The organism is Hydrococcus rivularis NIES-593 (assembly GCF_001904635.1).
GTDB classification, from domain to species: Bacteria; Cyanobacteriota; Cyanobacteriia; order Cyanobacteriales; family Microcystaceae; genus Hydrococcus; species Hydrococcus rivularis.
In genome coordinates, this window is the sequence record NZ_MRCB01000006.1 from 112215 (window position 1) to 169885 (window position 57671).

Sequence of the window (57671 nt, forward strand, 5' to 3'; positions counted from 1 at the left end):
CGTTGCCCTCCAATTTATTACTCAATCGGGTCAAAACGTCGATATTTTCTCGCTCAAACTGACCGTTCTTTACGGGATCAAAGGAGTTGCATCCTACACCTTCCACGCCCAAGAACTAGGTCAGGAAGACGATCGCGTTTATTCTTTTATCCATAAGGCTTTAGCTGCCCTAGATCGCCAAAACCTCACTTTAGAAGATTGGGTCAAGCTGGCGCTCAAAGTTGGGGAAATCAACCTGCGAGCGATGGAACTTCTGGATGCAGGTCATACCAGCACTTACGGTCATCCCGTCCCTACGGTCGTGCCGCTTAATGCCAGAACTGGGAAAGCGATTTTGGTGTCGGGACATGATATCAAACAACTCGAAGCCCTACTCAAACAGACTGCCAATCAAGGCATTACCGTTTATACCCACGGGGAACTTCTGCCAGCCCACGGCTATCCCCTCTTAAAGCAGAAATATCCCCATCTGTACGGTCACTACGGCACTGCATGGCAGAATCAGACTAAAGAGTTTGCGAAATTTCCCGGCGCGATCGTTATCACTACTAACTGCCTGATGCCGCCCCACGAAACCTATGACGAGAAACTCTTCACCATCGGTTCCGTGGGATATCCCGGCATCAACTATCTTCCCGAAACCGACGACGGTACCCCCGATTTTGCCCCCGCGATCGCAAAAGCCCTAGAAATGCCGGGATTTACACGAGATGAAGAACCGCGCCAAGTCATGACGGGGTTTGCTCGCAATGCCGTTTTAAGCGTTGCCGATAAAGTTATCGAAGCCGTCAAAGGCGGGAAAATTCGTCACTTCTTCCTTGTGGGAGGCTGCGACGGCGCTAAACCCGATCGCAATTACTACACCGAATTAGTAGAAAAAGTGCCCGAAGATTGTATAGTGCTAACTCTCGCCTGCGGCAAGTTCCGCTTCTTTGACAAACAACTGGGAACTATTGGCGAACTTCCCCGACTCATGGATGTAGGTCAGTGTAACGATGCTTATTCGGCAATTCAGATTGCTCTGGGGTTGGCAAAAGCTTTTGAGGTAGATGTCAATCAACTCCCCTTGTCGATGATTCTCTCCTGGTACGAACAGAAAGCCGTGGCGGTGTTGCTGACGCTGCTATATTTGGGCATTCAAAATATTCGTTTGGGTCCCACCCTACCAGCATTTATCTCTCCCAATGTATTGAAGCTGCTCTCAGAAACCTACCACCTCAAACCCATCACTACCCCCGATGAAGATTTAGCCGCTTGTCTGGGTTAGAAAGAAACATCGCGGTGTTGCCTGTTTCCTCTGGATCGGCAATAACCGCTTTTTGCTTTGCTAAATCAAGGTATAAATTGTCATTCTGAGCATAACGGAGTGAAGCGAAGAATCTCGGTAGATTTTTCATTGCGCGGAGTTTATACTAATTTTCCTGTTTTCGCGATCGACATTCTTCTCCCCTCTCCCAAATAGGGAGAGGGGTTGGGGGTGAGGGCGATCGACTATCTCTGTCATTAATGAATGAAAAATGGTATTATCCTCTCTCGAAGTGAAGGGCTGCATTCAGCAACGCCCCGCTTTTTTCATACAGCTTGAGTATGATATAATTATCATACTATGAAGAAAAAAATCGCAGTCACTCTTGATGAAAACCTAGTTGCCTTCCTCGATACGGTCGCTAAAGGCAATCGCAGCGATTATCTCAATAACCTCCTGGCAACTCACCGCAAGCAAGTACTCGAATCTCAGTTAATTGCTGCTTTGGCAACTGATGTAGAAGACCCCAACTATCAGCAAGAAATACTGGCTTGGGATAACGTTGCTGGAGACGGTATCGATGCCGAGGGGTAATTTAACTTATCGGCGCGGGGAAATTCGTTGGGTTCGTCTCGATCCGACTTTAGGGGCAGAGATACAAAAAACCCGCTCTTGCCTCATCGTTCAAAATGACACGATGAATCAGTATGGATTGCTGACCATCATCATTCCCTTTCGCCCAGGCAGCAAACAAGCGCCTTATACTGTCAATATCAAAGCTAGTTCGACCAATGGCTTAGACAGAGATCGTTTCTTAGATATCGCCCAGATTCGATCTGTTGATGGTCAACGGGTATTGGGACTTGTCGGCGTGTTAGAAAACCACTATTGGCAACCGATTCGAGCTGCCTTAGATATCGTGCTAGGGTTCGCTTTCTAACCTACACCAGCAGCCTTATAATTTTTCACGCGATCGCCTTCTGCTATCCCGATAATCTTTGCTAACCAAGGTGGGGGTGAAGTGGCGATTACTTTTTGTAGTTCGCTCAAAACAGCTCTTGCCGAACCGCCTTCTGTTACTTTCATCGGATAGATACCTGCTTTGATAACTTTTGCTGCTGCGGGCCCCCCTACCGAGACGATATACAAAACGTGGCAATCTTTAATCAAACTAACTCGGAAAGCATTTTTATCATCTGATAAATCGGCTTCCACTGCCGATCTGATATCTATCAGCTTCATTTGTGTTGGCGATAGCTGATAAATCAAATAACGCAGACAAGAACCAAAATGTCCGTCCAACTGTTCTTGATTGTTAGAAGCCACAGCAATGCGAATTGAACCCGGCATTTCGCCATCCTGGTATGGTTCTATTGGCGGCAGCTTATCTTCCTCGTTTGTTTCACCCCACAAAATTCTCACAGCTTCTTTGAGTGCTGCTATGTCGGCAGTTCCAGCATCTTCACCATCTTCATCTGCATCGAGTTGATAGGTTTGTCCGAATGCTGTTTTTAAGTTGGTGACTGTAATTTTACTCAAAGCTGTTTCATCGATCGCATCGCCTAGATATGTATGTAAGGCTCCTATGAGATCGCCCACTGAAGTTCCTGGCAATGCCCTTGCAGCCAATGCAATTCTTAGGGCTACTTCATTTGACAGAGTTTGTCCGCTCATAATCGATTCTCTCTAAATTGTTAATCGAGCGAATACTACTAGGTATTTATTTAGGTCAAAAAACTTGTCGTCAATCTAGCAGTATCTAGTCAATTATTTCCCGATTCTATTATTTAAAAATCGCTCGCTATATTTCAGTACAATTTAATACCATTCGTCGCATCGGGAGTTAATGTCATTTTCTTTGGTAACATTGCTCGGTCTTGTGAATTAGTTTGTAAGTTTGTATAAGTGCGATCGCAACACCCAGATCCCTCTATCAATGGCGTTCCAAGCGTTTAACTCTTTGAAATCATCTTTTCTAAAGCAACATGTAAGTCTTGTGTTAAGTCAGCCACAGCTTGTTTAGCCGCCTGACGGCTAGATTGATAAACGTGCCAGCGATCGCTAACTGAAATGGCTTCGCCGACGGTAATTCTCGCCCAACGCCATCCCAATCGAGGGCGACGAGGCATTTTTCTGGTTTTAATGCGAGCTAGCACGTCGAAAATAAGTAAAGCCGTTTCAGCCAATCGCTCGAAGGAGAGATTCTCTTGAAGATAGCTTTCTGTTACGGCAACAAAGCTTTCTACCAGACGCATATGCAACATCCGCAAGTTGGCTTCTTGAGCTACCCAGTCAGCTAAACCCCGATGTAGAGGCGATAGCGTCTTCAAGTCGGATATATCTTCTCGATAAATGTAAGTCCATCCCGCTTCTTCTAAGCGACGGCAGCGTTCGATAATCGTCCCCTTGCTCTGCAAACCAAAATATTCCTCTCCAACTCGCAGGGCGACATCTAGTAATTGGTGAAGTCGCGTCGTTAGATTTTTTGAGCCAGCGCTGCGCGGATCGCTTGGGAGATTTTGGTGGTAAAATCGACGATAGAATTGCTCCATCTCAGTTATCAGGTATTCTCCCAAACGAAACAGGCGTTGAGCGTAAATTTTCTTCAGTTCGCGCTCTTTTTCTGGTTGGCTGTTTCGAGATAGCAAACCACAATCTGCTTCCAATTGACGCAACAACCAATCCAGTCTCGACCATTGCGGCTTTACATAGCCATATTGAATGCCAATCGGAACGATATAAACTTGTTCGGGACGATTGGCTTTAAGCAAATCTTCCACGCACCAGAATCCTAACTGAGCCGCCCCAGGTTCTAGAGGGCTAACAATTTCGCTATAACCGTTTGTGGCGCCTTCGGGAGCAAGCGCCATAGGTAAATCGCCATCAATTAACAGCTTTCGTACCGTTTTAATTGCCGTCCAGTCGAACGGCTTGCCTCGATGAATCGGAATTCCACCTAAGCGGGACAATAGCCAACCCAGCCATGCACCAGCCCATAGAGGCATCCCGCGCTCGTAAATAAAATGACTATGAATCGGGGATTGCAGAGCAATTCCCTTTCGACGAGCTACTTGCGGGACGCGGGAAAGCAGGTATAGACCGCAAAGCGGATCGTCCACCTGACAATGACGAAATGCCAATAACAAGCGAATTTTTCCCGTCTGAAATTGATGGTAGAGTTCGGCTAAAGTTTCTACATTGACTGCATCAATCCGACTAATTCCGGCTGGCAGCCAGCGTTTCAGCCGAAATTTCAGCAAAATGGGCAGCGATCGCTGTGTAATTTTGAGAATCGAGCCATTAAAAGCTGGCGAAATAAACTCTAGCTTTGGGTGAGCCTGGTGCATAGAAGGTAAGTATCAAATTTAGTATCGATCCTAATTAATTCATTTCGTGTCCTTATTAAAAATTGTTAGTAAAACTTTACTCAAAAGATAATAATGCCCCAAGCATTTTAAGCCAACCGTTGCACCTAATTGTTCTCGTTGCTGGGAACTGTAAAATCTTATATTTACTTGAGACATAGAAAGCCTGCGATCGAATGCCCAATCCACTAAATAAAAATGTCCTTGAGGGCGTAAGACGCGACTTACTTGGGCAAAAACTCGTTCGGGGTTGGGATAGTGAAGAAAGCTAATCGTATTAAAAACGGCATCAAATTGATTGTTTACAAAGGGTAAAGATTCCGCATTTCCTCGCACAAAAATTAGCCGTGGACGATGTTGGTTGCGCTGTCGTGCTTGACGCAACATTTGTGTTGATAAATCAAGTCCTGTTCCTTGAAGTTCGGGAAATCGATCGGCGAGTCGATTTAAAAGACGACCCGTACCGCACCCTAAATCTAGGACGTTGGGTCGTTCGGGTAATTTGACATATTCTAACAATCGTTTATGGACGGCTTGATAAAATACTGTCGTTAGTAAAAAATCATAGTTGGGCGCCCAGCGATCGAAAAGTTTTTCTTTGCTTTCAAAAATATTATTGGTCATTTTTCAGATAGATTAATTTAAAATTCAGTCTAAGTTTAGTTTGCTGAATTTATCGAGTAGCGATCGCGTGAAGAAATTTTTACTAGCTGTCAAATCTTCCCTAAAATGGATTGTCTTCGGTGGAACGCTATTTTTTATTCTTAAAGCATTTAAAGACAACTGGCAAAATGTAACAGAAGCGAAAATAGAGCCGAGAGGATGGATTATCTTGGCGTTCGCTCTTATGATAACGCTTTTAGCTCATATTTGGTCGGGGTTAGTATGGACTGGATTACTCAAAGCTTTTAAGCAACCCATAACAAGGAAATGGGCACTACAAGTTTATTTAATGACTAACCTGGCTAAATATTTACCGGGCAATGTCGGTCATTTTTATGGTCGCATCTCAGCCGTTTACCAAGCAGGCGGTTCTTTACAAGTAGCCAGTCTGAGCGTTTTATTAGAGCCATTATTAATGGCTTCGGCAGCTTTTTTAGTGACTTTATTAGCTAGTGCTATCGGCTTAATTAAGACTAATTTTTCTCCTTGGTTGTGGCAAGTTAATTTGACTTTACTAATCACTACTTTTCTGGGGGTTCATCCTAAAATCTTAAATCCATCGCTAAAATTTTTGAGTCGATTAAAGAGTCAAGAAAAAGAATCGACGATTACTATCGAACAAAATCTATCAATTTATTTCTTAGGAGAAATATTTTTTTTGCTGCTGCGAGGAAGCGGATTTGGGCTAACGTGGATGGCATTATTGCCGCTCGATCTCAGTCAAATTCCCACATTATTTAGCGTTTTTAGTTTTGCTTGGCTGATGGGATTAATCATCCCCGGCGCACCCGGAGGAATTGGCGTGTTTGAAGCCGTTGCGATCGCTCTTTTGTCGGGGCAACAGTTGCCTAAGGGCGTTATTCTCAGCGCGATCGCTTCGTACAGAATGATTAGTATTTTGGCAGAAGCGATCGCTGCAGGACTGGCATGGTCGATTGGTCAATTTTTTCCCGTAAATTCGCGTTGGTAGCGTTCGATGCGATCGCGATTCTTTACTTTCTTCTCAATCTAAATTGATTTGTAATGACAAGATTGAATTTATAGTAACGCTTTAGAAGAATTAGGTACAATTGAAAGTAGGAAGGTTAAAATGACACCCATCTCTTCCTAAAAATCTATCGAGTTCAGAGCGCAAAAACATCTCTATGGAAACAAGTAGCCCGTCAGGGAATGCTTCCGAACCTCCTAGTTCCGGGTGGGCAAGCCTTATAGGAACGATAATTGCTATATTGACTCTAACCTTGCCTATAGTGGTAATAGCGTATTACTCTTCACAAAACCCAATTGAGACATTACCACAACCGAGTTATTCCCTATCGGAGCCAAAGATGACTCAAAATTAACAGTCAATAGAGACTCGCTTGGATTTCCTAGGCAATGGACGCTAGACATTATTAGCATCCTAAAACTTCTTGTCGGGTCTCTAAATATGATTTAATAAACCTGAGTCTTGAGATTGATTTTAATAGGCTCATCTTGTTGATTTTCGGAGAGATTTCGTGGATCTATCTCGCATTCCCCCTCAACCCAAGCCCGGTTTAATCAACGTTTTAATCGAAATTCCGGCAGGCAGTAAAAATAAATACGAGTTTGACAAAGATTTGAACGCTTTTGCTCTCGATCGCGTTCTCTATTCATCGGTTCAATACCCCTACGACTACGGTTTCGTTCCCAACACCCTCGCCGATGACGGCGATCCCCTCGATGGAATGGTATTGATGGATCGCCCCACATTTCCAGGCTGCATCATTCCCGCCCGTCCGATTGGGATGCTAGAAATGATCGATAGTGGCGATCGCGACGAGAAAATTCTCTGCGTTCCCGACAAAGATCCCCGCTACAGCAATGTAAAATCTCTTAAAGATATTGCCCAACATCGCTTAGATGAAATTGCCGAGTTTTTTAAAACTTACAAAAATCTTGAAAAGAAAGTTACAGAAATCCTGGGTTGGAAAGATGTCGATGCAGTGTCTGCCTTGATAGAGAAATGTATTAAAGCCATAAAATAGCGAACCTTGTAAAGTTTAGAGATAGAGGTTAGTCGTTATTTTGCCCCAATGGCAAATTCCCAACTCCGATCGCTAATGAAACACTGGGATTTCAGTCCCCCTCCCGAATCGCAATTAGGCGATCGCGAGGTGCCGATTGAGGGAGAACACTTGCAAGGCAAGCGAATTGCGCTTTTAATTACTGGCGGCATTGCGGCAATCAAAGCCCCTTTAATCGCCCGCGCACTGCGCAAAGAAGGGGCTGATGTCGTCGCTTTTACGTCCCAAGAAGCCTTGCGCTATACTACTATCGATGCGTTAGAGTGGAGTACGACTCGCCCAGTCGTAACGAAACTAACCGCCGCCGCAGAACACCTCAGCGACAGCGCCCCCTTTGATGCCTATCTCGTCGCCCCCGCTACCTATAACACGATTAATAAAATGCGCTATGGCATCGCTGATGGGGTCATTACTTCTGCCTTAGCATCGGCAATCGGTCGCATGGAACGAGGAAGAACGAAAATTGCGATCGCGCCCACCATGCACGGAAGCCTTCACAACTCGATCCTGACCGAATCTCTAAAAACGTTAGAGGCGATGGGCGTTTATATCGTGCCCCCGCGAGAAGCTTACGGCAAGCACAATATCCCCGACGAACGGGAAATCGTTGTCGAAGTTTGCCGTTTGGTAAGCACTTCCCCTCTCAAAGGAGTTCCAATCTTAGTCACGGGAGGTCCTACCCCAGTTCCCATCGATAATGTGCGCCGACTTACCAATCGTTTTAGCGGCAGATTGGGGGCTGAAATAACAGAAGAACTTTACCTAAGAGATGCAGATGTTCGACTGATTCACGGAGAGGGAACTTACCAACCCCCTGCCTATCTGCCGTACCAAATTGTCAGAACCTATGACGAATATTTGGCATCGATCCTGGAAACGTTAAGCCAAAAACCCTATAGGTTTGGGATTTTTTCAGCCGCAGTCGCCGATTACAAACCAGAATTGGTTCTTCCTGGAAAAACTCCTAGTGGCGGCGCCTTGAAAACGATTAACCTAGTGCCGACTCTGAAGGTAATCGAGGAAGTCAGAGCAAAATTTCCCGACCTGCATATGGTAACTTTTAAGTACCAAGAAGGGGTGAGTCACGAAGCGTTAATGGAAATTGCCCAACAGAGAATCAAACGCGGCTATCGTGCCATAATTGCCAATCGTGGCGAAGAAATGGGGCTAGGTGGCGAACAAATTGCTTACTTGGTGACAGCAGATCGACCGCCACAAAAGATGGTTGGGAAAAAAGAGATTGCCAAAGCGATCGCCAATTATCTCGAACAAGTTTGGCATAATAATTCTTAATCAAAGATAGCAAAACCGTAATCTTATGCTGCTCAAGTCTACTACTCGCCATATTCGGATCTACACGGCGGAAGTTAAAGATAACGAACTGATCCCTAGCGATAGCGTCCTGACCTTAGATGTCGATCCGGACAACGAATTTAACTGGAATGAAGATAGCCTTCAGAAGGTTTACGCCAAGTTTGATGAATTAGTGGAATCCTACAGCAGAGAAGATCTAACCGAATACAATCTGCGGCGCATCGGTTCGGATTTAGAACATTTTATGCGATCGCTGCTGCAAAAAGGTGAAATTAGCTATAATCTTGGCAGCCGCGTGCTTAACTACAGTATGGGACTTCCCCGCGTAGAAAGTCCCGAAAGCGAAGGAAAATATCTTTAATCGGCGATCGCCATGCGAGAAGAAGGAGTCAGGATAAAATTTAGGGGGTCTTCAACCCATTCAATCAATTTTTCCTTTTGCCTTTTTCCTTAATAACTGGTGTTTTAGAGCTTGTAGTAGCGCTTGAGCGCTACTACAGGTTTTTTAGATGAGGTTTAACTATAAACACCAATATACTTCATTCGAGGCTCAGCGCTCTCCTCGTTGATTTCCTGCCAGAGGTTATCCACCGCCGAATCTACCATCGAGCCTAACATCGATCCTACAAGCGATCCCAAAACCGAACCAGCCAGCGAACCCAAAAGCGAACCGAGCAGTGAAGCGCCTATTGAACCGCTAACCGCCCCCGCGATTGACCCAGCTATTGCCCCAACAATCGAGCCGCCGATCGAGCCAATCAATGAACCAAAGAAAGAACCAAGCTCAGACATAGTATTCTAGCACATTAAGAACCTACTATCTAACCATACAAGGAATTTCGTTCTCAGATCCAGTTTGTGAAGTAATTTAAACGAGCAGGAGTTAAATCCCCATTGCTGAAACTCCCTCCGACTACAGAGAATAGTAGCGACGCGATCGCCTTATCGACAAACTCTTATAATTTCTTAATATTATGAGATAAAGGGTTAGTACTAAGGAGAGCAGATGGGCAACATTACGTTCGTTAAAGAAGGGACAGAAGTCATTGCAGCGGATGGAGCAAACCTGCGAGAGAAAGCACTACAAAATCGGATTGACATTTACACTTTCAAAGGCAAGCTGACTAATTGTGGGGGATATGGTCAATGCGGAACCTGTATCGTTGAGATTGTCGAAGGCATGGAAAATCTCTCTCCTAAAACGGATTTTGAGTTACGAAAGCTCAAAAAAAAGCCGGAAAGCTATCGTCTAGCTTGTCAAACCCTCGTCAACGGTCCGGTTAAGGTAAAAACCAAGCCGTAATCTCAATCGCGGTAATGGTATTCTAATGATTGTTAGTCAAGATGACGCAGAGGTAATCGAGCAATGCAAGTTAACGATCTTGGGTTTATCGCTACCATTTTATTCGTGCTGGTACCCACCGTTTTTCTGTTAATTCTGTACATTCAAACTAATAAAGAAGGCGCACGATAATAAGTCAAAATCAGCGAAAATCTATCACTATAGCAGTCTTAAATCATTTGTAAACGTAGTGCGGGTATCATGAGAAGCGCGAGCGAGACGCTCGCACTACAATTTTAATGAATCAACTAGGATTGCTATATAAGAAAAAAGAGGGAAACAGAATCGTTCTGTTTCCCTTTTTCTTTCTAAATTGCGAATTGGATTGACCTATTGCCTAATAACTGGCGATCGATCGCCGAATCTCAGCCGTCTTCTTTTCGTGCCAAGAGAACCGGACAGGACGCATTGACGCGAATATAATCGGATAGAGAAGTTCCCAAAAGGCGATCGAGATCGGGTAAGCTTTTAGCTACGGAAGGACGGCGATCGGGAGAACCCATCACAAGTAAGTCAATATTATTTTCTTCAACTAAATTACAGATTTGCTCCCCTGGCTTACCTCCCGTGACGATGCAACGATAGGGAACTCCCATTCTTTTTGCTTTCTCTGCCGCAGGAGCAAGAATGGGGTTATTTTCCATCTCTGCTTTCGACAGAGGCAATAATTCCGGCTTCAAATCGGGGTTGACGCGAGCTAAAAATAGCTCGGCATCTGGGTAATCTCGCAGTAGGAATAGGGTCAGATCGAGTGCGTATTGAGCTGCCGCCGACTTATCTAGCGCCACCATTACTCGCTTGATTTTTTTGACGTAGATGTCGTCTTTGACCAACAACATGGGACGGTTAGTAAGTTGAAAGACATACTGGCTGACAGAATTTTCGAGAATAGCTTCTAAGCGCTTGAGTCCGCGAGAACCCATAATAATCAAGTCGGCATTAATTTCTTCAGCAACCTGGCAAACCGTGTCTTTAGGGTCGCCTTGGCGCAGCATGGTAGAAACTTTAGTAGGATCTAGTTGGACATTCTCAAGAATGCTAGCAATAATTTTGCCTCCTTCTTCCCACTTAGCTGTAACAGCATCGGCTGTAATTTGGGGAGGAATGACGTGCAAGATGGTAATTGCAGCTTTTTTGATGGCTGGGATGTCCATCAAGACCTTGAGCATGTCTTGGGTGGGACCCGTTCCCGAATCGGTGTATAGAATCTTTTCGAGCATGGATTGAAACTGGGTTGTTAACGGCAATTAGCTATTTCTGGGTACAAGGATACTGCCAATCCCGCCCAAGAAATTTAACAACTTGTTAAGTCAGTAGACAAAACTAAACATTAAATCGCGTTAATAAACTTTAATATCTACTCTCGATTGGCAATCGCTCTTTCTCTCATTTCAATAGCCGATCGCTTCTTTCTTCGATTGGTTTTTATTTGTAGCTATTTCTTCTCTGTATTTTTACTATTTATTAAAAATGCAATAATCCTTAAACTCAATCGCAATTTTCAAAGTTGCTGCGTTCGAGTTGGCAATAGAGCGCGATCGCTACATCAGTTTTTCATTGAATTCGCGCCGTTTGAGGAAAACTCTTATCCCATGCCTTTACTTGAGAGAAGGGTTAGAAAAAATACGTACATTAATTTACTTAATCAGTCTCAGTAATTATAGTTAATTAATTACCTCAATAATCAAAAAATATTCAATATTTTTTTCCGTATCTTAACGGAAGTTGCCCCAAAAAATAATTTGGCACAATAACTGTATTCGATCGAAGGTATTTTTTGAGGATTGTCGGCACTTAAGCATTAATAGAAAGATAAATTACTATGCTATCTAACAATCAACAAGTTTCTTCTACAATAAATCAATCATTAGTTGGCACTTTCCCGAACGACGATCTAACCATGCCTCTCAAGCTAGAAAGACCTTTTGGGAGCTTAGAGGCTGTCTCATCGCGCCACAAAAGAGATAATAGTGAAAAACTAGACAAAGAGGCAAAATATGATAAAATTAACGGTCAATTTCCCATTACTGTTGAGTTTAATGGAAATGGCAATTCCACAAAAATTGAAAATGCAAGCGATACAAACCCCAAAAATTATGCTAGTAATGAAAACTTGATACAAGCCGAATTAGATAATAAAAATTTCTCTAAATATGCCAGAGAAATGAGTATTTATTGCTTAACAAAGAGTTCTAAAAAATTAAAAACATCTGCTCAAAATCTAAATGCCAAGGAGGAAAAGATGCCAAGCGATCGAGTGTCGAGCGATCGATTGGTAATGCACTTAAAATTTGAAGAAACTTCAGGAATTCAAGCAACAGATTCATCTCCCTATGGAAAAAACCGAGGAGAGTTACGCAACGGAGCTACTTTTAAAAAAATTGACGGAACCTTTGGCGGTGTGGTTAGTTTTGATGGAGCAAACGACTACATTAGGGTTGGCGATTCTAGCAATATCAATACAGGTACTCATGCAAAGCGAACGCTTTCTTTGTGGTTTAAAGTTGACGATAAAAATATTTCCGATTGCAAACAAGTGATATATGAAGAAGGCGGTAGGGCACGCGGGCTAAACATCTACGTTCATAACGGTCGTCTCTATGTAGGCGCATGGAATAATCCCGCTTCCGAAAGCAACTGGAAGGGAACTTATCTATTCACCAATACGATTAGCTCTAACAAATGGCATCACGTGACTGTCGTCCTTAACGCCAAAGAGGGTAGTCCAACCCTACAGGCAGGAGCATTAACCGCCTATCTCGATGGCAGCAAATTCGGTACCGGGCAAGGGTCGCAGCTATGGAGTCACTCCGATGGTATCGGCATCGGTGCCATCAATCAAGCTACCCAGTTTCACGATGGCGACGCGCAAGGAACCGGAACGAATGCTTTCAAGGGCAGCATCGATGACGTGCGAGTCTACAACCGCGTCCTGACAGACAAGGAAATTGCCATTCTAGCCAATCATCAGTCTTCAGGAAATACATCCATGACTCCACAATCGGCAAGCACCGATAATACCACCAATACGCCGCCAGTAGCAAAAGCTGACAAGGCAACTACCACAGAAGATAAACAGATTACACTCTCAGCCACGAAATTACTAGAAAACGATCGCGATGCCAATGGCGATCGCCTCAAAATTACCGGCGTTAGTAATGCCACTAACGGAACCGCCGCGCTAGATAAAAACGGCAATATTACTTTCACTCCAAAAAACAACTTCATCGGCGATGCTAGCTTTCAATACACCGTCAGCGACGGTCGCGGGGGAACTGCAAAAGCCATAGTAACGGTTTCCGTATTAGCCCAACCCGAACCAGCTTCAAGCTCGGTAGTTAGCATAGGAACGAACCTCAGTGGCATTGCCGATTGGTCAACGCAAATGCCCTTCCTCGACGCCTTCAAATCTTCTCGCTCCTGGTTTACCCAAAATAAGTCCACTTGGGATACGAAAGAAGCTAACAAGTTAGACCTGGATAAAAATGGCTGGGTCAAATCTCTACCCAATGCCGACAGCGGTTCTAAATATACTAGCGTCGGCACGCTCCTGTTTCGAGACAAAGGCGGTCGCTATCCCGGCGGACAATACGTCGTCCTCTATGAAGGACAAGGTACGATTGAATACGGCTTTGATGCTAAAAAAAATTCGACTGCCTCTCGTCCCGGCAGAGATGTTATCGATGTCACTCCCTCCAATGAAGGCATCTGGTTGAAAATCATTGCCACCGATCCCAATAAAACCGGCAATTACCTTCGCAACATCCGCGTCGTTCCCATCGATTACGAAAAAACTTACCAAAGTCAAATTTTCAATCCCAAATTTATTGAAAAGGTCGATGACTTTAGTGCCTTCCGCTTTATGGACTGGATGAAAACCAATAATTCCAGCCAAAGTCAGTGGAGCGACCGCCCCACGCCACAAACGGCTAGATATTCTACGCACGGAACTCCAGTAGAAGTAATGGTCGAACTCGCCAATCAAACCGATACAGACCCCTGGTTTACCATGCCCCACTTAGCAAGCGACGAATACGTTACCAACTTTGCCAGCTACGTCAAGAACCATCTCGAACCCGAACGCAAAGTCTATGTTGAATACTCCAACGAGGTCTGGAACAAGGATTTTCAGCAAAGTCAGTGGGCGCTCCAACAAGGGAAAAAGGAATGGGGCGGCAGCGGCGACTCCGATACCGTAATGAGACTCAATTGGTACAGCAAGCGCACCACAGAAATTACGCAAATCTGGGATCGGGTTTTTGGCGAAGACAAAGCACGAGTAATCGGAGTTATGGGAGCTCAAGCAGCTAATATCGGAGTAGCCCAACAAGTGATTTCCTACAATTGGACCGACAAACCGCTGTCTCACCAAGCATACGGCATTGATGCCATCGCGATCGCTCCTTACATTGGTTATTATCTCGGCGCGCCAGAGAATGCTTCCCAAATCGCCAGCTGGACTCGCGACTCAGATGGAGGACGCAAAAAACTTTTTGACGAAATCACCCAAGGAGGAGTCTTGAGCGGAGGTCCTAAAGGCGGAGCGCTGCAACAATCCTATGATGGAATGAAAGCTCATATCGACCTAGCTCGAAAAGAAAACCTACAGCTTATTGCCTATGAAGGCGGTCAGCATTTGGCGGGTTTTAAGGGAGTCGAAGACAACGCAGCCATTACCAAGCTGTTCATAGAAGCCAATCGCGACCCGCGCATGGGAGATGTTTATAGACAATACCTACAAAAGTGGTTCGAGTTAGGTGGCGGGACGTTTATGAATTTCGCCGACATCGGTCAGCCCAGTAAATGGGGCAGTTGGGGTTTGCTCGAACACGTCGAGCAAAACGGCTCTCCCAAATACGATGCCATTATGGATATCATTCATTAGGTCGAGCAAAGATCTATCTTTAGTTGGGGGCAAACTCGAAAGACCGCCCCCAATTTTTTTTAGCTAAATATTTTTAAAGTTTTAATAAAGTTGTTATAAAGGCTTTTTAGGCAAGCATTAAAAAAATGCGATCGCGATCGACCTCTTTCTCAAAAACTCAGATTAGATTAAACTGATTCTTGAATAATTTTATCCTTTCATAACCTTTCTCCGTAAAAGTAATGTAAGCTAAATCTAAATTCCACCCAAGACCGATATTGAGATAAAGCAAACATTAGATCTACATCTCATAAGCAAGTAATGAATCGTTTAGCCATTCCAACAAAAGACATCCCACGCTCGCATCGAGTTGATTTTTCAGCAACGCTGGAAAAGATGCCCTTAGATGAATTGCAGAAAATCGTACAAAAGCTCAAATCCGATCTAGATAGAGCAGTACGATTTGTTAGCGAGCAGGAGAGAGAACTGGTTTCGCAACGCCGAAGGCTAGCCTTGTTAGAAGATAAAATTGACAAGGCTACCACCGAGTCCGAACAGTTGCGCTTGCGCTTAGAGCTAGTCAACGAACAAGAGAAAAAAGAGATGTTGGAGGCGACGCTAATCGGTCAGCGCCGCAACCTTCAAAAACGAGAAGAGATTTTCAACCAACACTGGCAGGTGCTTAACCGTCGGCAACGAACTTCTGAAACCGGCGAACAAGTTCCCGCTCGTAAATATAATTTCAAACCCCTAATCGGTCAAAGCGAAGAACTCCCAAAAACAGAGGAGCTAGATGATTTAGAAGCCAGCGCCCAGAAAAACAGTAATTTACACGCTTATCTGCGAACTTTTTGGCGTAAAGCAGGGTTGATCGCCGGAATTACTGGCGTGACAACTTTTATTGCTCTGCTCATTTCTGCGACCGAGTCTCAGGTTTACACGGGTAACTTTTATCTGCTGGTCGAACCCATCAGCACGGCCGGCAAATTAACCGATCCTTCAACCTTAACCCGCACATCAGGGGTTCCACAGGAAGAATTGTTTTCACTGGATTACCCTACTAATCTTGCCTTCTTACAAAGTCCGGGAATGACATCTAGAATTGCCGAGGATGTCTACAAAAAAGAACTCACGGGCAACTTTCCTGCTATCTGGAAAGACATACGAGAAAATCTATCCGTCAAGCGAATTGGAGAAGGAAGAGAAGCAACGAAAATTTTTGAAGTAACCTACAAAGGCGCCAATCCGCAAGAAGTTCTGACGGTTTTAGAAACCGCGGCCGACACTTTCCTAAAATACAGCGCTGAAGATAGACAAACTAACATCAAAGCGGGAATCGAATTTATTGACAAACAACTTCCCGATCTACAGAAACGACTTGAAAACTTTAAGAGTCAACAGCAACAACTTCGACAACAGCACGAGTTGATCGATCCGATTGCGAAAAGTCAAGAATTGATGGCTCAAATCAGTCAAATCGACGAACAACTCCTGGCTAATCGAAGCCAACTCGACTCGCGCCGGAAACTCTATACGGTTCTACAGAGACAACTAAAACTAAATCCTCAAGAAGCTCTAGCTTCGGCTGCTCTGAGTCAAGATCCGTCTCGTTTAGCTCTGTTGAGCCAACTTCAGGAAGTAGAAAGTCAAATTGCGGCAGAATCATCTCGTTTTACCTCTAGGAGTCCCCAGATGCAAACGCTGGAGGAAAAACGACGAAATATTCAAAACCTGCTCGCTCAAAAAACCAAGACCATTCTGACTCAAAACGCTTTCTCAGTTAAAGAGAATTCCCCAATCTTAGCCTATCAAGATCCGACGCGCTTGAAGCTGATCGATCAATTAGTCGATACGGCTAACCAAATTCAAGTGCTAGAAGTGAATACGCAGTCATTGGCAACGGCAAAGAGTACCCTAGAAAAACAAGCCAGACAACTACCCAAGATTGCCAATCAATATAGCGCGTTGGAGCGGCAAATCGCCCTAACCAATGAGGTTCTTGACAAGCTCTTGATGCAGCGAGAAACCCTCAAAGTTGAAGCGGCTCAAGATTTGCCTTGGCAACTGATTTCCAAACCGCAAATTCCTCTTAATGCCGATGGACAGCCAATTGGCGAGTCTCCAGGTCGTCTGAAGGTAGTTGCTGCTGGCGCGATGGCAGGAATGTTAATAGGAATGATCCTGGCTGTCTGGTTAGAAAGACGGCGGGATGTTTTCTACTCCAATGACGATATTCAGGATATCCTGTCACTGCCCGTTGTCGGAGATATTCCTTACGACAAACGTTTTTCTCTGGGTTCCGATCTCGTTCTCGCGCTAGATAAATCGGCAAAGAAGACAAAAGAAGCAGAAAACGACGAAACAGCGGCTGATGATGCTTCCTTCCTAGCTGCTTTTGAATCGCTTTATGCCCAACTTTGTTTTCAGCATAGCGGTTCGTCATTGAACTCTATAGCCGTTTCCTCAACAGAAGCAGAAGATGGACAATCTACCGTGGCCCTATATCTAGCGAAAACAGTAGCAAGAACGGGTAAGCGAGTTCTTTTAGTAGACGCTAATTTCATTAATCCTCAACTTCACGAGTGGCTCAACTTGCCTAACTATGGAGGTCTTAGCCATCTTTTGGCAGAATCCATCCCCTCGGAAAAAGTCATCCAAAGCGTTCCCGATACCGAGAATCTATTTATCTTAACCGCAGGGATTTCTCACCCCGATCCTTCTATGCGAGTTTGGTCTTCTCGGATGCAGAATCTGATGGAAGAACTACACTCAAAATACGACCTTGTGATTTATGATGCGCCTAAGTTTCTCGACTTTACGGATACGAGTTTCTTAGCCGCTCAAACCGACGGCATTCTCATGGTCGCAGGAGTCGGTAAGACGAGCCAATCGTTGCTCAAGAAAGCGATCGCTCGCATTAATGGATTCAACTTGACCAGTTTGGGGGTTGTTGCTAACCATCTGACTTCAAAATAGCTAGATAAAGCTAGATAAAGAATGTAACGGTCGCGGTCATTTCGCCTACAAGTGGTGAAATGACCGTTGTTTTTTCAGATCGATCGTTAAAATGTGAAAAATTAAAAAGTTTTTCAATCCAAAATGGTATGACGTATGGGCGATCGCCGTGGCAAAGTTTATCTGGTCGGTGCAGGACTGGGAGGAATTGACTATCTTACCCTAAGAGCACAACAGTTGCTATCGCATGCAGAAGTTTTAATTTATGATGCCTTAGTCGATCCCCAACTTCTGCAACTCGTCCCCAACGATTGTTTGAAACTGGATGTTGGTAAGCGGGGAGGATTGTCCAGTACGCCTCAAAAGGAAATTAATCAACTCTTAGTCGATTACTGTTTGCAAGGAAAACAGGTAATAAGACTCAAAAGCGGCGATCCCTTAATTTTTGGGCGCGCCAACCCCGAAATGGAAGCCCTACAAGTGGCGGGGTGCGACTTTGAACTCGTACCGGGAATTTCCTCTGCTTTAGGTGCACCATTACTGGCAGGCATTCCTCTGACAGATAAAGATTTCAGCCGTTGTTTTGTCACCTTAAGTGCTCACGAACCCGAATTGCTCGACTGGGAAGCGATTTCTCGGATCGATACTCTAGTTATTTTAATGGGCGGACGCTTATTAGGAGAAATTGTCCAAAGACTGCAAGAAAACGGGCGATCGCCTGGCGAACCCATTGCCATTATTCGCAATGGCGGTCGCCGAGAACAACAGGTTTGGATTGGCACCTTAGCCGATATAGTAGATCGAACTGCTGGTATTTCTCTCTCACCTGCGGTCATCGTTATTGGCGAAGTCGTAAACCTGAGAAAAATGACTGATTCCCCATCCCTTCCCTTGGCTGGAAAAACCGCCCTCGTCACCCGTTCGGCAGAACAATCGAGTAATTTTACCCATCTGCTGCAAGCGCAAGGGGCAACCGTTATTGAAATGCCTGCCCTAGAAATTCGTCCCCCGTCGAGTTGGGAGGCACTAGATAGCGCGATCGCTCGCCTGTGTGAATTTGACTGGCTTATCCTCACTTCTGCCAACGGCGTAGAATATTTCTTTAAACGTCTGGAAACTAAAGGATTAGATGCCCGCGCTTTAGCAGGAATAAAAATAGCCGTCGTTGGCAAAAAGACCTCTGCAATTCTCAAACAATACGGCGTAAAACCCGACTTTATTCCTCCCAATTTCGTGGCTGATTCTTTAGTTGAAAATTTTCCAGACGCGATCGCTAATAAAAAAATTCTTTTTCCTCGCGTGGAAACGGGCGGAAGAGAAGTTTTAGTCAAAGAATTAACCGATCGAGGAGCCGAAGTATTAGAAGTTGCAGCCTATCAGTCGGCATGTCCCGATAAAATTGCACCCCAAGCATGGGAAGCTTTGCAACAAAAAAGAGTAAATATTATTACCTTTGCTAGTTCCAAAACTGTACGACATTTTTGTCAATTAATAGAAAAAGCTTTGGATACTAATTCAACGGTAACTTTACAAGAATTATTAAAGGATACTTGTATCGCTTCTATCGGTCCTCAAACTTCTAGGGATTGTTATGAATTGTTGGGAAGAGTGGATGTAGAAGCAAAAGAATTTACTTTGGATGGATTAACCAATGCGATCGCACAGTGGTCTCAAAATGTCAAGAACTAAAATTGATGTGTTGCTTCTATAGTTTATATCAAATCCGTTTAATTAGTCATAGTATATAGTACGACCAACAGGAGTCGCGAGCGGGACGTTTGCATCAAGCGCAGTGCCCAAGAGGACGGATCGCACTACTTGTTATTGTGGTCATTCAACCGGATTTAATATTATTCCAGGGGATCGGACTGCGATAGTGTCGTACCATCTCGATAGCGTTCTTGCAGTTTTAAGCGAATCTCGGCATGAACTTCACGGGTTATGGGGTAGAAATAGGCAAGAATCAAGCCTCCGATTAAAAATAGAGCAGGTAAAGGACCGATCGCAAGGCGAATAGCCCATAAAGCACTTTCAGGCTGAATTGGAATCGGTTGTCCGGCTTCTCTCTCAATAAATCCTGCCGCTTCGAGGGCAATACCCACCACAAACAGTCCTAACGCCAAACCAAATTTTTGCAACAAAACCATAAAGGCATAAAATACCCCTTCGCGACGCTTACCCGTTTTCAGTTCGTCGAGTTCGATGATATCCGGGATCATCGACCAAGGAATGAGATAGGCAACTGAAACCCCAAACCCTGTCACGATCGCTCCAAAATACATTAAACCCACTTGAGATGGTTGCAGCATAAATAGCAAAACTTGAGCGACGATCCAAAGGCTCATTCCCATAAAATAAACAACTTTTTTATCAAATTTTTTACTGACTGCCTGCCAGAAAAATAGCATCACTAAAGCAGTGCCTTGAACTGCCAGAGCAACCATTCCAGACTGCTGTTCTGGCAACCTCATCCAACTGACGACAAAGTAAACCAAAATAGATGCAGTCAATTGAACGGCTAGCCAAGAGCAAAGGTAAATGCCAATCACGAACAAAAAAGGTTTGTTGGTGAAAACAATCTGTAACTGTTCTTTGAAAGGAATGGAAAGCGCTTGTTGAGCCTCTAATTGTCTGGCTGCATCATCATCGACCAAATGGGATTCGGGGTTAGCAAAGAAAAGCGTAATTCCAAATGCAATTATCAGCACACTTAAAAGCCAAGCCGAAATGCTCTGGTAGTCAATCCCTCCCGACGTGCTAATTAAATGATAGATCCCGTATGAATTACAACCTACTCCGATCGCGATTAATAAAATTCCCAAACGCTTTTTCTGCCGTTGGTTTAAGATCGGGTCAGCTCCTCTTTCCTGGATGCGTAGCGTACACCAAAGTATTGCTACGACTGATACCACACCACAAAGAATTCCCAGCACTTCATAACCTTGAGCTGGATTCTCAGCATAGGCATCGATGATTAGTATATACAGAATCAGAGATAGTATACTGCCACCAATAGAAAAGGCAAAGCGAAAGCTATTCAGGCTAGTGCGTTCGTTGTAATCCTGAGTCAGTTCGGGAGTGAGAGCAGTATAGGGGAGGTTAACCATCGTGTAGGCAATATTAAAAAGAATGCCAATCAGAACGTAATAGCCAAACAGCCACCATTGATTAGCTACCCGATCGCTGCTAAAGTGAGGAATAACCCACTGCAAGTAGTAGATAATTCCAAAAGGAACTGCCCCAAATAGCATCCAGGGTAGGCGACGACCCCAGCGAGAACGAGTGCGATCGCTCATGATTCCAACGATCGGATCGTTGATCGCATCGGCAATTTTACCAATCATGAGAATGCTACTCGCTAAACCAGCGGGCAAACCCGCTACATCTGTAAAGAAAAACAACAGATAAAAGACTAAAATATTAGCAGTGATAGCAGGCCCGAGATCGCCGGCTCCATAGGTTAATTTAGTGGAAAATTTCAGTTTTTCCGATTTGGGGACGATCGCTGACGATGGTTCGGACGGGGAAATTCCGCTCATATAAATTATGAATTTTAAATTCTAGTTTATTAGTTTGGGAAATTATAGGACTAGAGCTTGTTTGTTTCTTTAACAAATGCCAATTGGTACGAGGGTTAGGTAATTGCCTCCCAAAAAGTAGGGTTTTCCGCCTAATGGCCTAGCATAGCTTGCCAAGAAAATTGATAAATTAATAAATGAAGGATAAATCGTTCATCTCTGTTAGTAGAGACGGAAGTAAGGAAAAATTTTCCTGAAGGAACGCGCCTCATTCGATACCACAACAAATTTGAAGGAGGCGACATGAAAACTAATTATCTCGGCATTCAAACTAAGCGCAATTCTGAATCAATTAGCGAACAGGCTCGCTTGCTGATGAGCCAAAGCCGTCACAAACAGCACAATCGTCAACAATCAATGTTGCACAGAGCGGCAGAAGAAGTGGGGATTGAGGTCTAGATGAATGGCTCCTCAGTCAGGAGCCATTTCTAATTCAGGGCAACAAAGGGCATGCCCTAGGAACGCATCCCCTTTCTCAATTTTATGTAGGATTAACTCAGATCTTGCACTACGCTTCTGCTCGATTGCGAAAGTCCTCGCCTATAGGACTAAATGATTACTAGATAAGACTTTCAGTTCATTTTAATGGACTTATGCTCTTAGCCAAGAAATTTATTTCTTGGCTTGACCCGACCAACTGACCCAATGGGGAGATCTTCGAGAGAAGATGTTTGAGCTAGATCGCTGGTCAATTCCATCGAGTTTGGCTCCAACCGTATCGGCTACGCTTAAATCGGTGTTAACTAGGATCGCCCCACTCAGATTAGCACCACTTAAATCTGCCCCATCTAGATGAACCTCTCTTAAGTTGGCTCGGCTGAGATTGGCATTATGTAAGTTGGCACAACGCAAGTCAGCTCCGGTGAGGTCAGCTCCACTGAGATTGGCAGAGGTTAAATCGGCTCCGATGAGGTTAATCTCTGTTAAATTAGCTCCGACTAAGTTAGCTTTGACGAGATCGGCATCGGTCAAGTTAGCCTGTTTTAAACAAGCACCACTTAAATCGGTTTCGCTCAAATCAGATCCACTTAAATCAGCGCGAGTCAAGTTGATGCGTTGGAACTTCAAACCTTGTAAATTGGCTATGTGAAGATTAACTTCCTCAAAATTGCGTTGATTTTTGAGGTAACGAATGAATAGTTCTCTGACCTTCATGAGTTCGCCCTCCCTTCACTTTTAAATCGATATTTTTAGTAGCTTGTGAAACTTAGCTGCGATCGAGTCGTTGAAAAATGTCAGCATCTTGTGACTTAATTGTAAAAAAATTTTCTCCTCAAATCGATTAAAAAAATTAATCTATACTTAACGGATCGACATCAATAGATAGGCTTACCGATTGAGGACATAAATTCCGTAACTCGTTCAAAATTAGTAGATTTTCTCTTGCCTCGGCAGCAAACTTGAGCAGAATATGCCAGCGATAGCGACGTGCCACTCGCATAATATTAGCTGGCGCGGGTCCTAAGATTTCGCAATCCGAATTCAATAGATTAGTACAAGCATCTGCCACGCTCTGTGCACTATTTTGTACCTCAACCCCATCAATGCCGCTCAATCTTATCAGAACTAACCGTCCGTAGGGCGGATAATTTAGAGCTTCTCGTTGCGATAATTCAGCCTCGACAAAATTGTCATAATCGTGCCGTCGCACGGCTTGAATGACGGGATGTTCTGGGGCATAGGTTTGGACGATGACTCGTCCTGGTTCGTCGCCTCGACCCGCACGACCGGCTACCTGGGTTAATGTTTGAAAGGCTCGTTCTGAGGCGCGGTAATCGCAATGGTGCAACAATCCATCTGCCGATACGATTCCGACAAGAGTAACTTGGTCAAGATCGAGTCCTTTGGTCAGCATTTGAGTCCCCACTAAAACATCCGCCTCTCCTCTGGCAAATTGACTCAGTAAGGTGCGATGTGCTCCTTTGGTACGAGTGGTATCGCTATCAAAGCGAATCCATCGCAGTTTAGGGAACTGTTGCGTTAGCTCTTGCGTAACTTTTTGCGTTCCGCTGCCAAAGAATTTTAAATAGGGAGAACCGCATTCGGGACAGTTACGCGGTTGCAGGCAACTGTAATTACAGTAATGACAGCGCAATAATTCCGTCGCTCCTTCATGGGTGTAATGATAGGAGAGGGATACATCGCAGTGGGGACATTCCATGACATAGCCGCAACTTCTGCAAGAGACAAAGGTGCTGTGTCCGCGACGATTAATAAACAGAATTGCCTGTTGCTGTCTCTGTTGCAGAGATTCTAGCGCTTCTTGCAGCGAGCGACTGAAAATAGATCGATTTCCTATTTGTAATTCCCGCCTCATATCGACAATTTCTACTGGCGGTAGGGGACGGGATTGGATTCTCTGGGGCAGGGAAAGGTAATAGGATTTTGTCTTAGGGATTGGGAGATTTTTTCTTTCTTCCTTGTGACTTCTAACCTCTACCCAACTTTCTAATGAAGGCGTTGCAGAACCTAAAATTAAGGGACACTCTTCTAATTCAGCTCGCCATTTGGCAACGGTACGAGCGTGATAGGTGGGAAGGAGTTGGGTTTGTTTGAAGCTGGAGTCATGTTCTTCGTCTAGGACGATTAAACCGAGTTTGGGTAGGGGTGCAAAGATTGCCGAACGGGTGCCGATGACGATTTGGGGTTCGCCTGCCAGCATCTGTCGCCAAGTATCGTAACGCTCGCCGTCCGAAAGCGCGCTATGATAGACGCAGACTTTATGACCAAAACGAGCGCGGAAACGGTCGGTTAATTGCGGGGTTAAGCCGATTTCTGGAACGAGGACGAGCGCGGATTTTCCAGATTCTAAAATAGGCGCGATCGCTTGTAAATAGATTTCGGTTTTTCCCGAACCCGTTACTCCGTGCAGCAAAACTTGAGCAAATCCTTCTAGGGTACGAATCGTCGCTAGCGCTTTTGCTTGGTCTTGGGTCAGGGTTTTCGGAGCATCGCTCGTCGGACGTTCTTCGTTGAGGAGGCGCAGTCTTTCTCGCTGTTGAATGACGACGCATCCTTTACTGGCTAGCACATCTACAATGGCGGAACTTGCTTTGCATAATTGCAATAATTCATTTAGCCACAGTTCGCCGCCTCGATGTCGCAAAACTTCTAAGACTTCTCGCTGCCGTTGGGTTAAGTCAATGGGAAAACTTTCTACAATTAATGTCACCGCTTTTTGCAGTTTGGGACGGGTGGTTTTTGGAGGTTCGAGATAGCTTTCTACCCAACCGCGCTTGACTAATTCTCGGATGCCTCGATTGGCATTTCTAATCTGGCGTTGCAGGTATTGGGCGCTATAATCTCCCTCTTTTTGAGATTTGAGTAGTTGCAGAATTTGTCCTGCCGATGGGCTGCAAAATGTCTCTGCACCTTGAGGAAGCCATTCTCGCCTCAGACGAATGCGACGTTGAGATCGCCCCAACAATCCCGGCGGCAAAGCTGCTTTAATGACTGCTATTAAATCGGTACAATAATACTCGGCAACGCGGTTGAGCAACTGCCAATAAGAACTGGGGAAAAAACCAGCACTAATGACATCTTCTACCTCGCGAATCCGACTGGGATCGAGATCGGCGCTTGGCGATTTTACCCAGCCAATGGCAATTCCTCCTAAGATCTGCGATCCAAACGGAACGCTGACGATATCTCCGGGTTTGACAGCTAAATCTGAGGGCAGGCGATAGGTGTACAATCCCTGTACGCCGGGACAATCGACTAAGATTTCTAGCCATTTCTCCTCTGACGAGCCAAATTGATATGAAGCGCTAGGCTCAGCTACGACGAGACCAAAATCAGTATCTGACATAGAGCAGCGATCGAGGTAATAAATTCTAGCTTACAGTTAATAGCGTCACTTCTGACTTCTTCATGGGCTAACTGAGAGAGATATTAAGAACCTTTGTCTTTTACTACACAATTTTTAGGCGATCGGCTACAGTGTAGGCAGAAACTCTAATCGCTTTTTTAGTTTTAGGAGAGAAGGCAAGTTCGCTAAACTTTTATTGAAGGCTATCTCGGCGGCGATCGAAATTTAAAAAAAGTATTTATCAAAGAGCGTAAAAGGAAAATGTATGGCAATCTATATAACTCTTAGTTCCTTAGCACGGTCTGTTCAAATTGCTTTATCTGCTAATTCTAAATCACATTAACCTCGGCAATTTTTGATTTTGTAATTATATAAACAAAAGTTTTTAATGATTCTGCTAGTTTATTCTATGCCGGGAATCCAGCGATTTAAAAAATTTTTAAAAAAGCATTCATCGGTATAAAATGTCAAAAACGGCCAACTAGAAACAAAGAAATTGCTCTAACCGAGTTTAATTTTTGTTATCCAAAATTAACAATTAGCTTATGAAAAGCCCCAAGTTGACACAAGACGATAATCTAAACTCGACAGCTAATCTAGATAGATTGGGCGATCTCGAACGAGATAACAACGAGGAAACCGATTTTAATCCAATTGATATTGAATTTACAGAAGATATAGATAGAGCAAGCAATCATTCTGCATCGGGATATATTAAAACTAATGCAGACGATACAGTTGGCGCTTTCTTTAAAGAAATGGCACGCTATCCTCTGCTCAAACCCGAAGAAGAAATTGAGTTAGCCCATAGCGTCAAATTTCTGGTAGATGCCGAGGAAACGCGCAGGCAACTGCAAGAAGCATTCAAGCGCCCGCCAACAAAAGCAGAATGGGCACAGGCGCTCAAAATGGCAAACGAGCGCCAGCTAGAAAACCGTCTTTATCGGGGACGTTGTGCCAAACGCAAGATGATTCGCTCGAATTTGCGCTTGGTCGTCTCCATTGCTAAACGCTATCTCAATCGAGGCGTTCCCTTCCTAGATTTGATTCAAGAAGGCGCGATCGGGCTAAATCGAGCAACAGAAAAATTCGATCCCAACAAGGGCTATAAGTTTTCTACCTACGCCTATTGGTGGATTCGCCAAGCGATCACGCGCACGATCGCTAACGATGCACGTACCATTCGCCTGCCCATTCATATCGTTGAGAAACTTAACAAACTCAAAAAAGCACAGCGCGTCCTCAAACAGAACTTGCAACGCAATCCCAACGAGGACGAATTGGCTCAAGAACTCGAAGTCAGCCGCAACCAGTTACGCCAGTTGTTGCAACTGAGACGGCAATCGCTTTCGCTCAATCATCGCGTTGGCAAAGGAGAAGATACCGAATTAGTCGATTTGCTTGAAGATAACGATCTCCAGCTCCCTGAAGAAAAAATGAGCGAAGCCATGTTGCGACAAGAAATCTCAGAGGTACTGAGCGATGTTCTTACCGAACGCGAGAAAGATGTAATCTCCTTGCGCTATGGCTTAGCCACCAGTCAACCCTATACCTTGGAGGAAGTTGGCGGCATGTTTAATCTTTCCCGCGAACGGGTGCGCCAAATTCAAAGTAAAGCCATGCGCAAGTTACGCCGCCCTCAAGTCGCTCGCCGTCTCAAGGGTTGGTTGAATTAGCTCAGTCGCATCGATCCAATGACATTCTAATGACAAAGCGATCGCGAGGAGCAATTGCTCGAATGGCTGGAAGACTACGGCGTTATAGAGGCGTGGAAGCCAGCCAAACCCCTAGCAATTGGCAATGTCGAAGTCGAGACGCTCGACAGTGTGGGAAGTGTAGAAAGTGTGGGAGGTGTGGGGAGTGTGGGGAGACAATTAACAGCTAACCACCAACCACTAACCAAAATCCAGATTTCAGAGGATTTATTCGTCGTGCCAGAATATCGTCGTCGCGGTATTGCCAAAGCGATGTTAACTCATCTCGCGCAGTTGGCACGCGATCGCGGCGTGGGACGATTAGAGTGGAGCGTTCTAGATTGGAACGACCCCGCCATTATCGGGGCAAAGATTTTAGAAGAATGGCGAATTTGTCGAATTGCGGGAGATTCGATTTTTCAATTAGCCGATGGCACATAGATCGAAGAAAGTTTAGCCGGCTAAGTCAAATAGCTTTCTTTGTTTTATCCTTAAAACAGCGATTTGAGGAGCGGAGCGAGTCGAAGGATCGCGCTCGTCTAACGTTTGTAGGCACTACTTATACCAATATGGTATTCAATCATGCATCCCCGGCAAAGTCTAATCGAGATTTTTTCTACGTTTGCACAATTTGAGGCAGAACAGTTCAGTCGGTGGGTGACGGATCTCCGTCTGCGTCGCAGCATGCAGAATTGCCTAGAGCGAGGCTGGCAAGCAGATAGCTCGGAAAACTTTTGGTGGCTCTACTGGTATAAAGTTTGGCAATCTCAACCTGCCCCAAAAAAGAAAGACGATCTCAACAAAAGTCGTGCGCGATCGCACCTGACGGCATACTTACAAGAAGCTTGTTACTGGGCAGCCCAAAAAGCGATCGCTAACTTTTCTAAGACTCAATATACTTTGCCCGATTGTTTTCAAGTAGCGATCGCTCAGATCGAGAAAGTGCTAAAGGGCTTTAGTCCGGATCGAGGGTTTAATCTAAAAAACTATGCCAGCGTCATTTTCGCCAACGTCATTCGCGAAAATCTGCGCCAGCGTCAAGAAATCGATATCTGTACGCCTTGGGCGCTATTGCGCAAGCTGAGTCAAAAACGATTGGTGGAGTCTTTAGAGGCAATTGGGTTGACTTCAGACGCGATCGCCCGTTACCTTCTCGCTTGGAAATGTTTTAAGATGCTTTACGTGCCTTCGATTGGAGAGACTTCAACTCGCCAACTCAACCAGCCAGATCGTCCGACTTGGGAAGCGATCGCTTCTCTTTATAACAAAGAATGCTCCCCCTCGGAACTGGAAGGCACTCCAGAAACCTTAGAACAGTGGCTGCTCGACTGTGCGAAAGCTGCTCGTTCCTATCTTTATCCGACTTTGACCTCGATTAATGCGCCAACGCCGGGACAAGAATCTGGCGAACTGCAAGATTACCTGCCAGCAACCGAGTCTGAATCTTTGCTGGCCGACGCGATCGCAGCGCAAGAAGAACGGACAAGGCTTTCCCAACAAACTCAGCTTAATGAAATTTTAAGCGCTGCCTTGACTGGGATGGACGCAGAGGCACAGCAACTCCTACAACTGTACTACGGTCGAGGTCTCAAGCAACAGGAAATAGCCGAGCAACTGGAAACCAAACAGTACGCGGTTTCGAGGCGACTCGCCAAAGCCAGACAATCGTTGCTCCTGACGCTTGCCCGGTGGAGTCAAGAGCAACTGCATATTTCGCTCGCGTCAGACGTACTCGACAACATTAGTAAGGTTCTAGAAGAATGGCTTTCGACACGCTATAGTCAAACCAATTCATAACTGTGAATTGCCAATTGGGAATTGACAATTGCTAGAGTCATTCTTCCGATGCATCCAATCGAGAGTAGCCCGATGATTTTTCCTAACCCCACGCAACTCTGCCTAGAAATTCTGCCAGCAGATCGCGATCGCGCTAAGCAACAAAGCCAATCGTTTTCAACGCCAGCTTCTCGTTGGAGAGCCTATCTCAACCAACTGTGTCTGAGTGCAGTCTTGCCTTGGTTGCAACAGGAGTACGATCCCCAGGCGCAGGTTTGGCTTGGTATGGCTGCCCTGCCTAGCTTTTGGGAAGTTGTTAATGGCGTTGCGATCGCCCTCGATAACATGCGTTTTTTATTGATCCCCAGCGAAGCGATCGATCTCGACGAAATGCGGGTGCAGCAAGAATGGATCGATCTTCCCAGTTGGGCGGCAGATTATTATTTGGCGGTGCAGATCGAGCCAGATGAAGGATGGGTGAGGATTTGGGGCTATGCTACCCACCAGCAATTGAAAATTCGGGGGAACTACGACCGGAGCGATCGCACCTATTCTTTAGATGAAGAGGACTTAATTGCAGATTTCAACGTTTTCTGGGTGGCTAGACAACTCTGTCCGGGAGAACCAACGCGAGCGGCGATCGCATCGCTTCCCAGTTTATCCTTAGATTGCGCCGAAAATTTGCTCGCTCGCCTGAGCGAGCGAGCCGTTATCGAACCTCGACTTGCCGTACCTTTTTCCCTTTGGGGATCGCTCCTAGAACACGGAGGTTGGCGACAGCGACTGTATGAAAAGCGCTTGGGCAGACAAGAGCAATGGTCGGTGCTTGATTGGCTTCGCGGCGGCGTTTCAGGATTAGCTAAACAAATGGCCTGGGAACGGTTCGAGTTGCAAACAGCATCGAAAGAAGGATCCACAGAAGAGAAAGCTCCAGCGATTTCAACCGTTCTATCGCGTCAGTTAATCGTCAACCATCAACCTTATGAGTTGCGGGCACTTCCTTTGAGCGATCCCGAAGCCAGAATTTGGCGCTTCGAGTTACGCAGTACCTCCTTAGCTGGCTCGATCCCCAGAGGATTTAAACTGAGACTGTTGACTGAAGATTTACAGCCTTTTGAAAACAACGAGGACATTGCCACAGAAGCTGTAGATCGGCTATACGTTGAGGTAGCCATCTCGCCGGGGGAAGGATTGGTTTGGGAGGTCGAGCCATCTCCAGAGAATTGCGATCGCGAAATCTTGCGGTTTTGAGGCAGCGCTAAACGGCAGCCGCATCGGATTCTATTGCCAACTGTTCGCTGCTGGGCAACTCCAGACAATAGCCCGCGCCGTAAACGGTTTTGATATAGCGAGGATGGCGGGGATCGGGTTCTAATTTCGTTCTCAAATGACGAATGTGGACTCGAATGGTTTCGATATCGTCATCGGGATCGTAACCCCATACCTCTTTGAGAATTTCGCTCGGAGCGACGGTTTGACCGTGGCGTTGCAGCAGACAATGGAGTAGCTCAAACTCTAGGTGAGTGAGCTTGACGGTGGTGTCGAACCAGATTGCTTCAAAGCGTTCGGGAACTAAGGTTAGCGGGCCGTAGTTAAGAATTTCCGAATGCTTGGCGGCTTGAGGAATGCGATCGGTTCTGCGTAGCAAGGCTCTGACTCTTGCTAGCATCTCTTCGACTTCAAATGGCTTGGTTAGGTAATCATCAGCCCCTGCATTAAAGCCTTCTACCTTATCCTGAGTCTGACTTAGAGCCGTCAACATCAAGACGGGGATATCAGCTGTGCGAGTGTCTCGGCGCAGTCGCTGACAGACCGTAAAACCATCGACTTTGGGTAGCATCAGATCGAGCATGATTAGGTCTGGCTGCAATTGAACGGCGAGCGCTTGACCTTTTATGCCGTCTTCGGCTTGATTCACGTCATAACCAGCCATTTCCAAGTTAATGGAAACCAATTCCGAGATCGAGGGGTCGTCATCAATTACAAGTATTCGAGGCATCAGCAAATAGTTATGACTACGATTTCTGTAAAGGTAAGATAAGAAGTGTGAGTTTAGAATAAGATTCCTGTACTGATTATAAGCACGATCGCAAAATTCTTTCTTGATTTGTCTGACTTTAGAGATAATTTTTTGGCGATCGCACCTGGTTATGTTAAGAATTCTTTAAAAAAAGAAAACTTTTTCAAATCTAAAGATTTTATTAATCGATTTATCTCTTTAGTTGTTATTACTTTCTCTAACTAATATGTAAAAATTTGTAAAAGATTTGTGTGCTTTCTTGTAGCCCTAGATGAGCGATCTTTTTCAGACATATCCGTGGTTGAGCAATGGTCTATCAATGACTCTTTATACGGCTTTGAGAGCTGGCAAGACTTGGGAGAAAACCATCTGCGAACCCCAACCATCCGAACGCGAACAGATTTTTCTCGGTGCGGGAGGAGTGCCAATTTTTGGGACGATCGCCATTCCCGATCGCCCGCGAGGTACGATAATCGGCACCTATGGAATTACAGGCGATCTCAACAATCAATGGTATCTTAAATTACTCAGACGCAAGGCATTCGCTCAAAATTATGCAGTCGTTCTTTTCGATTGGCGAGCGCACGGCGCAACGGCAAAATTATCGCCAACATTAACCTCTGATGGCTTATACGAAGGGGAAGATTTCGTTCGCATTGCCGCAGGGGCGAAAGCAATGGGCTGTCCTGCCCCATTCTGGTTTACAGGCTATTCTCTAGGAGGACAGTTAGCACTGTGGGGGGCGAAAGCAGCGCAGACGCTTGTCTGCTGGGGGCAAGATTTAGAACTAGCGCCATCGGAAATAGGCGGGGTAGCAGTCATCTGTCCCAATTTAGACTCCAATCGCTCCCTTTCCTATCTAGTTCGACAGCCCTTGGGCAAGTATATAGAAAAAGCGATTACTGGGGAACTCAAAAAACTCGCTTGGAAACTGCATCAATTTCACCCTCAAGAAATCGATCCGGCAGCGATCGCAAGGGCAAATAGCATTTGGGGATTCGATCGCGAATTGGTAATCGAACGCTTGGGTTTTTCCTCGGTTGAAGAATACTACGACGCAAGCAATGCGCTCAAACTCTTGCCTTCTCTCAAAATTCCCACGCTGATTCTCTATGCCGCCGACGATCCCATGTTCGATCCGGCGATCGTACCCGACTTGCAAGCTGCTTGTACCAACAATCCAAACATCGACTTGATGCTAACCGCGCGTGGCGGTCACGTCGGCTATCTCAGCAGTAAATCGGGTCAGCGTCTTGCCAAGGATCGCGATCGCTGGTGGGCGTGGAATCGAATATTGGAGTGGTGCGATCGCGGCTCGCCCAAACCGATTTGACAATATTAGTGTAAAGGACTAGGGTGAAAAAAAGATAGTAAGTTAGCAAGACACGGAACGTTCTAAAAAACTAGAAAACTATTTTTGGTCAATAGCCAAGAAAAGCCAGCAGTCTCAATAGGCGATCGCACTAGAGTCTCGATCGCGAGTTAGTTGTTACTCATAGTAGCTTTAGCATAGATGGATGAGCGATGTTAGCTCCCCAGCCTAAAAAAGAATGAAAAGAAAGGAGTATACAAATGGCACAAGCCCAACCCGGCGATACGGTGAAAGTTCACTATACCGGAAAATTAGAGGATGGCACGATATTCGATTCCAGTGCCGATCGCGATCCACTGCAATTCTCCATCGGTGAAGGAAGAGTCATTCCCGGCTTCGAACAGGCAGCGATTGGGATGAGTCCGGGCGATTCAAAGACTGTAACCATTCCAGCCGAGCAAGCCTACGGTTCCCATCGTCCAGAATTAGTTATGGTAGTCGAACGCCAGCGCATGCCAGCAGACTTATCGGTTGAGGTGGGTCAACAGTTAGAGATTCGCCAGTCAAACGGTCAGGTCATTCCTGTCATCGTTACCGATGTTTCCGAGTCCAAAGTGACTCTCGATGCCAACCATCCCTTAGCAGGACAAGACCTAACCTTCGAGATCGAGCTAGTTGAGGTTAGCTAGTCATTCTTTCGCTAACCTCAGTATGTTCGATTTTAGTCATTGGGCGAGCCTTATATCTAGAAGGCTCGCCTTTAAAATGATAGTGAATAGGGGTATTAATTGCGAACCGAAGCGCAGAAATTTTCGACTGCCGTGCAGCCCGGAGGGCGAGCATCGTTGATAATTGTGAATTGCGAATTGCGAATTGACATTGCTCGTCGTAAGAATTCTTAATAAAAAGTCTCATCAAATCGGTTTACTCTACCCAAATAGGTAAATTCTCGAATTTTTGTCGCCAAAAATACACCAAACGTTAACTCAAAAGATAGGAAGTTTAGCATGAGTGTTAATCTAGCAACCATGTTGCGCGAAGGGACTAAAAAATCCCACACAATGGCAGAAAACGTTGGTTTTGTCAAGTGCTTTTTAAAAGGTGTTGTTGAAAAAAATTCATATCGCACTTTAGTGGCTAACCTCTACTTCGTCTACAGTGCGATGGAAGAGGAGATGGAGAAACTTCGCCAACACCCAATCGTCTCCAAGATTTATTTTCCACAGTTAAATCGCAAGCACAGTTTAGAGCAAGATTTACACTACTACTACGGCTCTAACTGGCGCAACGAAATCAAGCTCTCAAAAGCAGGAGAAGCCTACGTTCAGCGCATTCGGGAAATTGCAGCCACTCAACCCGAACTCTTGGTCGCCCACTCTTACACGCGCTATTTGGGAGATTTGTCTGGCGGACAGATTCTCAAAAAAATTGCTCAACGGGCAATGAATCTCAACGGCGGCGGGACGGCTTTCTATGAGTTTCAAGACATTCCTGACGAGAAAGCATTTAAAAATCTATATCGCCAAGCAATGAACGATCTGAGCGTCGATGAAAAAACTGCCGAACAGATCGTTGCTGAAGCCAATGCCGCTTTTAGCATGAACATGAAGATGTTCCAAGAGCTAGAGGGAAATTTAATTATGGCGATCGGTCGCATGCTCTACAATACTCTTACCCGCCGTCGGACTCCTGGCAGTACCGAATTGGCTACTTCTGAGTCCTAAGTTTTCAGTAGCAAAAATTTAATAGATTCGGATTGTTTCAATCTTGAGTAAAATTTGACAATCCTGAAAGCTGGGTTGCGGTGAGTAAAATCGTTATCTAGCTGTCAGGATTGTCAGCTTTTTGAGAGGAATTTTAATTACCAGCACTAGGAAATTGCGTCATTTCTTTAAGTCTGAGAGCTAACGGGGTGACGAACCAGTTGAAAACAAGCCGTGTAGGCAAAGAACAGTTCGAGCAAATGATTCGGGAGAAAAAATTGCCCGAATGGGCAGAATATGCGGGCAATTATTAGAAATAGAAGTCGTCGGGGCAAGAAAAATCAAAGAGAGGCAAGGATTCGGAAGACGCGATCGCCCGCCGTCTCGAACAGACAAAAGAAGAACTGGCAGCCAGTCATGAATTCGATCGTCAAATTGTCAACGACGATCTCGAAACAGCCCTAGCAGAAATTGAAGCAGCGATTTTTACTTAATGGCTGGCTGAGTTACCAATCTTCTGGCTCAATCTTCCCGTTTAATTGAGATCTGAACCTTCATTTCGGACTCAGACGTCTTGCCAGTCTCAATAACTGACTTGACAGGAGTAGTAGTCCCAACAATGGGAGAAGCATAAGCGGGTAGGGCGCTGGCAACTAATGCGATGTGGCGATCGCCTACGGCTAATCCGTGAGTCGGATCGTAACCTCGCCATCCCGCACCGGGTAAATAAACTTCTACCCATGCATGTAAATCCCGTTCTTCTTTATCGAGATCGCCTTCCTGATAGCCGCTGACAAATCGCGCTGCCAAACCGATAGCGCGGCTAACTTCCATAAATAATACAGAAAAATCGCGACAAGAACCCCGTTTTGACTTCCAGGTCAGCTCGGCTTGCCAGGGTTTGCCCGTCTCGCGGATAATATACTCGCAATTTTTATAAATCCGTTCGTTCAAAGTAGAAAGAAAAGCCAACGTGTTTCCTTTAACTTCATCGGCAATTTCCAGGGCTAAGTGCACTGCTGCCGGATCGAAAGCGACTCCATAGGGTTTTAGATAGGGCTGAAGCTGCGTCAATAAAGAACTCGGATAGTCAATTGGCAATTTTGTTGCCCAAGGTTCCAGTAAATAGCCAAAAGGATTTTCTACGTAGGTTTCTACTGTAGATTTAACTTCTATTGTCAATTGCTCCGTCGGTTGAGTAAACCAAAGTTGGATCGTGCTATTACCATCCAAATCGATGGTTTGAGAAATGCCCGTCGGTTGGGGTTCGACAACGAGAGAAAAATCGAGCAACTTTTGCCATCCATCGCAGCGAGGGCGCAGTCGCAAGAGATGGGGTTTTAAAAAGACTGGTTGGTTATAGGTATAGACGGTTTTGTGGAAAATATGGTAAAGCACTTTAGTCAAGGAAAAAAGTCAAAGGGAAAAAGGAAAAAAGATAACTTTGTTTTTACCTTTTTTCTTTTTAAGATTGGCTATTAACCAGACTTGGCGCACGGGATTCAAGACCGAAAAAGTTGGTGCCAAGTTCGTCTCCTATCCGATTGATTTCCATTTGCATGCGATCCAAAAATTCGTGTAACCCGGTCTCAATGACATCCTCTATGGTTAAATAACCTAATTGAGAACACAATCGACCTAAAGAACGTTCTGCCCCATTACACCAAGTTCCCCTGGGAGTAGTTGTGATTTCGTGAAGCGATCGCTGCATTCGATCCAAACAAAACGCGATCGCTCGCGGAAACTGACGGTTCAAAATCAAAAATTCAGCGACGTTACTCGGCGTAATCCGATGTTCGCATTTGCGATACATTTCATAGGCGCTTGCCGATTTTAAAAGAGCGATCCATTGAATTTGATCCAACGGCGTTCCTACCCACTGTGCTGAAGGGAGTAAATAAAAGTATTTTACGTCCAGAATTCTTGCCGTTTTATCGGCACGTTCTATCAATCTGCCGATATGCCCAAAATGCCAGCCTTCATTATGAGTCATCGTGGCATCCATCACGCCTGCAAAGCGATGGCTAGACAGTTTTACCTGAGTAAAAAAACTCGGCAAAGTTGTCTGCGGCTGTTTTTGGGCGGCTTCCCTAACCATGTAGTAAAAAGAATTTACCTCTTCCCACATTTCAGAGGAGATGATTTCTCGAATGGAACGGGCGTTTTCCCGCGCCATACAGACACAAGACAAAATTGAGTTAGGATAATCCGCATCAAAGGTGAGGAACTGAATGACATTTTCTGCCGTTGGTTCCCCATAACGCTCTTTGAAGAGTGGTAAATCTCCTGTCGTCATTATCAAAGGTTCCCACTGCTGGGTCATCATCCCCGAAGGGACATCGAGCATTAAATTGAGATTGACATCCACAAAACGAGCCACATTTTCAGCCCGTTCGATGTAACGATTTAGCCAGTAAATAGAATCAGCAACTCGACTTAGCATATGTACAAGGAAAAAGTTAAAAGGAAAAAGGCAAAAACAGAATTTTTACTATTAACGACAATTGCACCAATAATGCGTGTTAATTCTTCGGCTTCTGCCTGAAGACTTACAAGTTTTTCTGGAGGTATAATTGCTGTTGCTGCGAGCAACCTTAACCAATAGACAGTCTCACGAGCTTCTTTCAATGCGATCGCATTCTTATGGATGAAATCTACTTGACTCTGACTTTTCCTCATGATTCATCTCGCTTGTCTTTCCTTTTTGCCTTTGTCCTTTTTACTTTCTCAATACCCAAGTGTCCTTGCTGCCGCCGCCTTGGGAAGAGTTGACGACTAAGGAACCTTTTCTGAGGGCTACGCGGGTTAATCCGCCGGGATGGACGTGAATTTCTTCGCCGCGATGGAGAATGTAAGGGCGCAAGTCTACGTGTCTTCCCTCGATTTGGTCTTCGATGAGGGTAGGAACGCGCGAGAGGCTGAGGGTGGGTTGGGCGATGTAGTTGCGGGGAGAATCTTTAATGCGTTGGGCGAACTCTTCCCGTTCTGCTTGCGTGGATTTGACCCCAACTAACATGCCGTATCCGCCAGATTCGTTGGCAGCTTTAACGACTAATTTATCTAAGTTCTGTAAGACGAATTCTCGGTCTTTGTCTTGCCAACACAGGTAAGTCGGAACGTTGGAGAGGATCGGTTGCTCTCCTAGATAGTAGCGAATCATGTCGGGAACGTAGGCATAGATTACCTTATCGTCTGCTACGCCCGTTCCGGGGGCATTTGCCAGGGCGACGCGCCCTTGACGGTAGACTTCGACCAATCCCGGCACGCCCAATAGGGATTCGGGACGAAAGACTTGCGGATCGATGAAGTCGTCGTCTACTCGACGATAGACGACATCGACGCGACGCAGCCCTTTAGTAGTTTTCATCTGCAAATAGCCATCGACGACAACGAGGTCGCGACCTTCTACCAATTCCACGCCCATCTGTTGCGCTAGGAAGGAGTGTTCAAAATAGGCTGAGTTGTAGATACCGGGGGTCAGGACGACGACGGTGGGTTCGGGCAGTTGGGACGGGGCTAGATTGAGTAAGGTTTCCAGTAAATGACTGGGATAGTCATCGACGGGTTGAATTGCCATCGTCTGGAAAATTTCGGGAAAGGTGCTTTTCATGACCCGACGATTTTCCAGTACGTAGGAAATGCCGGAGGGGACGCGCAGGTTGTCTTCGAGAACGTACCACTGACCGTCGCGATCGCGCACTAGATCCGTTCCCGTCACGTGACACCAAACTCCCGCGGGCGGTTTTATCCCCATGCAAGGTTTGAGGAATCCTTTGGCAGAATAAATGACATCAGCTGGAATTTTGCCATCTTTAACGATGAGTTGTCGATCGTATATGTCTCCCAGGAAGAGGTTTAGCGCCCTAATCCGCTGCTTGAGTCCTGTTTCTAGGTATTCCCAGTCTTGGGCAGAGACAATTCGCGGGATAATGTCGAAGGGAAATATTTTTTCTACGCCGCGATCGTCGCTATAGACATTAAAGGTAACTCCCATATTGAACAGAGAAATCTGCGCTGTCTCCTGATGTTGCTGCAATTCTGCGATAGACAAATTTTGCATCCAATTTATTAATGATGCAGCGTGAGATCGCGGTTTTCCATCATCGAGGAATAATTCATCGTAAAAGCTTTCTGGGTCGTAGTTATCTAATAGCACAGCCACCCCTCCTAAGAAGCTCTCGTAAGATAAGTTTTTAATTACCGATCGCGCTCGCTGCTGATTCGCAGGGGTTTAGCCAATCAATCGGCTAATTACAGAATTGAACGAATTTTCTCTCGTAATTGTAGCTAATCCTACAATTTCAACAAAGTTTAGAAAATCGGAAAAGAGTCAACTTTATCTTTATAAAAAAGTTAGTAAAGTTAGTTTCTATCAAGAGTTATTTTCAGTAGGCACTCGTAGTGTTCGTTTTTAGAGCTTAATTCTCGATAACTTGCCAAATCGTGTTAAAAAACTACTTAAGTTGGGCAATCTATCATTATAGCCTTGTTCAAAAAAAATAAAGATCTTTGTTCGGTTTTAGAGATGACAAAAATTATTAAAAATAACCGCTTCGCTCGCCGAAGTTTTGAATCTATATTGGCAAAACTTTGTGGAACGACCATAGGAATAGTGCTTGGTTCCGAGTTAGCAATGGCAGCCCCCAATGGAGTCTGGCTCTCTCAACCGCAGATTCGATTCCACTCGTCTACTAACACGCTTGCTCAGGTAATGGCTGACATCCAAGGGCAAAACTACAAGGTGGTCTTTCTAGATTTTCGCAATGTGCCCGATGCAGTTCAGCAACAGACTGCCCAGATTGCACGACAGCAAGGACTAAAACCCATAGTCTGGATTCAGTCTCCTCAGTATCGTTCTCTAACGGTGCCAGAACTGATTTATGAAGCACGTCATGGGGATGGGATTCAAGTAGACGACCATTTTTTTGCTCATTACACCCTAGCAGATTTCCGCGCTCTCCGTTTTCAATACAGCCAACCAATTTTTTGCAGCATTCAGCCATTCCAGGCGGCATTAGTACCGCAGACGGGTTGTAATCAGCTCGATGTTCAATGCTATACATCTAACAACTTTACTGGCTGTGAGAAACTGGCAGACCAACTAAAAGCCGTGCTGAGTTTGTATGACAAGGACACCTATAGATATAAGGAAAAACTTGGAGGTCGTCCCTTTAATGTTTTCTTGTGGCCTTACAGTCATAAATATTTTGGGACTAGGTCGAAAGCATCTGTATTAGAAAAAACCTTACGCCCATTTTCATTTTGTCAACTTTCAAGCGCCAAAATCGAGCCAGGTTTGTCAAAGTCCGAGCGGAAATCTTTTCTGTTCGCTTTACCATTTAACCCATCCAAGAATTGTTTTTGAAGTGCTTAGAGCTAATTGCTTTAAAAAGCCTTATAATTAAGGGTAAATGACAAAAATTGCTGCCTATCAATTACCGCAATTTCTCAAACCAGGAGATTTAGTCAGGGTAGTCGCCACTAGCGGCGCATTGAAAGAATTAGAAGCCTTTAAGAAAGGGGTAGAAATTTGGCGATCGCGCGGCTATCGGGTTGAATTAGGCAATAACTGGAACATCCGCTACGGCTACTTAGCGGGAACGGATACACAACGCAGAAACGCCTTATCTCAAGCATGGCAAGATCCGGAATGTAAAGCTATTCTCTGCGCCAGAGGCGGTTACGGCAGTGCTAGATTGCTAGAAGATTGGAGATGGGAAGTCGGAAGTCGGAATTCGGAAGTCGGAAGTAAAGACGTTCCGGCGGAACGTCTGTACAGGAGTGGGGGGAGTGGGAGAGTGGGAGACTCGGAGAGTGGGAGACTCGGAGACAAGGAGGAGTGGGGGAACAAGGGAGAAAATTCCCTAATCACCAATCCAAAATCCGCCGTTCTCCCGGAAGCGGTTCCGGGAGCGTGCGGCGGCTTCGCCAAAATCTGCGGAACGCAGTCGCCGCACGCCGCTGGAATTGACGAAGTGCAAGCAGGCTCCGCCGTCAGAAGGCGGAGTACCTTGCACTTCCAGCACAACGGCGACCAAAATCCAAAATGGATCGTTGGCTTTTCCGATGTGACGGGTTTACTTTGGAGTCTTGCCGCAATTGGGATTGGCGGCGTTCACGGTTCCGTTTTGACGACGCTTGCCTCCGAACCCGATTGGTCGATTCAACGATTATTCGACTGTTTAGAAGGTCGTCCCCTCCCTCCTTTAATCGGTAAAGGTTGGGGAGAAGGTAAAACCACGGGGATATTACTGCCTGCCAATCTAACCGTCGCCACCCATCTGTTAGGGACATTCGTTCAACCTTCATTCGATGGGGCGATCTTAGCCCTAGAAGACGTGGCAGAAGCGCCCTATCGCATCGATCGCATGTTAACGCAATGGCGAATGACAGGCGCATTTAGGGGCGTCAGAGGGATCGCTTTGGGGCGGTTTAGTCGCTGCGATCCGCCGATGGGAAGTGCTAGTTGGAGTATAGAAGAAGTATTGCGCGATCGCTTAGGAGATTTGGGGATTCCCATTGTTTCCGATTTACCTTTCGGTCACGATGGAGTAAATGCTGCTTTACCCGTCGGAAGAATAGCACGTCTCGATGCAGAGCAAGGAACGTTAGATATTCTAGACAACAGCAACGAGTTTCAAGAGGAAAACGACAGCTCTCAATAATACCATTTCTAAAAAAGAACGCTACAGATACTCGATGCAAATTGTTAATTGTTAATTGCGAATTGCGAATTGGTATAACTACTGTAACGACGCATCAACCAGCCAGCGAACCGTTTGTGGAAAGGTGATAACAACGATCAGCACGATAACCTGCAAAATCATAAACGGAATCGCACTTTTGTGGATCTCAAGGGTGCTGACTTCTTTGGGAGCAACGCTCTGCAAGTAAAACAACGAGAAACCAACTGGCGGCGAGATAAAAGCCGTCTGTAAGTTAATCGCTATCACTACGCCAAACCAGACTAAATCGATGCCCAACGCCTGGGCAGCAGGTACGAGAAGCGGTATGGCGATGAAACAAATTTCAATAAATTCCAAGAAAACGCCCAGCAAGAAAATAACAAGATTGCTGACAATCATGAAAGCGATATAGCCGCCAGGTAGGTTGACTAGCAGGTCGGTGACAAAGGTTTTACCGCCTAAGCTATCAAAAACCAAGCTGAACAATGACGAGCCAAACAGAATCATAACCACCAAAGTCGTGATGACGGCAGTGGCGTGGGCGGCATCTCGAATCAAATTCCAGTTCAATCGCCGATTCGCCGAAGCTAATATACAAGCGCCTACCGCGCCTACCGCCCCAGCTTCGGTGGGGGTTGCGATGCCAAAAAAGATACTACCAAGCACCGCTAAGATAAGCACCAGGGGAGTTACCACCGCTTTTATCGTGCGCCAAACCAGATCGGAACCGCTAATAGTCCGCGTTTCAAGCGGTAGGGCTGGGGCGAGCTTCGGTTTGAGAAAGGCTAAAACTAGCACGTACAGCGCATAGGAGCCAGACAGCATCAGTCCGGGAATCAAGGCTCCCAGAAATAGATCGCCTACCGAGATTCCGAGTTGATCGCTCAATACCACCAGCACCAAACTTGGTGGAATTAATTGTGCTAGCGTTCCTGATGCAACGATCGCGCCTGCCGCCAATCGTTTATCATAGCCATAGCGGAGCATGACAGGCAGCGAGATCATCCCCATGACGATTACCGTAGCGGCTACTACGCCAGTCGTAGCTGCCAGCACCGTACCGACGAGGATTACTGCCAGTGCCACTCCACCCCGCAGCGGTCCGAGCAGAATGCCGATGGTTTCTAGCAACTCCTCAGCCAGCCCCGACTTTTCTAATACCGCGCCTAAAAAAACGAAAAATGGGATCGCCAACAGGGTAAAGTTGGACATGGTGCCAAACCAGACGTTAGGCAATAGCAAAAGTCGGTTGGGATCGACGGGAGCGCCAACTAGCCAACCAATTACTCCGAAGAGAATGCCAGTTCCGGCAAACGAAAAGGCTACTGGATAACCGCTCATCAACATCAAAAAGAAGCCGACGAACATGGCAAGCGCCAACCATTCAAAGCCCATGATTATCTACGTCCAAAAAAAGTGATTTACTCGATCGGTAAGTTTTTCTCAGTCTCAGCTTCCACTACCTGAGCCACCTGCGTGTATCCCATCAAAATAGCAAAATACTTGATCGCTTGGGAAATACTTTGTAGCAGTAACAATAGGAAAGCAACCAGAATCATCGTTTTAATGGGCGCTCGCGGCAAGCCATCGGCATCGGAGGATACCTCCCAGGTTCCCCAAGTCCCGTCGGGCAATAGCCCCCACGATAATAAAATAGGGTTGAATGTTGCCCAAATCCCGATCGCGCAAAAGGGAATCAGAAATAGAATCGTACCGATAAAATCGACGAGCGATCGCTGTTTTTCGCTCCAATTTGCATAAAGGAAATCAACGCGAACGTTGGCTCCATGCTTGAGGATGTAAGCAAACCCCAGACAAAAAATTATCGAAAATAAATACCATTGCAGCTCGATCAAACCATTGGATGACAGTTTTAGCCCAATAAATCGCCCAATGTAGCGGGCTACCACATTGTAGAATCCAACCGCGATGGTGAGAATGACGATCCAATTCAAAATCCCGCCAATTTTTTCGATGGCGCGATCTATAATGCTAGATAGTCTCAGTAAGGCATGCAAAACTTGATACCTCCCTTGAATCGGCAAGCTTTGAGGATCATCGTATCAAACAATTAGTCCTTTGTCCTTGGTCACTTGTCATTTGTATTTTGTATTGCGATTTTAAATCCGGTTGAACGATCGTAATACCCACTAGTGCGACCATCTTGGTCGCGAGGAGAAATGATTGGCAAGCGGGACGTATGTCCTAACGGACACGCTACGATGAACGCACTACATACTAATTAAACAGATTTGATATAACCAATGACACTTTCATCCCTCGTCAGTGAAAGCGAGAAATGAGTTAACAATCGCTAATTGCTAATCACTAATCACTAACTTGCTGAATTTGCTCTAATAACTGTGCTTGACTTTGAGCAGGTTCAAGACAAGATAATCCCCGACAGATTATGCCAACAGCCTTCTCCGGTAAGTCAGACTCTATGCGATAGACGACGGTGGGGAAATATTGAGAAATCAATGCTTGCAACTGTTCTTCTTTCGTGCGAACGAGAGTTGCATGGAGATACCAATCTAATGCTGCAAACAAGCTAGGACAAGCTTGGGGAGACTGTTGGAGAACGGCGCTAAAAGCTTGTAAGCCTTGTTCGGCGCGATCGAGATATTCTAGATTTTCAGTCAGTAGAGCTATACGAATTAGATTTGCGATCGCAACGCCATTAGCTGCCGGAGTTGCATTATCGATATAACTGCGTTCCCGCACTAACAAATCCCCGCTATCGTCTGCCGCCGTGTTGAAATATCCTCCCATCTCCAGCGACCAGAAGAATTCATCAAACTCCTGCTGTACCTCAACCGCTTTTTTTAACCAAAAGCTCTCAGTTGGCGAAGCGGTTTGTAAATCCAAAAGCGCTTTGATAAAAAAGGCGTAATCTTCCGACTGTGCTAATACCGTTGCCTGTCCTTCGTAATTCAAGCGATGGAAGCGTCCCTTAACCCACTGATGTTCCAGAATAAATTTAGCCGCACGGGTCGCTAATTCCCAATAGGACGGTTCGCCAAATACAGCATAAGCTCTTGCCAGCCCAGATATCGTTAAACTATTCCAGGCAGCAATCATCTTAGTATCGGTGACGGCGGGAATGCGACCTTTCCAGTCGCTCGTTTTCGCTTCCTGATTATTTCTCGCTGGCACAAACGTTTCTATCTCGGTCGATTTTGCGCCGTAGCGCACCTCAAACAATTTATCTAAGATAGCTTCCAGGCTGTCTGACAGTTTACCTGACTCCTTGCGTTGCAGGACGTTACTGCCTTCAAAGTTTCCCTTTTCTGTAATGGTAAATGCGGCTTTTAATTCTTCTAATTCATCTGCCGTCAAGATTTTTTCGAGTTCGTCGTAACGCCAAACATAGAACGCGCCTTCTTCTGGTTCTGACTCCTCAGCTGAGGTGAAGCTATCGGCATCTTGCGCCGCATAGAAATAACCTTCCGGTGCCGTCATTTCGCGCTTCAACCATGCTACCGTACCCGCGATCGCTCTCTCGAAGGCAGGTTCTTTTATCCCCGCACTCCAGAGATTGGACAAATACTCTAGAATTTGCCCGTTGTCGTAGAGCATCTTTTCAAAGTGCGGCACCGTCCAGGTCGAGTCTACCGTATAGCGATGAAATCCTCCGCCAACGTGGTCGTAAATTCCTCCCAATGCCAAGTCCTCCCCTCTGCGTGCGGATAATTGCCGTCCGTCGTAGCGAGATTCAAACTGGAAGCGACTTCCCTGAAGTGCTAAACTCGCATAGGGAATCATGGGAAAGCTGGGACGACCGAAATCGCTAGCACCAATGCTGATGACTCCGGTATTGGTTTCGACTCCTCGATAGAGCAGTTCTTCGGTCAGGGAGTCGGATGTCGATATGGGTAGGATGGTTGACTGTTTAAGACCTCCTATAATTTCCTGTTTAAGAGCACCGAGTTTTTCTTTTTCTACGTCATAGAAGCGGCGAATTGATTGCAGGACTTGCAAAAAGCCGGGACGACCGTAGCGAGGTTCTAGAGGAAAGTAGGTTCCGCCGTAGAAGGGAACTAAATCTCCAGGTGTGAGGAAAATGTTGAGGGGCCAACCTCCTTGCCCCGTCATCATCTGTAACGCCTGCATGTAAATGCTATCGATGTCGGGACGTTCTTCTCGGTCTACTTTGATGGGGAGGAAATTGGCGTTCATATATTCTGCGATCGCGCTATCCGAGAAGGCTTCCCCTTCCATTACCGTACACCAGTGACAGCTAGAGTAACCAATTGAGAGAAATATCGGTTTATCTTGCGTCTTGGCGGTTTCCAAGGCTTCTTCGCACCAAGGCCACCAGTCGATGGGATTATCGGCGTGTTTGCGGAGGTAGAGGCTTTGAGCGGATGCGAGACGGTTAGACATGGCAACTGAGAATCGTCACTCTTTCTGTCAGTCTAACGTGAGAGGAGAGCGTAGGGGAATTTTTCTGGGCGATCGCATCTTTAAAATCCTGCTTTTTTCATCTAGTCATGTCTGATGCGATTAATCGTTTGCTCTTTGAGTCTAAAATTAATCTATATCAAAAATCTAGATTGCATTTTATGAAGCTTTGATTCTCGATTTTTTGCATGAAACAATCTTTTTTTCTTAAAAAATATCATATTTCCATCTTTTTTGTAAGTTTATTTTTTCTAATTTCTTGTCAAAGAAACCCAGAAAGCCAACGTCCTCAACCATTGGCTCAAAATCCTTACATTCAAGTTTACTTTAACCACAATCAAGCCAAAGGAGCCAACTATACCGATCCCTATCGCAACATTACTCGCTTTGGGGATAATTTAGAACAAATTATTATTGATGGGATTAACTCAGCGAACTCTAGTATTGATGTTGCCGTGCAAGAATTTCGCTTACCGAAAATCGCTCAAGCATTGGCAGAACGCCATCAAGCAGGAGTTAAAGTTAGAGTAATTTTAGAGAATATTTATAATCGTCCACTCAGCGAACTGACAGAAACGGAGATTAATAAACTTACAAAAAGAGAGCGCGATCGCTATAATGAATTTTTGGCTTTTACCGATAAAAATAAAGACGGAAAACTCAGTTCTCAAGAGGTTAATGAAGGCGATGCATTAATTATTCTGCGTAATGCTGGCATTCCCATTATCGACGATACGGCAGATGGTTCCGCTGGTAGCGGTCTAATGCACCACAAATTTACTATTATTGACGGTAATACTGTATTAGTAGGCTCAGCTAACTATACTATTAGCGATATTCATGGAGATTTTAGCTATCCAGAAACTAGGGGAAATGCTAATAATTTGCTGAAAATTAGTAGTCCTCAATTGGCACAAATTTTTACTGAAGAATTTAACCTAATGTGGGGAGATGGTCCTGGGGATCAATTAGATAGTAAATTCGGCATCAAAAAATCCATTCGAGAGTCCAAAAAAATTGCGATCGGTGATAGCAGGATTACAGTACACTTTTCTCCCGATTCATTAATGGTTCCTTGGAACTATACCAGTAATGGGTTAATTGGCAGCACTCTGAGGACAGCCACTAATTCAATCGAGTTAGCTTTATTTGTTTTTAGCGAACAAAAGTTAGCGGATCTCCTTGAGACTTTACATCATCAAGGCGTGAAAATAAAAGCATTGATCGAACCAGAATTTGCTTTTCGCAATTATAGTGAAGGTTTAGATATGCTGGGCGTTGCTTTGAGCGAAAAATGTCAATATGAAGAAAATAATCGTCCTTGGCGAGTTCCCATCGCTACGGTAGGTATTCCTCAAATGCCTCAAGGCGATAAGCTTCATCACAAATTTGGTATTGTAGATAGAAATATTGTTATTACAGGATCTCACAATTGGTCGGCAGCCGCTAACTATTATAATGACGAGACTTTATTAGTTGTTGAAAGTTCTCAGGTTGCAGCTCATTTTATTAGAGAGTTTGAGCAGTTGTATGGTAGGGCAATTTTAGGAATTCCCGTAACACTCCAACAAAAAATTCAAGCAGAAAAAAACAAATGTTCTTCAGCAGAAACTATTTCCTCTCTATCTAATACCAATAAATTAATAAATATAAATATTGCCAGCCCAGAAGAATTAGAAACACTACCAGGCATTGGATCTAAATTAGCGCAACGAATTGTTGAAGCTCGTCAACAGCAACCGTTTACTTCTCTGGAAGATTTAAAGAGAGTCTCAGGAATCAGTTCGAGTAAACTTCAAAAATTAGAAGGTAAAGTTACTTGGTAAAATATTCCTTGAGAGCGATTGAATGGTTTTTAAAAGATAGTAAAAATAGAGGTTAGATTGGGGTAATTTTTAAATGGATATCGCTCGCTTATTTCTTTGGATAATTTGCACTTCTTGCCCGATCTTCCTCATTCGCGCTGCTAGCGTTTCTTTTAGGAATAATCGTGGCTGGATTACTATTAGCAGTACAATTTTAGCAATCGCGCTCTTAATTTCGTCCTTCAATTCTAATTTAGCTGCTTTGATTGGCGGCATTCTATGGATATTTTTTTTATTAATTCCCAGTATTGGTTTTTCCCAGGTTAATCGATTGACTCATCAGCACCGCTACAGAGAAGCGCGTCAACTTGCTTCTTATTTGCGATGGTTGCATCCTGCCGATGGCTGGCAAGAGCGACCTAAGTTATTATTAGCATTAGAATTGGCTCAACGAGGCGATTTTTGCGAAGCGATAACAATATTTAATAGCTATCACAAAAATAATCCTAGCTCGATCCGCCATACTCAAGCTTTAATTTACTGGATGAAATCTGATTGGAAAAATTGTTTATTGTGGTTTCAGCAACAAATTCCTAAAAAAGTTTTACTAAATGAACCCAATCTTTTAATCTACTACCTAAGAACTTTAGGAGAAACGGGAGATTTAAATAGTCTGCTCAAATCTATAAAATTGTATAGAAAAAGCTTAGAAAAACTAGATAACGTACAGCGCGATCGCGCTCGCATGTTGGCGCTAGCATTTTGCGGACAAGTAACGCAAGTAAAGCAATTATTCAATGGGTCTTTAAATGGGTATTCAGAAAATATTAAAATATTTTGGCTAGCGACAGCACAGATGGTGGCTGGAAAAACAGAAGTTGCTCGCGAACAATTGTTGAGTCTTCGCATGAGTAATGATTTTATTCTAAGCAACGCAGTGGAATGGCGATTGGGTCATTCCCTTGCAGAACCAACACAAGTATTGGATTCTATTGCTAGAGACATAATCCATCAAATTGTTACGGAGATCGAACAGGAATTAAAATATAAAAATATGACAAATTTTAAGTCTAAAAAACTTTATGTAACTAATGGATTAATCACAATAAACTTTATCTTTTTTTTGATTGCAAACGTTTTAGGAAGTAGCGAAGATGCAGATACATTAGATTATCTCGGTGCTCTAATTCCTCAAAAAGTATGGTTGGGAGAGTGGTGGCGGCTATTAAGTGCTAATTTTTTACATTTTGGTTGGCTACACTTAACAATTAATATGCTAGGACTTTATTTTTTAGGTCGATTTGTGGAAGTTGCTATAGGTTCCAGTCGATATTTAACCGCTTATTTAATTAGTGGTGTAGTTTCGATGTTAGCTTTTTCTATCCTAACTATACAATTTGGAGACAAAGAACAACTTTTAGTCGGTGCATCGTCAGCAATTATGGGGTTGGTTGGAGTTATTGTGGCAATGTTTCTACGAGATTGGTGGAAGGAAAAGTCTCGAATTGCTTCCAAGCGTCTATCTTTTGTTCTTTTGGTTGTTGCTATCCAATTTTTATTTGATTTTACAACTCCAGAAATAAGCTTTTTAAGTCATATTTTAGGATTAGTTACAGGTTTCACTGTCGGTTCGATATTCTTAATTAAGTAATTTATAAACTGGGTTCGATATGAGATAATAGTCTATGGACTTATTTAGAAAACTGAGTTCGAACAAGTGATCAAGAACGATATTTGGATTGCCAAAATGGCACAACAAGGAATGATAACTCCTTTTGAGCCTAAATTAATTCGTCGCTTTGAGAATTTACCAGTTATTTCTTATGGGTTGAGTAGCTATGGCTATGACATTAGACTATCACCCTCGGAATTTCGGATTTTTAGACATATTCCCGGTACGGTTGTCGATCCAAAAAACTTTAACCCTGACAATTTAGAACCGACAAAACTTCATACTGATGCTAACGGAAAATATTTTATTTTACCCGCTCACTCCTATGGACTTGGAGTTGCATTAGAAAGATTAGATATTCCTGAAAATATTACAGTTCTTTGTATTGGGAAATCATCTTATGCTCGCGTCGGTTTAATTGCTAATTTAACCCCTGCCGAAGCAGGTTGGAGGGGACATTTAACTTTAGAATTTTCTAATTCTTCTAGTGCCGATTGTCGCATTTATGCCAATGAAGGGGTCGTGCAATTGATTTTCTTTGAGGGAGAACCTTGTTCTGTTAGTTATGAAACTCGTCAAGGTAAATATCAAGATCAACCCGAACAAGTTATATTTTCAAGGGTTTAACTTTTGATTTGCATTCGTAGTCGATCGCAATAAGAGGACGCCTGAAAAGTCCATTTTGTCATTTCCAGTGCAGTAAAACGTAACGAAGAATCTAGGATGGGAGTTGGTATACTAATCCCATTTTGGCGAAGCCGCCGCACGCTCCTTGAACCTCTTCAAGGAGAACGGCGGATTTTGAATTGAGAAGTAAAAGCGGGTTTATCTAAAAACGCGCCCTTAGAAGTTTTGCAATAATAAGTTGAACAATTTCGAATTCGTAGTGCGGGCATCATGAGAAGCGCGAGCGTCTCGCTCGCACTACTTATATCATTTTTCATTTATTAATGACAGAGATAGTCGATCGCCCTCACCCCCAACCCCTCTCCCAAATAGGGAGAGGGGAGAAGAATGTATATCGTGGAAACATGAAAATTGGTATTATTTTTACTTGATGCCTTACTTCCCTACAGTTATTGTCAAAAACTCGCCACACACAGAACGGCTGACTAATTGCGAACCGATTGTTGCAAATTGTGAATTGTGAATTGTGAATTGTGAATTGGTATAAAATGTTGAGCGTAGCGGTAGCGAAGCGAAACATTTTATACTTTTGGGACAACCTGTAAATAATTCACAAATCATTTACGATTAATTTTGAACTTTTAACGGTCGATCTTGGGTATAAACTAAGCTTTGAGGTGAAGATAGCGCTATCTCGGCTTTTTGTAATTCTGTCCCTAAATACATCGCGTGTTCGACTTGAAGACTGGGGCAATCGGCGGCAATTTGTTGATAGATAGAGCGTGCAATTTTGCCAGAGTAACAGTTAACAACTTCGCCAGAACCAGGAGTGAGATGTTCTACAATAATTTCTCGATCTTTAATATTAATAACAAAACTACCGCTGGGATCGTCAAAATTTCTTGAGGAGCAAATTTTAGGATATTCAGTTTGAATGATGCGATCGGCATACTCCCAACAGTCATCATAAATATGAGCGCTTTGACTAACAGTAATTAGCGGTCCAATTTTTAAGCTATAGTCAGTTTTATGATTAATTTTTTCTTGAATATATTGTTGTAATGCTCTTAATCCCATTGCATTAGCAACCCAAGCTGAAAACATATCATTACTACGAAAAGTAGCAGTTAAAGAGAGTTCGTCATCGACAATTCTCAACCAGATGTGATTGAGACATGGCGGACTGTCATTATTTTCATAATCTTGCACATCCCAGAGAGACATTACTGCTCTAGAAGAGTCCTTTTCTGTTACTAATTTCTCAATAGCTTGCTCAATTTGATCGCGTCCAAACCACGATCGCAAACGCTGACCATAAGTATATTTAACACCTTCCCGAATAGGAGCATCATCTAACATTTGCGAACGATAATCTCCAATAAACTCTCGTTCGACAGGGAGATAATTAGGGTTTGGGAAATAAAGATCGGTAGGTTCTTTCGTGACGATTGCAACTAGATCGATTAACTCTTGCCATTGCCCATATTGAGAAGGTCGAATCGTTCCAATTGTTTTAATTCGATGTAAAATTTTGACCCAAGTTTCTGCTATCGTTTCTCCTTCTATACGATGTCCGTATCTGTATCCGGGTAAAATGGTAGGACGAATTTCTACTTTCGGAAAATTATCTAAGGGATCTCCCCAAGGTTCGACTGGCGACCTGGAGGCATATGACTTAACAAAATTAACAGCTTGGGCAATAGATTTTGCTTCTTCCCATTGTAAAGATTGACGTAATTTTTCTAATATTGAGTCAGGGATTTCGATATCAATGTAACCTCTTATTTTTGAATTAATGACCCAACATTCTCTTCCAGTATCGCTTTTGCCTTTTGTAAATCCCTGACGAAAAAAGTCTAATAAACATTCGCAACTCCCTGAATTTTTATCTTCTTTTGTTGCATTAAGAATCACTAAAAATCGTACATGAGGATTTTTTAGCAAATTCCGAATTAATGGGCTAATCCCCCTGGTCGCTGAATAAAGATTGCCTACGACAGCAAATTCTTCGGGGGTTAAATGCTTTGCCACAGATTGTCTTACCGTCCATCCGGTAATCACTGCCGTTTGTCCATAACCACAAATTAACTGGTTAAATTGTTCACAAGGTATATAGTTAAATACTGTAGAAGTTTGTTTTTCTACGATCATAACAATTTGATAAAAATTGCCATTTTATTATTATAATATAAAAGATCTATTTTATAAAAAGTTAATTGTCGAGCTTTAATTAATAACCGCAAATAATCGGCAAAGATCTGTCCTTATGTAGATCGATCCCCGTCTAACTTGTAATAAAAATTAACTTCAGGGTAGAATCGTCTCTTCCTAACCCATACAAAAACGACAACGATACTAGGAGAACGTTGTGTACGATCTTTTGCCAGCCAATTTAATCTTTGTCCCCATCCTGGCGCAGGCGTTCAAACCGATCCAAGATCCCGTCGCTATCTTTCTGGTATTTCTGACAATTATCCTCGTCGCCCCTCTCTTTTTTCAACGACTGCGAATGCCGGGGATTATCGGACTGATTTTGGCAGGAGTAGTCGTCGGTCCCTATGGTTTGGGCATTTTAGCGCGGGATAGCGCGATCGTGCTGTTGGGTACGGTTGGACTGCTGTTTCTGATGTTTTTAGGCGGACTGGAAACCAGCCTCGACGATCTCAAGCGCAATGCTGACAAAGCCATTATCTTTGGTTTAGCAACCTTTGCCATTCCCATGACTCTAGGTACCTTAGTCATGTTGTCTTTGGGATACAGCGTCCTGGCATCGGTGTTGGTTGCCTCTTGTTTTGCCTCGCACACCCTGCTTGCCTTACCCGTTCTTTCCAAGTTAGGCATCATGCGAACGCAAGCAGTTACCGCTACCCTAGGAGGAACGTTGATTACTAACATTCTCGCATTGTTAGTCCTGGCGATCGTGGTAAAAGCTCAACAGGGAAATTTAACGTTCCAATTCTGGCTATTTTTAATTCCCTCTTTGGCTATTTATACTTTTGTCACTCTCTGGGGCGTTCCCAAATTGGGTCGCTGGTTTTTTCGACGATTCGGGCACGATGAAGCGGCAGAGTTCATCTTCGTGTTAGCAGCGTTGTTTGTCATCTCTTACCTGGCGGGTTTAATCGAGATCGAACCAATTGTCGGCGCATTCCTTGCCGGGGTAGCGATTTCCCAACTGATCCCCCCCCTGAGTCCGCTCATGAACCGGATTCAATTTGTGGGAAATACCTTGTTTATCCCATTTTTTCTCATTTCTGTGGGAATGTTAGTCGATCCGCTCATTCTGGTCAAACAACCTCGCTCTCTGCTAGTGGCTGCCGTCATGATTGGCGCGGAATTTCTCAGCAAATTTCTAGCCGCTTGGGGATCTGGCAAAGTTTTCGGATGGCAATTTCCACACGTAATGGTGATGTTTGGGCTTTCTGTTGCTCAAGCGGCTTCCACCCTAGCCGCCATTACCGTTGCTTTTAATATCAAGCTAGTTGACGAGCTAACCGTTAATGGTATTATCGCCATGATTCTGGTGAGTTGCGTTCTCTCTCCTTGGTTTGTCGATCGCTGGGGAAGCCGAATTCAACCTGCTGCTGAAGGGGCGATTAAACTCGAAAAAGAAGCTTTGGGCAAGCGCATTTTAGTTCCCGTTGCCAACCCTAATACAGAAGATAATCTACTGCAACTAGCAATCATTCTTGCCAAAAGGGCCAAGGGAACGCTTCTACCGTTACACGTTTTGTTAGATACAGGTGGCGCGATCGCAGATTCCGCTAAAACCAGACAAAAACAGCTACTCGAAGCGGCAGAAACAATTGCCCATGGGGCTGTAGTGAATGTTGAATCCATCGGTCGAATTGACGATTCGCTCGATCGCGGCATTCTCAGAACGGCGGCAGAACGCGATGCTAGCCTAACGATCTGCGGCTGGAAAGGCTACTCAACCTACACGGAGAATTTTTTTGGCAGCGTTATCGACAATGTGGTACGCATGGCAACCGTACCCGTTTTGATTACTCGCTTAAGCGAACCCATCGAAAATACCCAGCGAGTCCTATTAGTCGCCAACGAGTTAATGAGTAATTCAGCGATCTTTCGTCAAACACTAACCCTAGCGCGTACTTTAGCAGAAGAACTCAAAGCCAAGTTGCAAGTTGTTCTCATGCATCATCGTGCCGGACTGCCCCAGCTCAAACTAAACGAGGAAATTTCGGTACACAGAGTGCGAGGTGATTTAGTCGATACGGTTTCGCAGGTACTAAAGGCCAACGATCTGTTAGTTTTCATCGCCAGTACCCATGGCATAGGGCAACCCGCTTTGGGAAGAGAATCAGAAGCGATCGCTCGCTCTCACGGGAAAACTTCGATGATTATCGCTCATTTTCCTACTTCTGGTAAGTAACAGACTGCGATCCCTTGCGATCGCCCGCGCAAAGCCCTTGCTCGGCTCAGATTTAAGCGATCTTAGAATTTTCGCTTATATGGGTGACCAGGGACTCGAACCCTGAACCAGCGGATTAAGAGTCCGATGCTCTACCATTGAGCTAGTCACCCAGATCTTTATCATAACAAGCCAGGGTTCATTTTTCACCCTAGCTTCAGAGGTAAGCCATCTTGAAAAGCTAACAAATCTCCCGGTTGAATCGGAGTCCACAGTTCGTTATCCGTCAGAGGAGTGGTGGCGATAATGGCAACGCGATCGCTGGGTTTAGTCAACTGGCGAAAGTCCACTGTTACGTCTTGGTCGATTAAATGGGCAGCCGCGAAAGGAGCTTGACGTACAATGTAGCTAAGCTGGGTCGAACAGTGGGCAAAAAAGTATTCTCCATCCGAAAGCAGATAGTTAAATACGCCTTTTTCTGCGATGCTGTTGGTAATGTCCTTGAGCAGCGGGTAAATTCCTTCTAAGGAAGGCTTTTCCTTGGGAAAGTTTTGTCGCAAGGTTTCTAGAATTAGGCAGAAAGCTTTTTCGCTATCGGTGTCGCCTACAGGGCGATAGAATTCCATCCCTTGAGGCGCAAATGCAGGTAAATCTCCGTTATGAGCAAATACCCAATACTGTCCCCACAGTTGCCGTCGGAAAGGATGGCAGTTTTCGAGCAAAATTTTCCCTTGAGTCGCTTTGCGAATATGAGCGATGACATGGGTAGAGCGGATGGGATAGCATCGTACTAACTCTGCTATAGGAGATGCGATCGAAGGTTTGGAATCTAAAAAAAGCCGACATCCCTTTCCTTCAAAAAAAGCAATGCCCCAACCGTCGCGATGCTCGTCTGTCTTTCCTCCCCTAGTCGCAAACCCCTCAAAGGAAAAGCAAATGTCTGTTGGAACATTACAGTTCATTCCCAGTAATTGGCACATAGAGGATCTAGACTACAACAAAACCTATTAAATTCTACAAATCTAGCCCTGAAGCTGTCGCTAGACAGCCCAATCCCTTCATCAATTTCGTGCTAGCAGTACGAACGGTTTTCCCGACAATTCTTGAGTCTATTGCCTTCTCGCGATCGCCGCCAGAAGTTCGTCATTTCATATTGAATTAAAGCGCTAAGATCGAAACAAAAATTATTCTGCAAGCTTTAAAGCGAAATTTCTCATGGGTAAACCAGCGCTCCTCAAGCAACTTCGTGCCGAATGGATTACTCCAGAACGCTTTCAGCCCTACGGACAAGTCATTACTCCCTCAGAAGATGGCAAACCTTACGATGAAAGCGATGCTCAACTCAATTTGCAAAATGGAATTCCCCGTTTTTATATCATGTGCTTGCACAAACGAGGTCGCAAGTTCCATAAAATCACTCGTCACAGCCAATGTACCCAGTGTTTGGGATCTCTAGAAGGAAAAGATTGGTTTATTGCCGTTGCCCCTCCTTCGGAAGCGAACGAACCCGATTTAGAAAAACTGGCGGCTTTTCGGATTCCGGGGAATTGTTTTATTAAGTTAGAAGTGGGAACTTGGCACGCGGGACCCTATTTCGAGCATGATGTGGTCGATTTCTATAACCTAGAATTGAGCGATACCAACATCGTCGATCGTTTCACTCATAGTTTTCTCAAAAGTCACAACCTAGAGTTTGAAATTGTTTAAAAAACGGAGAGGGGGGGATTCGAACCCCCGTTAGGTTTCCCTAAAACGCATTTCGAGTGCGCCGCGATCGACCACTCTGCCACCTCTCCAATTATTGGAGCTTACCTGTTTATTTTACCGCGATTGGGGAGCGCTTGACCAGTAGTCTAGGGTAGGTTAGCTTCTTGCTCTTGTGTTTCTATAGTTTTCTGAAAACCGCCCTCGCGCCTCCATTGAATGGCACCATCTCGCCCCGTCCAGTATAGCTGAATTCCTCGCTGCTGTAGCTGCTGTCGAGTTTGTTGGCTAAGCGTAGGCGAAACCGCGATCGCAATTTCGGGTTTGACTAAATCCAGCCATTTTTTTCCCAGAGATTTTCCAGACCATAACAAAACCGATACGGTTTTGGGTAGCATTGCCAAATTTGTTGCATCAACCCGACTTTCAGTTACTAATAACCAAATTTGCTTTTGAATTTGTAATTGCAATGCGTTATTAATTGACTGAATTTCTATCGAACCGATGGATATTTTATTACCAACAGATAAAGATTGATATTCTGTTCGCGATATCGGGCGATCGCTAAAGAAACGTTTAATTGATAAATTTTCCTCAATTTCAGACCAACCATCGATGCGATTGACTCCAGAGGTAAAATCGACGGCACAATCGATTTGATTAATTCCCTGGCGATTGAGAAAAGGAATAATTGTATATTTTGCCGTATTCAGATCGCCGCTATTAATTAAGATGACTTTCTCGCGCTCTTGAACGATTAAAACTGGCTCTTGTTTCGTGGCAAATACCGATACTTGAAGTAAATTTAGTCGATTATATCTAATCGGAACTACGATTAAAATTATTATCAACAAGCTTACCAACCACCAGCGAGACTGCCACCAGCGATTGAGCCAAACTAAGACCATCAGCCCATAAATCAGTAGCATCAGACTCAAAGACAGTTGTCCTACTGCTAAAGAACTGCCTGGTAAGGTGGTGAAAAATTGGACGATTTGTATTAAAAAATAAGTAGGATAGTATAGTACTCCCGCGATCGCGCTTCCGGCTAGGGGATAGATTACAGCAGCAGTTGCACTCACCATTCCCCCCAAACTAATTGCCGTTACTAAAGGTGCGCTAATAATATTGGCGGGAATGCTGTAAGTTGCCACAACGCTAAAAACATGCAGTAGTAAGGGAAATGTCCACAAGGAAGCAGCCAGGGGAAGAGCGATAAACGTTGCGATCGCGGGTGGCAGCCAATCCAATCGCTTCTCTAGCGCTGGCATGGTGACGATTAATCCGAAGGTAGCAAGAAAACTAAGCTGAAACCCCAAATCCCAAATCCATAGAGGATTGAATAACAGTAAGATCGTTCCTGCCAACAGCAGCGAACCCAATTGCTTCACTTTCCTATCTGCAACTAGCGCAATGAGTGCCCCGACACCCATTACTGCTGCTCTCATTACAGATGGTTGAATGCCAGTTAAACCGACATACAACCCTAGCGTACAAAGTCCAGAAATAAATTGCTTCTGAGGAGACAAACTTCCCGTCAATCTGATGACGGCACCCAACAACAAAGATACTTGAAATCCAGAAGCTGCCAGCACATGAGCCAAACCAGCTTTAATAAACGAATCGCGGATGTTGTGCGGTAAATCGACTGCCCGTTGTCCCAAAACCATCGAACTGACAAGCAATCCTTCTCGATTGCCCAACCAGCGAATTTGAGCGTTGATAATTCGCTGTCGCAGTTGCCACAACCCCCAAGGTGGTGCTTTTTTCCTTTCTTTGAACTGGATTTGTTGCCCTTTTAATCCGGCGAACGCTCCTTGACGCGCTAGATAAGTCTTAAAATCAAACGATCCCGGATTAGCAGGCGATCGCGGTTGATATAAAATGCCAGTAACGGTTAACTGCCGACCTGGATATAAATCCGTTCCCTTCGATATAGGAACAGTGACATATAACTTTCCTGTCACTTGCTCGTTAGTATTCTCAAGCTTCTTCGCCTCAAACCAGAATTGAACTCGCTGGTTGCTTGTCAGTTTCCCTTGAGTTAAAATCTTGCCTCCAACGGTAACAATTTGACTCTTAGAATTTCCCTTCTCTAATACGCGACTGATATCATTACTTCCTGGCTGAGGAATTCGGAATTGAAAGTAGGCTACAGCCAAAATTGCCACTAATCCTGCTACAAGCCATAGCTGCCATCTTGGTTCTCTGCGCCAAAATCGCGGCATTGATATCGCTGCTACAATACTGAAAAATCCTAACCCCACGGCTACTGCAATCCACTGCTGCCAGGAAGGGTTAGGATTAGAAAGTTCTAAAACACCTGTGGACAATAATCCGATCGCATATGCCAAACAGAGAACTGTCCAACTGTCGCGGTTCATCTAGATAGAAAGTCCGAGGTTTAAACCCAGTATCGCATGAACGATAAATAAAATCATTGCCGCGCTACCCAAATAGGCATGGAAGGTTCTGAATAATTCTTTTTGTGCGCCGCCGAATCCAGTTAATGCAATGGTAGCTTGAATTGCCAAGACAATCAGTACCACCGAACCCGTCCAAAAGTGAGGACTTTCTAGAATAGGCTGGCGTTGCATGACGAGGGACAACACTCCACCCATATAACCTAGCGCGATAAACAGGAACATCAAGGGGGCAAGTTGGCGATGATCGGCGCGATTTTTCATGGCAATTTCGCCATCTTGGGTAAGTC

48 protein-coding genes, 2 tRNA genes, 1 pseudogene and 1 riboswitch (2 of these 52 cut by a window edge) are annotated in these 57671 nt (G+C 44.7%); of the genes and pseudogenes, 29 read left to right on the forward strand and 22 right to left on the reverse strand.

Annotated features, from left to right (window positions below; genetic code table 11):
- The 3 genes from hcp to NIES593_RS07505 all read left to right on the forward strand — a co-directional run.
- A protein-coding gene (gene hcp, locus NIES593_RS07495) for a hydroxylamine reductase (RefSeq protein WP_073598988.1) crosses the window boundary here: on the forward strand, nucleotides 1–1267 show its 3' portion. The gene continues 377 nt to the left of window position 1, outside the view; the window shows 1267 of its 1644 coding nt (coding positions 378–1644); its start codon lies off the left edge, out of view; the stop codon is at nucleotides 1265–1267.
- Between the two features lie 339 nt (nucleotides 1268–1606).
- On the forward strand, nucleotides 1607–1840 hold the full coding sequence (gene mazE, locus NIES593_RS07500) for a type II toxin-antitoxin system MazE family antitoxin (RefSeq protein ID WP_073598989.1): 234 nt from the start codon (nucleotides 1607–1609) through the stop codon (nucleotides 1838–1840).
- Nucleotides 1827–2186 carry a type II toxin-antitoxin system PemK/MazF family toxin gene (locus NIES593_RS07505; RefSeq protein WP_073598990.1) on the forward strand — a complete coding sequence of 120 codons (360 nt, stop codon included), beginning with the start codon at nucleotides 1827–1829 and terminating at the stop codon, nucleotides 2184–2186. The genes mazE and NIES593_RS07505 overlap by 14 nt, the downstream gene beginning before the upstream one ends.
- On the opposite strand, the gene NIES593_RS07510 is transcribed toward NIES593_RS07505, so the two are convergent.
- From NIES593_RS07510 to NIES593_RS07520, 3 genes are all read right to left on the reverse strand, one after another.
- Nucleotides 2183–2920 carry a dinitrogenase iron-molybdenum cofactor biosynthesis protein gene (locus NIES593_RS07510; protein ID WP_073598991.1) on the reverse strand — a complete coding sequence of 246 codons (738 nt, stop codon included), beginning with the start codon at nucleotides 2918–2920 and terminating at the stop codon, nucleotides 2183–2185. The genes NIES593_RS07505 and NIES593_RS07510 overlap by 4 nt on opposite strands.
- Nucleotides 2921–3198: 278 nt before the next feature.
- Nucleotides 3199–4593 carry a 1-acyl-sn-glycerol-3-phosphate acyltransferase gene (locus NIES593_RS07515; protein WP_073598992.1) on the reverse strand — a complete coding sequence of 465 codons (1395 nt, stop codon included), beginning with the start codon at nucleotides 4591–4593 and terminating at the stop codon, nucleotides 3199–3201.
- Nucleotides 4594–4632: 39 nt separating this feature from the next.
- Nucleotides 4633–5235: a class I SAM-dependent methyltransferase gene (locus tag NIES593_RS07520; RefSeq protein ID WP_073598993.1), complete on the reverse strand. Its 603-nt coding sequence runs from the start codon at nucleotides 5233–5235 to the stop codon at nucleotides 4633–4635.
- A 67-nt stretch (nucleotides 5236–5302) separates the two neighbouring features.
- On the opposite strand from NIES593_RS07520, the gene NIES593_RS07525 reads away from it, so the two are divergent.
- The 5 genes from NIES593_RS07525 to ndhM all read left to right on the forward strand — a co-directional run bounded on the left by NIES593_RS07525 (nucleotide 5303) and on the right by ndhM (nucleotide 8997).
- A complete protein-coding gene (locus tag NIES593_RS07525; protein ID WP_073599045.1) occupies nucleotides 5303–6244 on the forward strand; it encodes a lysylphosphatidylglycerol synthase transmembrane domain-containing protein in 942 nt (313 codons plus the stop codon).
- A gap of 175 nt (nucleotides 6245–6419) precedes the next feature.
- A complete protein-coding gene (locus tag NIES593_RS25855; RefSeq protein WP_073598994.1) occupies nucleotides 6420–6617 on the forward strand; it encodes a TLTLP motif-containing protein in 198 nt (65 codons plus the stop codon).
- 156 nt (nucleotides 6618–6773) lie between these two features.
- The gene (locus tag NIES593_RS07535; RefSeq protein WP_073598995.1) at nucleotides 6774–7283 is read left to right on the forward strand and encodes an inorganic diphosphatase; all 510 of its coding nucleotides are present in this window, start codon (nucleotides 6774–6776) and stop codon (nucleotides 7281–7283) included.
- 75 nt (nucleotides 7284–7358) lie between these two features.
- Nucleotides 7359–8615, forward strand: coding sequence for a phosphopantothenoylcysteine decarboxylase domain-containing protein (locus NIES593_RS07540; protein ID WP_073599046.1), 1257 nt, complete (start codon nucleotides 7359–7361; stop codon nucleotides 8613–8615).
- Between the two features lie 25 nt (nucleotides 8616–8640).
- Entirely contained in the window at nucleotides 8641–8997 is a 357-nt protein-coding gene (gene ndhM / locus NIES593_RS07545; protein WP_073598996.1) for an NAD(P)H-quinone oxidoreductase subunit M, read from the forward strand.
- 155 nt (nucleotides 8998–9152) lie between these two features.
- Here the strand turns inward: ndhM and NIES593_RS07550 are convergent, their stop codons facing one another.
- Nucleotides 9153–9428: a glycine zipper domain-containing protein gene (locus NIES593_RS07550; protein WP_073598997.1), complete on the reverse strand. Its 276-nt coding sequence runs from the start codon at nucleotides 9426–9428 to the stop codon at nucleotides 9153–9155.
- A gap of 214 nt (nucleotides 9429–9642) precedes the next feature.
- On the opposite strand from NIES593_RS07550, the gene NIES593_RS07555 reads away from it, so the two are divergent.
- Nucleotides 9643–9939 carry a 2Fe-2S iron-sulfur cluster-binding protein gene (locus NIES593_RS07555; protein WP_073598998.1) on the forward strand — a complete coding sequence of 99 codons (297 nt, stop codon included), beginning with the start codon at nucleotides 9643–9645 and terminating at the stop codon, nucleotides 9937–9939.
- A gap of 63 nt (nucleotides 9940–10002) precedes the next feature.
- Nucleotides 10003–10110 (forward strand): photosystem II reaction center protein PsbM, encoded by a 108-nt coding sequence (gene psbM / locus NIES593_RS07560; RefSeq protein ID WP_015145092.1) that lies wholly within the window; start codon nucleotides 10003–10005, stop codon nucleotides 10108–10110.
- 233 nt (nucleotides 10111–10343) lie between these two features.
- Here psbM and NIES593_RS07565 read toward each other — a convergent pair whose 3' ends face one another.
- On the reverse strand, nucleotides 10344–11198 hold the full coding sequence (locus NIES593_RS07565; protein ID WP_073598999.1) for a universal stress protein: 855 nt from the start codon (nucleotides 11196–11198) through the stop codon (nucleotides 10344–10346).
- Between the two features lie 602 nt (nucleotides 11199–11800).
- On the opposite strand from NIES593_RS07565, the gene NIES593_RS23200 reads away from it, so the two are divergent.
- From NIES593_RS23200 to cobA, 3 genes are all read left to right on the forward strand, one after another.
- Entirely contained in the window at nucleotides 11801–14863 is a 3063-nt protein-coding gene (locus NIES593_RS23200) for a cadherin-like domain-containing protein (protein ID WP_083602367.1), read from the forward strand.
- 375 nt (nucleotides 14864–15238) lie between these two features.
- Nucleotides 15239–17818 carry a polysaccharide biosynthesis tyrosine autokinase gene (locus tag NIES593_RS07580; RefSeq protein WP_245817352.1) on the forward strand — a complete coding sequence of 860 codons (2580 nt, stop codon included), beginning with the start codon at nucleotides 15239–15241 and terminating at the stop codon, nucleotides 17816–17818.
- A 135-nt stretch (nucleotides 17819–17953) separates the two neighbouring features.
- Complete coding sequence (gene cobA, locus NIES593_RS07585; protein WP_073599000.1) at nucleotides 17954–19486, forward strand: uroporphyrinogen-III C-methyltransferase; 1533 nt, start codon at nucleotides 17954–17956, stop codon at nucleotides 19484–19486.
- 161 nt (nucleotides 19487–19647) lie between these two features.
- Here cobA and NIES593_RS07590 read toward each other — a convergent pair whose 3' ends face one another.
- Nucleotides 19648–21336: an MFS transporter gene (locus tag NIES593_RS07590; RefSeq protein ID WP_073599001.1), complete on the reverse strand. Its 1689-nt coding sequence runs from the start codon at nucleotides 21334–21336 to the stop codon at nucleotides 19648–19650.
- A gap of 187 nt (nucleotides 21337–21523) precedes the next feature.
- Nucleotides 21524–21583: riboswitch (Glutamine riboswitch) on the forward strand.
- Nucleotides 21584–21618: 35 nt separating this feature from the next.
- On the opposite strand from NIES593_RS07590, the gene NIES593_RS24000 reads away from it, so the two are divergent.
- The gene (locus NIES593_RS24000; RefSeq protein WP_175561068.1) at nucleotides 21619–21774 is read left to right on the forward strand and encodes a hypothetical protein; all 156 of its coding nucleotides are present in this window, start codon (nucleotides 21619–21621) and stop codon (nucleotides 21772–21774) included.
- Nucleotides 21775–21987: 213 nt separating this feature from the next.
- Here the strand turns inward: NIES593_RS24000 and NIES593_RS07595 are convergent, their stop codons facing one another.
- A complete protein-coding gene (locus NIES593_RS07595) occupies nucleotides 21988–22530 on the reverse strand; it encodes a pentapeptide repeat-containing protein (protein ID WP_073599002.1) in 543 nt (180 codons plus the stop codon).
- A 136-nt stretch (nucleotides 22531–22666) separates the two neighbouring features.
- A complete protein-coding gene (priA, locus tag NIES593_RS07600; protein WP_073599003.1) occupies nucleotides 22667–25183 on the reverse strand; it encodes a primosomal protein N' in 2517 nt (838 codons plus the stop codon).
- 545 nt (nucleotides 25184–25728) lie between these two features.
- Here priA and NIES593_RS07605 point away from each other — a divergent pair.
- The 4 genes from NIES593_RS07605 to NIES593_RS07620 all read left to right on the forward strand — a co-directional run bounded on the left by NIES593_RS07605 (nucleotide 25729) and on the right by NIES593_RS07620 (nucleotide 29904).
- Nucleotides 25729–26859 carry an RNA polymerase sigma factor, RpoD/SigA family gene (locus NIES593_RS07605; protein ID WP_073599004.1) on the forward strand — a complete coding sequence of 377 codons (1131 nt, stop codon included), beginning with the start codon at nucleotides 25729–25731 and terminating at the stop codon, nucleotides 26857–26859.
- 54 nt (nucleotides 26860–26913) lie between these two features.
- Nucleotides 26914–27318: a GNAT family N-acetyltransferase gene (locus NIES593_RS07610; RefSeq protein ID WP_073599005.1), complete on the forward strand. Its 405-nt coding sequence runs from the start codon at nucleotides 26914–26916 to the stop codon at nucleotides 27316–27318.
- Between the two features lie 141 nt (nucleotides 27319–27459).
- Nucleotides 27460–28674, forward strand: a complete 1215-nt coding sequence (locus tag NIES593_RS07615) for a sigma-70 family RNA polymerase sigma factor (RefSeq protein ID WP_073599006.1) — start codon at nucleotides 27460–27462, stop codon at nucleotides 28672–28674.
- A 72-nt stretch (nucleotides 28675–28746) separates the two neighbouring features.
- Entirely contained in the window at nucleotides 28747–29904 is a 1158-nt protein-coding gene (locus NIES593_RS07620) for a DUF1822 family protein (RefSeq protein WP_083602368.1), read from the forward strand.
- A gap of 7 nt (nucleotides 29905–29911) precedes the next feature.
- On the opposite strand, the gene NIES593_RS07625 is transcribed toward NIES593_RS07620, so the two are convergent.
- Complete coding sequence (locus NIES593_RS07625) at nucleotides 29912–30652, reverse strand: response regulator transcription factor (RefSeq protein ID WP_073599008.1); 741 nt, start codon at nucleotides 30650–30652, stop codon at nucleotides 29912–29914.
- A gap of 292 nt (nucleotides 30653–30944) precedes the next feature.
- Here NIES593_RS07625 and NIES593_RS07630 point away from each other — a divergent pair, with 292 nt between their 5' ends.
- The 4 genes and pseudogenes from NIES593_RS07630 to NIES593_RS23475 all read left to right on the forward strand — a co-directional run.
- The gene (locus tag NIES593_RS07630; RefSeq protein WP_073599009.1) at nucleotides 30945–32006 is read left to right on the forward strand and encodes a YheT family hydrolase; all 1062 of its coding nucleotides are present in this window, start codon (nucleotides 30945–30947) and stop codon (nucleotides 32004–32006) included.
- Between the two features lie 239 nt (nucleotides 32007–32245).
- Nucleotides 32246–32674 (forward strand): FKBP-type peptidyl-prolyl cis-trans isomerase, encoded by a 429-nt coding sequence (locus NIES593_RS07635; protein ID WP_073599010.1) that lies wholly within the window; start codon nucleotides 32246–32248, stop codon nucleotides 32672–32674.
- Nucleotides 32675–32992: 318 nt separating this feature from the next.
- The gene (locus NIES593_RS07645; protein WP_073599012.1) at nucleotides 32993–33709 is read left to right on the forward strand and encodes a biliverdin-producing heme oxygenase; all 717 of its coding nucleotides are present in this window, start codon (nucleotides 32993–32995) and stop codon (nucleotides 33707–33709) included.
- A 326-nt stretch (nucleotides 33710–34035) separates the two neighbouring features.
- A pseudogene (locus tag NIES593_RS23475) lies at nucleotides 34036–34182 on the forward strand (guanylate kinase); the annotation flags it as partial.
- A gap of 28 nt (nucleotides 34183–34210) precedes the next feature.
- Here NIES593_RS23475 and NIES593_RS07655 read toward each other — a convergent pair.
- The 4 genes from NIES593_RS07655 to NIES593_RS07670 all read right to left on the reverse strand — a co-directional run bounded on the left by NIES593_RS07655 (nucleotide 34211) and on the right by NIES593_RS07670 (nucleotide 37844).
- Nucleotides 34211–35086 carry a transglutaminase family protein gene (locus NIES593_RS07655; protein ID WP_073599013.1) on the reverse strand — a complete coding sequence of 292 codons (876 nt, stop codon included), beginning with the start codon at nucleotides 35084–35086 and terminating at the stop codon, nucleotides 34211–34213.
- Nucleotides 35087–35153: 67 nt separating this feature from the next.
- The gene (locus tag NIES593_RS07660) at nucleotides 35154–36131 is read right to left on the reverse strand and encodes an alpha-E domain-containing protein (RefSeq protein WP_073599014.1); all 978 of its coding nucleotides are present in this window, start codon (nucleotides 36129–36131) and stop codon (nucleotides 35154–35156) included.
- Nucleotides 36125–36367 (reverse strand): four helix bundle protein, encoded by a 243-nt coding sequence (locus NIES593_RS07665; RefSeq protein WP_073599015.1) that lies wholly within the window; start codon nucleotides 36365–36367, stop codon nucleotides 36125–36127. The genes NIES593_RS07660 and NIES593_RS07665 overlap by 7 nt, the downstream gene beginning before the upstream one ends.
- A gap of 40 nt (nucleotides 36368–36407) precedes the next feature.
- On the reverse strand, nucleotides 36408–37844 hold the full coding sequence (locus NIES593_RS07670) for a circularly permuted type 2 ATP-grasp protein (RefSeq protein WP_175561069.1): 1437 nt from the start codon (nucleotides 37842–37844) through the stop codon (nucleotides 36408–36410).
- Nucleotides 37845–38213: 369 nt separating this feature from the next.
- Between NIES593_RS07670 and NIES593_RS07675 the strand changes: the two genes are divergently transcribed.
- Nucleotides 38214–39053, forward strand: a complete 840-nt coding sequence (locus NIES593_RS07675; RefSeq protein ID WP_073599017.1) for a hypothetical protein — start codon at nucleotides 38214–38216, stop codon at nucleotides 39051–39053.
- A gap of 46 nt (nucleotides 39054–39099) precedes the next feature.
- Nucleotides 39100–40353, forward strand: a complete 1254-nt coding sequence (locus NIES593_RS24815) for a S66 peptidase family protein (protein WP_245817353.1) — start codon at nucleotides 39100–39102, stop codon at nucleotides 40351–40353.
- Between the two features lie 78 nt (nucleotides 40354–40431).
- Here the strand turns inward: NIES593_RS24815 and NIES593_RS07690 are convergent, their stop codons facing one another.
- The 3 genes from NIES593_RS07690 to NIES593_RS07700 form a co-directional block, all read right to left on the reverse strand.
- Entirely contained in the window at nucleotides 40432–41769 is a 1338-nt protein-coding gene (locus NIES593_RS07690; protein WP_073599018.1) for a TRAP transporter large permease, read from the reverse strand.
- Between the two features lie 26 nt (nucleotides 41770–41795).
- Nucleotides 41796–42392, reverse strand: coding sequence for a TRAP transporter small permease subunit (locus tag NIES593_RS07695; protein ID WP_073599049.1), 597 nt, complete (start codon nucleotides 42390–42392; stop codon nucleotides 41796–41798).
- Between the two features lie 310 nt (nucleotides 42393–42702).
- The gene (locus NIES593_RS07700) at nucleotides 42703–44760 is read right to left on the reverse strand and encodes a thioredoxin domain-containing protein (protein ID WP_073599019.1); all 2058 of its coding nucleotides are present in this window, start codon (nucleotides 44758–44760) and stop codon (nucleotides 42703–42705) included.
- Nucleotides 44761–44966: 206 nt separating this feature from the next.
- Between NIES593_RS07700 and NIES593_RS07705 the strand changes: the two genes are divergently transcribed.
- From NIES593_RS07705 to dcd, 3 genes are all read left to right on the forward strand, one after another.
- On the forward strand, nucleotides 44967–46604 hold the full coding sequence (locus NIES593_RS07705; RefSeq protein ID WP_073599020.1) for a DUF655 domain-containing protein: 1638 nt from the start codon (nucleotides 44967–44969) through the stop codon (nucleotides 46602–46604).
- Between the two features lie 241 nt (nucleotides 46605–46845).
- On the forward strand, nucleotides 46846–48234 hold the full coding sequence (locus NIES593_RS07710) for a rhomboid family intramembrane serine protease (RefSeq protein ID WP_245817355.1): 1389 nt from the start codon (nucleotides 46846–46848) through the stop codon (nucleotides 48232–48234).
- Nucleotides 48235–48300: 66 nt separating this feature from the next.
- Entirely contained in the window at nucleotides 48301–48882 is a 582-nt protein-coding gene (gene dcd / locus NIES593_RS07715; RefSeq protein ID WP_073599022.1) for a dCTP deaminase, read from the forward strand.
- A gap of 627 nt (nucleotides 48883–49509) precedes the next feature.
- Here the strand turns inward: dcd and NIES593_RS07720 are convergent.
- Nucleotides 49510–51033, reverse strand: coding sequence for a thymidylate synthase (locus NIES593_RS07720; protein WP_073599023.1), 1524 nt, complete (start codon nucleotides 51031–51033; stop codon nucleotides 49510–49512).
- Between the two features lie 217 nt (nucleotides 51034–51250).
- Between NIES593_RS07720 and NIES593_RS07725 the strand changes: the two genes are divergently transcribed.
- Complete coding sequence (locus tag NIES593_RS07725; protein ID WP_073599024.1) at nucleotides 51251–53275, forward strand: cation:proton antiporter domain-containing protein; 2025 nt, start codon at nucleotides 51251–51253, stop codon at nucleotides 53273–53275.
- A gap of 80 nt (nucleotides 53276–53355) precedes the next feature.
- Here NIES593_RS07725 and NIES593_RS07730 read toward each other — a convergent pair.
- Both NIES593_RS07730 and NIES593_RS07735 read right to left on the reverse strand, forming a co-directional pair.
- Nucleotides 53356–53427: transfer RNA gene (locus tag NIES593_RS07730), tRNA-Lys, on the reverse strand.
- 33 nt (nucleotides 53428–53460) lie between these two features.
- Nucleotides 53461–54234, reverse strand: coding sequence for a class II glutamine amidotransferase (locus NIES593_RS07735; RefSeq protein WP_073599025.1), 774 nt, complete (start codon nucleotides 54232–54234; stop codon nucleotides 53461–53463).
- 235 nt (nucleotides 54235–54469) lie between these two features.
- On the opposite strand from NIES593_RS07735, the gene NIES593_RS07740 reads away from it, so the two are divergent.
- Entirely contained in the window at nucleotides 54470–54961 is a 492-nt protein-coding gene (locus tag NIES593_RS07740; protein WP_073599026.1) for an ureidoglycolate lyase, read from the forward strand.
- A gap of 4 nt (nucleotides 54962–54965) precedes the next feature.
- Here the strand turns inward: NIES593_RS07740 and NIES593_RS07745 are convergent.
- From NIES593_RS07745 to NIES593_RS07755, 3 genes are all read right to left on the reverse strand, one after another.
- Nucleotides 54966–55050: transfer RNA gene (locus NIES593_RS07745), tRNA-Ser, on the reverse strand.
- Between the two features lie 57 nt (nucleotides 55051–55107).
- Complete coding sequence (locus tag NIES593_RS07750; protein ID WP_073599027.1) at nucleotides 55108–57342, reverse strand: ComEC/Rec2 family competence protein; 2235 nt, start codon at nucleotides 57340–57342, stop codon at nucleotides 55108–55110.
- Nucleotides 57343–57671, reverse strand: partial view of a DUF4079 domain-containing protein gene (locus NIES593_RS07755; RefSeq protein WP_073599028.1) — the 3' portion only. 157 nt of this gene lie beyond the right edge of the window; the window shows 329 of its 486 coding nt (coding positions 158–486); its start codon lies off the right edge, out of view; its stop codon occupies nucleotides 57343–57345.

Excerpts from the sequence above, each read along its gene's own strand:
- mazE (WP_073598989.1), top strand. The coding sequence starts at position 1,607 with ATGAAGAAAAAAATCGCAGTCACTCTTGATGAAAACCTAGTTGCCTTC.
- NIES593_RS07505 (WP_073598990.1), top strand. The coding sequence starts at position 1,827 with ATGCCGAGGGGTAATTTAACTTATCGGCGCGGGGAAATTCGTTGGGTT.
- NIES593_RS07510 (WP_073598991.1), bottom strand. The coding sequence starts at position 2,920 with ATGAGCGGACAAACTCTGTCAAATGAAGTAGCCCTAAGAATTGCATTG.
- NIES593_RS07515 (WP_073598992.1), bottom strand. The coding sequence starts at position 4,593 with ATGCACCAGGCTCACCCAAAGCTAGAGTTTATTTCGCCAGCTTTTAAT.
- NIES593_RS07520 (WP_073598993.1), bottom strand. The coding sequence starts at position 5,235 with ATGACCAATAATATTTTTGAAAGCAAAGAAAAACTTTTCGATCGCTGG.
- NIES593_RS25855 (WP_073598994.1), top strand. The coding sequence starts at position 6,420 with ATGGAAACAAGTAGCCCGTCAGGGAATGCTTCCGAACCTCCTAGTTCC.
- NIES593_RS07540 (WP_073599046.1), top strand. The coding sequence starts at position 7,359 with ATGAAACACTGGGATTTCAGTCCCCCTCCCGAATCGCAATTAGGCGAT.
- ndhM (WP_073598996.1), top strand. The coding sequence starts at position 8,641 with ATGCTGCTCAAGTCTACTACTCGCCATATTCGGATCTACACGGCGGAA.
- NIES593_RS07550 (WP_073598997.1), bottom strand. The coding sequence starts at position 9,428 with ATGTCTGAGCTTGGTTCTTTCTTTGGTTCATTGATTGGCTCGATCGGC.
- NIES593_RS07555 (WP_073598998.1), top strand. The coding sequence starts at position 9,643 with ATGGGCAACATTACGTTCGTTAAAGAAGGGACAGAAGTCATTGCAGCG.
- psbM (WP_015145092.1), top strand. The coding sequence starts at position 10,003 with ATGCAAGTTAACGATCTTGGGTTTATCGCTACCATTTTATTCGTGCTG.
- NIES593_RS07565 (WP_073598999.1), bottom strand. The coding sequence starts at position 11,198 with ATGCTCGAAAAGATTCTATACACCGATTCGGGAACGGGTCCCACCCAA.
- NIES593_RS23200 (WP_083602367.1), top strand. The coding sequence starts at position 11,801 with ATGCTATCTAACAATCAACAAGTTTCTTCTACAATAAATCAATCATTA.
- NIES593_RS07580 (WP_245817352.1), top strand. The coding sequence starts at position 15,239 with ATGCCCTTAGATGAATTGCAGAAAATCGTACAAAAGCTCAAATCCGAT.
- cobA (WP_073599000.1), top strand. The coding sequence starts at position 17,954 with ATGGGCGATCGCCGTGGCAAAGTTTATCTGGTCGGTGCAGGACTGGGA.
- NIES593_RS07590 (WP_073599001.1), bottom strand. The coding sequence starts at position 21,336 with ATGAGCGGAATTTCCCCGTCCGAACCATCGTCAGCGATCGTCCCCAAA.
- NIES593_RS24000 (WP_175561068.1), top strand. The coding sequence starts at position 21,619 with ATGAAAACTAATTATCTCGGCATTCAAACTAAGCGCAATTCTGAATCA.
- NIES593_RS07595 (WP_073599002.1), bottom strand. The coding sequence starts at position 22,530 with ATGAAGGTCAGAGAACTATTCATTCGTTACCTCAAAAATCAACGCAAT.
- priA (WP_073599003.1), bottom strand. The coding sequence starts at position 25,183 with ATGTCAGATACTGATTTTGGTCTCGTCGTAGCTGAGCCTAGCGCTTCA.
- NIES593_RS07605 (WP_073599004.1), top strand. The coding sequence starts at position 25,729 with ATGAAAAGCCCCAAGTTGACACAAGACGATAATCTAAACTCGACAGCT.
- NIES593_RS07615 (WP_073599006.1), top strand. The coding sequence starts at position 27,460 with ATGCATCCCCGGCAAAGTCTAATCGAGATTTTTTCTACGTTTGCACAA.
- NIES593_RS07620 (WP_083602368.1), top strand. The coding sequence starts at position 28,747 with ATGATTTTTCCTAACCCCACGCAACTCTGCCTAGAAATTCTGCCAGCA.
- NIES593_RS07625 (WP_073599008.1), bottom strand. The coding sequence starts at position 30,652 with ATGCCTCGAATACTTGTAATTGATGACGACCCCTCGATCTCGGAATTG.
- NIES593_RS07630 (WP_073599009.1), top strand. The coding sequence starts at position 30,945 with ATGAGCGATCTTTTTCAGACATATCCGTGGTTGAGCAATGGTCTATCA.
- NIES593_RS07635 (WP_073599010.1), top strand. The coding sequence starts at position 32,246 with ATGGCACAAGCCCAACCCGGCGATACGGTGAAAGTTCACTATACCGGA.
- NIES593_RS07645 (WP_073599012.1), top strand. The coding sequence starts at position 32,993 with ATGAGTGTTAATCTAGCAACCATGTTGCGCGAAGGGACTAAAAAATCC.
- NIES593_RS07660 (WP_073599014.1), bottom strand. The coding sequence starts at position 36,131 with ATGCTAAGTCGAGTTGCTGATTCTATTTACTGGCTAAATCGTTACATC.
- NIES593_RS07665 (WP_073599015.1), bottom strand. The coding sequence starts at position 36,367 with ATGAGGAAAAGTCAGAGTCAAGTAGATTTCATCCATAAGAATGCGATC.
- NIES593_RS07675 (WP_073599017.1), top strand. The coding sequence starts at position 38,214 with ATGACAAAAATTATTAAAAATAACCGCTTCGCTCGCCGAAGTTTTGAA.
- NIES593_RS24815 (WP_245817353.1), top strand. The coding sequence starts at position 39,100 with ATGACAAAAATTGCTGCCTATCAATTACCGCAATTTCTCAAACCAGGA.
- NIES593_RS07690 (WP_073599018.1), bottom strand. The coding sequence starts at position 41,769 with ATGGGCTTTGAATGGTTGGCGCTTGCCATGTTCGTCGGCTTCTTTTTG.
- NIES593_RS07700 (WP_073599019.1), bottom strand. The coding sequence starts at position 44,760 with ATGTCTAACCGTCTCGCATCCGCTCAAAGCCTCTACCTCCGCAAACAC.
- NIES593_RS07705 (WP_073599020.1), top strand. The coding sequence starts at position 44,967 with ATGAAACAATCTTTTTTTCTTAAAAAATATCATATTTCCATCTTTTTT.
- NIES593_RS07720 (WP_073599023.1), bottom strand. The coding sequence starts at position 51,033 with ATGATCGTAGAAAAACAAACTTCTACAGTATTTAACTATATACCTTGT.
- NIES593_RS07735 (WP_073599025.1), bottom strand. The coding sequence starts at position 54,234 with ATGTGCCAATTACTGGGAATGAACTGTAATGTTCCAACAGACATTTGC.
- NIES593_RS07740 (WP_073599026.1), top strand. The coding sequence starts at position 54,470 with ATGGGTAAACCAGCGCTCCTCAAGCAACTTCGTGCCGAATGGATTACT.
- NIES593_RS07750 (WP_073599027.1), bottom strand. The coding sequence starts at position 57,342 with ATGAACCGCGACAGTTGGACAGTTCTCTGTTTGGCATATGCGATCGGA.